This window comes from Salarchaeum sp. III (assembly GCF_036418315.1).
Classification (GTDB): domain Archaea; phylum Halobacteriota; class Halobacteria; order Halobacteriales; family Halobacteriaceae; genus Salarchaeum.
The window spans coordinates 1-52,965 of record NZ_JAZHPG010000022.1; the positions used below are offsets into that span (position 1 = coordinate 1).

Sequence of the window (52,965 nt, forward strand, 5' to 3'; positions counted from 1 at the left end):
GGTGTCCGGGTTCGGGGAGGTGCCCGCCCGCGACCGCGGACTCCGCGCGGTGTCGAGCGCGGCGGACGCGCTAGCGCGACTGAACCGTCCGCACGGCTTCCTCCGGCCCGAGACCGTCGCGCTCACCAAGGACAGTGCGAAGGTGCGCGACGCGGGCTTCGGGACGCTCGCCGCGTCGGCGTGGCCGAACCGCGACGACCCGTACGCGCCGCCCGAGACGGAGCCCACGCCAGCGGGCGACGTGTACCGACTCGGCGCGCTCACCCACCACGCGCTCACCGGTCAGCCGCCCCAGAACGGCGAATTCGACGACAGTATGGTCGACCGCCCCGTCCCGGACGACCTCCGGGGGGTCGTGGAGACAGCGCTCGCGGCCGACCCGGACGAACGGTACGGGACGCCGCGGCGGTTCGGCGAGTACCTCTCGTGGGCGGCGTTCGCTCAGGAGACGTGGTAGGTGAGGACGCCGACAACCGTGCGCGCATCGCGGAGGTCGCCCGCCGCCGCGGCCGCGACGAGGTCATCGAACGCCGCGGTGTCGACGCGGATAGACTCGTCGTGGTCGAGGTCCTGTTCCGCGGTCGGCGTGCAGCCGCGCGCGACGAAGTGATGGTGGACCGAGTCCGCGTAGCCGTTCGCCGGTTCGACGGTGGTGAGCGGTTCCAGCGAGTCGGCCTCGTAGCCGGTTTCCTCGCGGAGTTCGCGGCGCGCGGCGGCCGCCAGGTCGGTCGCGTCTTCGGGTTCGGTGCCACCCGCGGGGAGCCCGCGGTTCACGCGCCCGACCGCCTGCCGCCACTCCTCGATAACCACGACCTCGCCGTCGTCGGTGAACGGCAACACCACGACCGCGGGCGGTTCGCTCAGGTAATCGAAGTCGGTCCGCGTGCCGTCCGGGAGGACCACGTCCTCGCGCACCACGTCGAACCCGGGACACGAGTACGCCACCTCCCGGCTCCGCGTCTCCCACGCCAGCTCCTCGTCGGCAGTCATGGACGGTCGCAGGCGGACGCGGGAGAAAGTAATTGTGGTGTCAGAACGAGACCGTTTCCAGCGACTCGCTCAGCTCCCGAACGTGGTCGTTGTACGCCTCCACGAACAGCGGCACGTCCGGCGCGTGCTGGCGCACGTCCGGCGCGGACGGCGGCCCGTACTGCCCCACGAGGTACACGTCACCCGCCCGCAAGTAGGACGCGCGACCCTCCGCGAACTTGAGCTCCCAGCGCGTCCCCGCAACCCGGCTCGCGAACGACCCGTAATCACCGCCGTCGTACCGATGGAGTTCCCCCGCCATCCGGTCCGCCACGTCCCGAATCTCGGAGACGATACGGTCGCGCTCCGCCACGATCTCTGCCGTGGACGCGGGCTCCGGGAACTCCGTCGACACCTCGTCGAGCGTCCCCCGCATCGACGCCACGTACTCGTCGAACGCCCGCACGAGACCGTCGTAGTGCTCCATCGCCCGCGCCAACGGCTCCGGCTCCGGGTCGCGCTTCGTGGAAACGACGTACACGTCCAACCCCGCCTTCCCCTCGAACCGCAAGAAATCCAGGCCGCCGTCCTCGTACTTCACCGTCCACTCGCCGCCGTTCACGCGGAACGACCGCCGCCCGTACTCGCCGCCGTCCAATCTCGCGAGCGACCGCGCCATCTCGCCCGCATGCTCACGCACCGCCGCCACCACCTCGTCCCGCCGCTCTACCGCGGCATCAGCGCTCAACAAATCCGCATCCATACCCCACCCTCCGCCGCCATCCCAGATAAACAGACCGCTCACGAGACCCGTCGCTCGCCGAGAACGAATTGCGGGAAAAGTGGGCCGGCACGAATTACTGAATCTCCGTGGAGCGAAGCTCCACGTGCTCCCACTCGCTTCGCTCGTGGGAACGCGGTTACGGCCACCCGAAGGTCAGCGTCACCGCTTGTCGAGAGAAGATTGCGGGAGAAGTGGGCCGGCACGAATTTGAATCGTGGTTACGGCCACCCGAAGGCCGAAGGATACCAAGCTACCCCACCGGCCCGCATGTTCTCGTACGGACTCGTTCGCCTTTAACCCTTCCGAAGCGGCCTAGTAGGTGGTGTAGGCGTCGGTGTCGAGGTAGTTGTTGGCGACGGTGATGGTGTGGTCGGCGTGGATGGCGTGGGGGGCGACGCGGACGCGCTGGTCGGCTTCGCTGGCGAGGAGGGCGGCTTCGTCGTCGGTGAAGTCGTTGTGGTCGGAGAGGACGAACGCGGGGTGTTCGGGGGGTTCGGCGTCGACGAGTGGCTGGCCGTCCTCGTGGAGTTGGACGACCGTGGCGCGCTCGGCGACCGCCTGCAGCGTCGGTTCGAAGCCGCGTTTCGAGATGTGGACGCCGGGGCTGGGTTCGGCTTCGCGGTGGCCGATGGCTTCGTTCTTGTGGTCGAGGGCGTTCCGGACGAGGCCGGCGAGGTTGCGCTCGTCGGGCCGGGCGTTCCGGAGGTGTCGCGAGTCGAAGCGCACGGTGAGTTCGTCCCGGAGGACGAGATGGACCTGAACGGCGTCGCGGATGTCGTGGCTGAGGAAGAGGCTCGCGCCGACGCAGCGACAGAGGAGGTCGAGGCGGCCCGCGTTCGGGAGAGAATCGAGGGAGAACTCGGCGTCCGTGGGGGCGTCGTGGCCGAGGACGATGAATTCGCGCATACGTCCGGGTTCGCTCCGGAGTGGAAAGGTGCGTCGAAAGGGCTACGTGTGCGTCCGGCCGAAACCCGAGGTATGAGTGTTATCGAGGACGCGCGCGCGGTCGTCGCCGAGGGCCCGGTCTGCGACCCGTGTCTGGGGCGGTGTTTCGCGGACCGGAGTTTCGGGTTGACGAACCGCGAGCGCGGCCGCGCGTTGCGGACGGCGGCCGCCATCGAGGACGACGACCCGTACGAACCCGCGGAGGACTGCTGGGTGTGCGAGGGGTTGTCGGGCGAGTTCGACGCGTGGGCGGACCGCATCGCGGACGAACTCGCGGAGACCGAGTTCGCGTCCTACCAGGTCGGGACGAAGACACCGCCGCTCGTGGAGGAGAACGAACAACTCCTCCGGGAGTCCGCAGGCCTCGACGCGGACGCGGGTGAGGCGTTCAAGTCGGAGTTCAACCGGGAGGTCGGGAAGCGCCTCGGGCAGAAGACGGGCGCGGACGTGGACTTCGACCGGCCGGACGTGCTCGCGGTCGTGAACCTCGCCGACGACGCGGTGGACGTGCAGGTGAACCCGGCGTTCGTCTACGGGCGGTATCGGAAGCTCGCGCGCGGCATCCCGCAGACGGAGTGGCCGTGTGGCGACTGCGGGGGCGGCGGGCTGCGCGGCGACGAGGTGTGTCCGACCTGTAAGGGCACGGGCTACCAGTACCCATTAAGCGTCGAGCAGTTGACCGCGCCCGTCGTGGAGGACGCAATGGAGGGTACGGAGTCGAAGTTCCACGGCGCGGGGAGGGAGGACATCGACGCGCTGATGCTCGGGACGGGCCGGCCGTTCGTCGTCGAGGTGAAGAACCCGAAGAAGCGCCTGCTCGACGCCGACGACCTCGAGGACGAAATCAACGCGTTCGCGGGCGGGAAGGCCGAAGTCGAGGGATTGCAGCTCGCGACCTACGAGATGGTCGAGCGCGTGAAGGAACTCGACGCGGACAAGACCTACCGGGCCGAAATCGAGTTCGCGTCCCCGGTCGACGCCGAGGCGTTCGCGGGCGCGCTCGACGACCTGGAAGATGCGACCATCGAGCAGCGCACGCCCGAGCGCGTCTCCCACCGCCGCGCCGACAAGGTCCGGGAGCGCCGCGTGCTCGACATCTCCGGCGACCTCGACGACGACACGCACGCGACCGTCGAAGTGCTCGGCGAGGGCGGCCTCTACATCAAGGAACTCGTGAGCGGCGACGAGGGGAGAACAAACCCGAGCCTCGCCGGACTCCTCGACACCGACGCGGTCGTGACGGCGCTCGACGTGGTATCGGTGGAGGGAGAGGACGAACCGTTCGAGCGCGACGAGTTCTTCCTCAATGTATAGGTTCGGCGTGGACGAGGCCGGGAAGGGGCCCGTTCTCGGGTCGATGTTCGCCGCGTGCGTCGTCGCCGACGCCGACGCGCTCCCGGACGGCCTCCGCGACTCGAAGAAACTCAGTCCCGCGCGACGCGACGACCTCGACGCCGCGCTCCGCGACGCCGAGGGCGTTCGCGTGGGTGTCGCCGAGATACCCGTCGAGCGCATCGACGACCCCGCGACGGACATGAACACGCTCACGGTGGACGCGCACGCGGCCGCCATCGACGCCGCGGACGCCGAGGGACGCGGTATCGTGGACGCCGGCGACACCTCCGAGGAACGGTTCGCCGGCAGAGTCCGCGAGGCCGCGAACACCGACGTGAACGTGACCGCAGAACACGGCGCGGACGAGGCCTACGCTCTCGTGGCGGCGGCGAGCGTCGTCGCGAAGGTCGCGCGGGACGCGCACGTCGCCGAGCTATCCAGCGAGTACAGCGACGTCGGGAGCGGCTATCCGAGCGACCCCCGGACGAGAGAGTTCCTCGCGAAGTACGTGGGGGAGCACGGCATCATCCCGGACTGTGCGCGGGCGTCGTGGAGCACGTGCGACGACGTGCTGGCGGCGGCCGAGCAGTCAGCGCTCTCCGAGTTCTAGCGCGCCCTCGTGTTCGAGGAGGCGGCGTTTCGCCTCGGTTCCCCCGCTCGCGGAGTACCCGCCGAGACCGCCGTCTGCGGCGACGACGCGGTGACAGGGCACGACCACGGCGACGGGGTTCCGGCCGCAGGCCTGCCCGACCGCGACCGCGGCGGTGTCGAGCGACGCGGCGAGGTCGCCGTAGGTTCTGGTTTCGCCGGACGGGATGTCGGCCATCGCGCGCATCACGTCGCCCGTGAACCCGCTGGGGTAGTCGATTTCGAGGTCGAAGGACTCGCGCTCGCCCGCCTCGTACGCCCGGAGTTGCTCGCGGACGGCGGACGCGGGGGCGTCGACGTAGTCGAGGTCGAGCGTGAACTCGTAACCGAACAGCGTCACCTGCACGGCGTGGCGTTGGACGCGAACGGAGTTAGCTGTAGCGTCGAACGCACGCCTTAAGCGGGCCGCGCGCCATCGGTCGATGAATGGCGGCCGAGCACCACGAGACGCCGGACGCGGAGACGCTCGCGAACGTCGTGGAGACGGGACTGCACGAGGGCGCGATAGTGACGCTGCAGGCCGAGTGCGAGGTCGAGTACGACGGCCGCACGTCGGGCTACCTCGGCCCGGGCGACCGCCTCCTCGTCTGCAAGCCCGACGGCACCCTCCTCGTTCACCAGCCGGACGGCCACAAGCCCGTGAACTGGATGCCCGCCGGCGGCACCGTCTCCGCCCGCGAATCCGACGGCGACCTCGTCGTCGTCGCGCGCCGCGTCAACCCCCGCGAACGCGTCGAAGTCCGGCTCATCGAGGCGTACGGCGTCACGCGCTACGACGCGGACGACGCCGCCGAGTACGAGGAGTCCGGCACCGAGGACGAGATGCACGCCTACATCGAAGCCCACCCGGACGAACTCGAAGACGGATTGCGAATCGTCGAACACGAACGCGAGACGAAGTACGGCTTCATCGACTTCTTCGCCACCGACGCCGAGGGGAACCCCGTCGTCGTCGAAGTGAAGCGCATCCAGGCGACGCTCAACCACTTCGACCAACTGAAGCGGTACGTCTCGCTCTACGAGGACAACGACGAAGTCCGCGGAATGCTTGTCGCGCCCTCCGCCTCGGAACGCGTGCGGCGCGCGCTCCGGGATTCCGGCCTGGAGTTCGTGGAACTCGCGGAGTTCGACCGGGACGCCACGGGAACGACGGACGCGAAACTCAGCGACTTCTGAACCGCAAGCGAACGGCGTCCTCGTCGAAGGACAGGTCGCCGTCGTAGGCGTCCGCCACCCACTTCGCCACCCAGAGACCGAGGCCGCTCGCGTGCCGCAACTGGGTGATGTCGCGCTCCCCGAGCACGATTTCGCGCTCGCTCTCCGGCACGCCCGCGCCCTCGTCATAGACGGCGACCGTCACCCAGCCGTCCTCGCGCGTGACGACCACCTCGACGGCGCCGTCCGTGTGCTCTATCGCGTTCTCCACGAGTTCCTGCACTGCGTCCGTGACGTACTCGCCCGCCGTCGCCGACGCGGACTCCGGCACGTCAACGTCGATGTCGGCGTCCGGATAGTCCTCGCGCACGCCGACCACCGCGTCCGCGACCAGGTCGGTCACGTCCACGGGCGCGGCGTTCGCGCCCACCGTCTCCACGAGTTCGCGGAGCGTCTGGAGGTTGTCGTGGAGACCGCCGAGGTCGGCCGCGGTCTCCGCGATGTCGTCCGCGACCGCGTCGCGTTCCTCTTGGGTGTCCGCGGCGCGAGCACGGCTCGCGTCCCCGTACAGGTACTGGCTGATGGTGCGGAGGTCGTGGCGGACCAGCCGCGAGAGCACGGAGAGCTTCCGGCGTTCGCGTTCGAGCGCGCCGGCGCGGATGCGGCGCGCGTCGTTGATGCCGATGAGGACGTGCGCGAGAGAGCTGATGGCCACGAGAACAGTCCCGGAGAACACGGCGGCCGGCGGCGGCGACCCGAGCGCGCTGTGGTAGGCGTAGATGAGGGCGAGCGCGAGCGCGATGACGACGACGCCGAGGAGGTTCCACGCCGCGATGCGGACGGTCTGGCGGACCGTGAACTCGAAGCGGTACACCAGGTAGCCGAGCGCGACGACGGCGAGGCCGACGGCCGCGCCGAGCGCCGCCACCGTCAATCCTACGAGCGGCGGGCCGACCGTGACGACGTGCACGAGGACGACGGCGATAGCCGCGAGTCCCGTGACGCTGATAGTGGAACTGGCGGCGGCGCGGCGAGCGTTCATGCCCGCCAGTAGCGGGCGTCACAGAAAAGACGTTGGGGTTACCGGTTGTCCGTGAGGAGGCGCCGGAGGATGTCACCGTACGCCGGCCGCGTCACCAGCACGCCGATGAGGACGCCGAGGATGGTGACGATGGCGAACCCGCGGAGGTCGCCGAGGCTGAGGAACGCGAGCGGACTCATCGCGATGATGGTCGTCGCCGCCGCGGCGCCGATGATCCAGAGCGCCTTCCGGAACCGGTTCTGGAACACCCGACTGGACGACACCTCCTCCGTCATCACCTCGTCAGCGATGATGATGAGGTCGTCCACCCCCGTTCCGATGACCGCGATGAACCCCGCGATGTGCGAGAGGTCGAGCGCCAACTGCGTGAGGGACGCGAACCCGAGCAGGACGACGACCTCACAGAGCGCGGTCGCCACCATCGGCACCGCCACCCGGGCCTCCCCGTACCGGAGGTAGACCACGACGCCGACCGCGAGCGCCGCGATGAGTCCAGTGAGGAAGGACAGCGGCTTGAACCGCTCCGCGAGGCTCGGCGAGATGTAGTAGGTCGTTCCCTGGTCGAGGTTGAGCGTCGAGGGGAGCGCGCCCGCGCGCAGGTCGATCTGGAGCTGGCGGGCCTCCTCCATCGAGTCCGCCTGAATCACGAACTGCGGGTTCTTCACGAAGTCACCGGTCTCCATGCTCTGCGCGAGGTCCGCGCCCATCGAGGACGAGTAGACGACCTCCCCGTCGTTCACGGTGAGCAGGCAGTACTGGGTCGCGTTCGGGCTCGACCGGTACTGACAGTTACTGATGCCCTGGCTCGACGTGAAGCCGTAGTTCCGCATCGCGGCCGCGAAGTCCTCCGCGACCGGTTCCGTGAGCGTCACCGGAACCACCGGGCCGAGCGTCTGACTGCGATACGGCGTGCCGATGCTCGCGGACTTGAGGTCGCTCGACGTGAGCACCGTCTCGTTCACCATCGAGTCGTTCCGCGGGAAGTACGCGTCCTGCCGGACGCTCCCGCGCTCGGTGACGAGCTGACGGACGTCGGAGACGTTCTGTCCCGGGACCTCCACGAGGATGTAGTGATCGCCCGTCTGCGAGGACTGAATCTGCTGGACGGTCGTCCCGCCGAGTCCCGTCTGGTCGAGTTTGTCCTGGAGGACGTCCACGATGGTCGCGCGCGTCGGGTCGGTGACGCCGGCCCGGACATCGGTCACGGAGAGGTTCGTCGCCGCGAGCGCGTCACGGAACGGCGTCTCGTTCACGGCAGCGTACACTTCGACCGTGTCGAGGTTGGTGCGCGCGCGCACCTGGCTCTGTTCGAGGCCGAGTTCGCTCGCGACGGTGTTCTGTACGTCGAGTTGGTTATCGGCGGTGACGTTGTCGACGGTCGCCGTCAGTCCGGTGACGGGCGCGCGGATTCGGGTGCCGCCGTCGAGCTGGATTCCGTACTGGAGGTTGGTCGGCTGGGCGGCCGCCGTGCCAGCGTTGTTCCCGGCGACGCCGGGCGCGAACAGCGCGATGCCGCTGCCGACGACGAGCACGCAGAGGAGGACGATGCGCCAGTTCTCGCGAATCATCGCGACACCCCCTCGTACTTGTACCAGCGAAGCAGGCTGAGGTTCAACATGTAGGTGTTCATCAGGTCGGTCGCGAGGCCGAAGGCGAGTATCATCCCGATGGAGCTCAGGAGTTCGATGCCGAACGCGTACGCGACGATGGTCATCACGATCATCGCGACGAGCGACGTGACGGTCATCGTCGCACCGGTCTTGAACGCGCGGTCGACGCTCTCGTAGAAACTCCCGGAGCGCCGGAGCACGTGGTTCGTGAGGAGGATGTCCGAGTCGACGCTGTACCCGATGAGCATCAGGAGCGCGGCGACCGTCCCAAGCGAGAGCGGGATACCGAAGAGATTCATGAGCGCGAGCGGAATCACGATGTCACTGAACGCGGACGCAACCACGGCGAAGCTCGGAACGAACGACCGGAACAGCGCGAACACGACGACGCTCATTCCGCCGAAGGCGATAAGCATACCGATGAGCGCGAACTCCTGGTTGTTCGCGCCGAACGTCGCGGACGTGGTGCGGAGGCCTTCGAGCTCCATCTGGACGGACGACGCGGAGATGCGCTGACGGATGTAGTCCTGGAGCGCGGCCTGCGTCTGTCCGGTCTCCGCCTGGAACGTCAACACGTACGTGTCGGGCCGCGAGGGGATGGCGCGAACGGACTCCGGCGGGTGCTGGCTGAACGCCGAGACGACGGCTGATTGCTGTGCGGGGGACGTGACGGTGAGTTCGGTCCCACCGGTGAACTCGATGCCGAGCGGGACCGGCGTCCCGGTGAGGGCGAACGCGCCGGCGAGAACCACCAACGCCACCAGGAGCGCGGCGAGCGGCGGCACGAGGAGTTGGCGGTTCGAGTACCGGCTGAAGTCCACCTCCGGGACCTCGAACGATGGCATACGTTCGATTTGCGCAATCCCCGTGGATAAGGGTTGAGTTTTCGGGACGCGTTACAGGTCCTGAACGAACCGCTCGGGGACGTAGTCGAGGACGGTCGGCGGCGTGCGCGCGACCAGCCACTCCGCGACGGCGACCATCGGCTTCCGCACGAGCACGTAGACGGCGGAGACGGCGAGCGCGCCGACCGCGACGAGTTCGAGACCGCCGGAGAGCACGAGTATCGGGGGGACGGCGGCGACCGCGGCAAGTCCGAGGTCCTCGGGTGCGCCGTCGTAGCGCACCCAGCGCTTCGGCGGGAGCCAGCGGCCGTTGAAGTGGTCGTAGACGGCGCGGTCGCTCGTTCCCTCCCACGGCCGGAGTTCGAGGCCGCCGCCGAAGGCGTCCATCGCGGAGTGCACGGCGGCCGCGACCACGAACAGCGCGGCGGCGAGCGTCCACGTGCCGGGCGCGACCGCCGCGAGCAGGCCGAACGGGAGCGCGAGGAGCGCGTAGTACACCGGGAAGTGCAGGGTCTTGCGGTGGCCGGCGTACAGGTCGAAGTCGGGGAACGCGCCGCCGAGGAAGCCGGCGGCGAGGACGGCGGGCGCGGCGTCCGGCGCCACGAGTACCGCTATCGCCAGCCCGACGAGCGCGTGCGTCGTCGCCATCATGATACTGTCGCTTACGAGAGAACAGAACTTAGCGCTTTCGCGGACGCTTAAGTGCGGGTCAGTCCAAACCGAGGGTAGTGGTTCGAACCGTCCGCAGACTCGTGCACGCCCTTCAGGCGCTCGTCGCGCTCGTGTTCGTCGTCGGCGTCGTGACGCGGAACCCGAGCGTCGCCGTGAACGCCCTCCTCGGCCTGCTCGTGACGCTCGCCCCGAACGTCCTCGAGCGCGACTACGGCGTCGTCCTCGGCCCGCTCCCCGCGCTCTGGGTGACGGTCGCCGTTCTCCTGCACTCCATCGGCATGCTCGGCCTCTACGACTCCATCGTGTGGTGGGACCACCTCACGCACACGGTCTCCGCGAGCGTCGTCGCCGGCGCCGCGTACGCCGCCGTCCACGCCGTCGACCTCCACACGGAGGACATCTACCTCCCGCCGCCGTTCGTCGGCGTCCTCCTCGTCGTCGTGACGCTCGGGTTCGGCGTGCTCTGGGAGACCGCGGAGTTCGTCGCGCGCGACCTCGCCATCGCGTTCGGCTTTCGCCCCCTCCTCGTGGTGTACAGCCTCGAGGACGCCATCGTCGACCTCGCGTACAACGCGCTCGGCGGCCTGCTCGTGGCGTGGTTCGGGACGACGCGACTCGACCGCATCTCGCGAGAACTGGAGGGACGGCTTCAGGGGAGGTAGCGCACGCTCACGACGCCCTCGTCGGCGTCGAAGCGAATTTCGACGCGATTCACGTCGAGGCGCGCTGCGCGCTCCAGCGTCGCCTGGTCGTCCAGCACGTCCGCGACCGCGTCCTCCGTCTGCGCGGGCGGCACGGCGAGCACGTGCACCTCGCCGGTGCCCGCGCGCTCCGTCGTCGTGACGTCGCCCTCCGCGAGGTCGGCGTGGAGGTCGTACGCCTGCGTCGTCGGTCGCTCGTCGCTCCGCTCGACCGGAATCTGCGTTCGCTCCTCGACGGCCGTGACGGACCACGTCACCTCCATCGGCGGGTCGGGACTCACCGTCGCCTCCAGCACCTCACCGACCTCGACGCCGGGGTTCGAGGAGAGGGTGTGGACGTGGGTGTCGCGGACGTCCGCGAGCACCGCGGAGTCGTCGTCCGCGTGCGTCACGAGGAACGTGCCGGACTTCTCGCTCATACCCGTACTGGGGGACGACGGCTTTTCGGGGTTTCGCTCGCGGCGGCAGAGCGCGGGCGTTAAGGCGGCGGCCGCCGGGACTTCGAGTATGAACGTCGACGTGGGGAACGCACTGGACGAGGTGGCGACGCCGGGCATTCCGCGGGCCGCGCTGGATCGACTGGACGACCGCGTGGCGGACGCACACGACACGATCGCGACCGGGATGGACGACGGCGAGTTCGGGTACGCCGCGCTGAACCTCCCGAACACGGTCGATACGGACGAGATTCGGGCGGCCGTCGAACCGTTCGCCGACGCCCGGACCGTTCTCACCGTGGGCATCGGCGGGAGCGCGCTCGGCGCGGCCGCGCTCTGTGACGCGCTCGGCGACGACACCCGCACGGAATTCCTCGACAACGTCGACCCCGAGGGCGTCCGCGACCTCCTCGACAGCGTCGACCTCTCCGAGACCGTACTGCACGTGGTGTCGCGCTCGGGAACGACCGCGGAGACGCTCGCGAACTTCCTCGTGGTCCGGGAGGCGATGTCGGACGCGGGCGTCGACTGGACCGCGCGCACGTTCGTCACCACCGGCCCCGACGGAAACCTCCGCGACCTCGCGGACGCCCACGACCTCCCCGCGCTCTCGGTGCCGGAGGGCGTCCCGGGCCGGTTTTCCGCGCTCTCCACGGTCGGCCTGCCGGTCGCGGCGCTCGCCGGCGTGGACATCGAGGGTGTCGTTTCGGGCGCGCGCGAAGAACGCGACTCGCTGTCGGGAAGCCTGTTCGACTGTCCCGCATACGCGTACGGCGCGACCGCGTACGCGCTCGACATCCGAGGCGCGGGCGTGAACGCCGTGATGCCGTACGCCGAGGGCCTGGAGACGTTCGCGGAGTGGTTCGCACAACTCTGGGCGGAGAGCCTGGGGAAGGACGGTCTCGGGCAGACGCCGGTTCGCGCGCTCGGCGCGACCGACCAGCACAGCCAGCTCCAACTGTACCGCGCCGGCCCCCGCGACAAGATGGTGAGCCTCGTCACCCTGCGCGACCGACCGGACGTGCCGATTCCGTCGAGCGACCTCGACGGCCTCGACTACCTCGACGGCGAGAGCCTCGGGAGCCTGCTCGACGCGGAGTTCCGCGCGACGGAGGCGAGCCTCGCGGAATCCGGGTGTCCGAGCGTCCGCGTGGAACTGGACGCGCTCGACCCCGAGAGCGTCGGCGGCCTCCTCTACGGGATGGAGGCCGCGTGCGTGCTCGCCGGCGAACTGTACGGCGTCGAGACGTTCACCCAGCCCGCCGTGGAGTGGGGGAAGAAGGCCGCACGCGGCCTCCTCCGCGGCGACGAGTCGCTCCCGGGGACGCCGTCGCTGCGCGTGGAGTGATGTCGGGGTTCGACGCGTACGCGACGACGGCGCGCGTCGCGCTCGTCAGCCTCGCCGCCGTCCTCCTCGGGTCGGTCGCGGGCGCGGTCGGCGCGGCCGCCACCGCTGGCGTCCCCGAGAGCCTGTCGTACGGCGTGCAGTCCGCGCTCGCGAGCGTCGTCATCGGTGCGGTCGCGGTCGCCGCGGTTCGCGCCCGTGGCAGGGACTGGGCGTTCTTCGACCTCGACCGTCCGAGCCTCCGAACCGTCGGCATCGGCCTCGCCGCGGGCGTCGCGATGCTCGGCCTGCTCTGGGCGTTCAGCGTCCTCACGGCCGTTCTGAACGTTCCGTCGGCGAGCCACGGCGTCCAGGAGCGCATCGAGGCGAACCCGACCATCGCGCTCGTGATGGCCGTCGTCTCCGTCCTGTTCGTCGCGCCGGGCGAGGAACTGCTCGCGCGCGGGTTCGTCCAGCGAACGCTCTACGACCACTACTCGCCCCGGCTGGCGGTCGTGGTGGCGAGCGCGGTGTTCGCCGGCGTGCACGTGTTCGCGTACGCGACCGCGCCCGCGCTCGCCGTCGCCGCCTCACTCACGCAGCTGTTCTGCATCTCGCTCGTGCTCGGCGCGATATACCTCCGCACGCGAAACCTCGTCGCGCCGATACTGGCGCACGGCCTCTACAACGCTATCCAGTTCCTCCTCGTCTACATAGGTGTCTGACGCGGAGCGGACGCGCGGCTGGCGGACGCTTATATTCCCGTGTCATAATTCCTCATTTATGGGTCGGAAGCTGTCCGCCGTCTACGACGAGGAGGTGGTCGCCGAGATAGAGCGCCTCGCGAGCGAACACGGCCTCACGGAGCAGGAAGTGCTCCGACAGCTCGTCTATCTCGGGCTCGATTCCCGCTAACGCGGGTTCTTCCGGGTGAGCGAACTCCCGCAGACCGGACAGCGCTCGCGGTCGTCGTCGAACGTCCGCCCGCAGCCCTGACACTGGAACACCCACTCGCGTTTCTCCGTGATACCTTCCTGCTGGACGGCGTCCACGTCGACGCCGAGTTCGGACGCGACGTTCTGCATCGCGTAGTCGTCGGTCACGAGCACGGCGTCGAGTTCGTGCGCGGCGGCGACCAACCGGAGGTCGGTGTCGGAGAGCGTGTCCAGGTCGCCGGTGCGGCGGGCGGCCTTCCTGGCGGTTCTCACGGCGGACTCGTCCGGGACGTGGACGCGCATCCCGCCGCCCTCCATCGCGTCGAACCGATACGTGGACGTGTCGGTGAGTTCCTCGCGCACGAGCGGAATCGTAGCGACGTCGTCGTCCGTCTCGTACCCCGCGATGAACGCCGAGGAGTCGAGGACGCGCACTATCGCCGGACGACGATGTAGTCCTTCACCGCCTGCACGCGGCCGACGGGAATCTCGTAGTGGCCGCGGTCGTCCCGCGAGAAGTCGAGGGTCGTGGTGAGTTCCTCGTTCGGTTCGACGAGCAAGTCCACGAGTTCGCCCGTCTTGAGGTTCATCGTGATGTTGTACAGCATTCCGAGTTCGGTTCCGTCAGACCCCATCACGGCTTTCCCGGAGAGGTTCTCGGCGAGAATGTCGGCCATAATCCTCGCTGGTTGCCGAATCCACATAAAGCCCGCGGGGCGGCCGAAGTCCCGTATTCCGGGAGCCTTAAACCGACGAACGCGCTCTTCACACGTAACAACCGTTTTCGGGGTTACACCATGTCTCAGGAACACTCTGCGTCCGAACCCGGCGACCTCCGTACGCCCATCGTCGCCGTACTCGGACACGTCGACCACGGAAAGACCAGCCTCCTCGACAAGGTTCGAGGGTCGGCCGTCATCGAGGGCGAAGCCGGCGCTATCACGCAGCACATCGGCGCGACCGCCGTCCCGCTCGACGTGGTGTCGGAGGTCGCGGGCAGCCTCATCGACCCGGAGAGCTTCGACCTCCCCGGCCTGCTGTTCATCGACACGCCCGGCCACCACTCGTTCACGACGCTGCGCTCGCGCGGCGGCGCGCTCGCCGACATCGCCATCCTCGTCGTGGACGTGAACGACGGCTTCCAGCCGCAGACCGAGGAAGCCATCCGCATCCTCCAGGAGACCCAGACGCCGTTCGTCGTCGCGGCGAACAAGATAGACACGATTCCGGGCTGGCGGCCGCACGAGGACGCGCCCGTCCAGGAGACGTACGAGGCGCAATCGGACAGAGTGCGCCAGCAGTTGGACGAGGCGCTCTACGAACTCATCGGCGAACTCTCCGACCACGGCTTCTCCAGCGACCTCTACTGGCGGCTCCAGAACTTCCAGAACAACATCGGCGTCATCCCCGTCTCCGCCGAGACCGGCGAGGGCGTCCCCGACCTCCTCACCGTCCTGATGGGGCTCGCGCAGCGCTACATGAAGGAGGACATGGAGGTGGACGTGACCGGGCCCGGAGCCGGGACGGTGCTGGAGGTGAAGGAAGAACAGGGGTTCGGGACGACCGTGGACGTCATCCTCTACGACGGCACCGTCCGCGAGGACGACACCATCGTCGTCGGCGGCCTGAACGAGACCATCGTCACCGAGGTCAGGGCGCTCCTGAAACCCCAGCCGCTCGCCGAGATACGAACTGAAAAACGATTCGAGAACGTCGAGGAACTCTCCGCCGCGACGGGTGTGAAGATAGCCGCACCCGACCTGGACGACGCGATGGCCGGCGCGCCCGTCCGCGTCGTGCGCGACCGCCCGCTCCAGGACGTCATCGACGAGGTCGAGGCCGAACTCGCGGAAATCGCGGTCGAAACCGAGGAGGAGGGCGTCGTCGTGAAAGCCGACACGCTCGGCAGCCTCGAAGCGCTCGCGAACGCCCTCGAAGAAGCCGAAATCCCCATCATGCGCGCGGAAGTCGGCGACATCGCGCCCCGGGACGTAGCCATGGCGACCACCGCCGACGAGGACACCCACCGCTGCATCCTCGGGTTCAACGTCGACGTGCTCGCGGACGCCGAACAGCGCGCCGAGGAGGACGGCGTCGAACTCTTCGAGAGCGACGTCATCTACCAGCTCGTCGAGAGCTACGAGGAACACGTCGACGCCATCGAACGCCAGCAGAAGGAAGCCGTCTTCGAGAACATCCGCCGGCCCGCGCGCTTCCGCATCCTCGAAGACCACGTCTTCCGGCAGTCCGACCCCGCCGTCGTCGGCGTCGAAGTCCTCTCCGGCACCCTCAAGCGCAACACGCCCGTCGGGACGTTCGACGGGAACGAACTCGAACGCGTCGGCGTCGTCAAGGGCATCCAGCAACAGGGCGAGGACGTGGACGAGGTGCGCGCCGGCAACAGAGTCAGCGTCTCCATCGACGGCCCGACCGTCGGCCGCGACATCAAGGAAGGCGACGAACTCTGGGTCGACCTCCCCGAGAAACACGCGAAGGTACTGGAGCAGGAACTCGCGGAGGAGATTCCGGCCGACGAACGCGAAGCCCTCTCGATGTTCGTCGACCAGCGGCGGAACCGCGACCCATTCTGGGGGAAGTAGGTGGAGCCGAGCGTAGCGAGGTTCCACCGAACGAGCGAGCGCGAGCGCCAGCGAGACGCGAGCCGAGGTGGCGCTACGCGCCGCCGAACAGTCGACCGCTGAGCGCAAGCGAAGCGGAAACATGGCGAGCGAAGCGAGGGCTCGCCGAACACGCGAGCGGCGAAGCCGCGAGCACGAACGAACGCGGAGTAGAAGCGGTCGGCCGCTTCACGTCTCCCTCCGGGCCGTAATTTTGAGTTTCGTGGACGCCATATATCCGCATACGATGTATCGACCTGACACGAAGACTGGCGAGGCTGTACCGTCCAGTGAGGGACCGTCACCGCTCGACCGCGTGCTCGGTTCCGCGGTCAGGGTGTCAGTGTACGACCTCGTGCTGTTGGGGGTGCCGCTCCTGCTGCTCGCGGGGGGCGTACTCGGACGGTCGGTCGGCGCGTCGACGATAGCGGGCGTGAGCGCGGGGAGTCTCGGTGCGCTCGCGCTCGTCGCGTACGGATTGTTCGGCGTGCCGCCGCACGCGAACGCGTAGAAAAACTGGTTTTTATCGTGCAGGCGGGTCGATATCGGCGTTCGCGAGCGCGGCCTTCACCTGGAGGGCGGCGCTCGCGGCGAGCCCCTGCGCCACCTCGTCGCGTTCCGCGGACGGAATGAGTTCGGTGTCCTCGGCCTCGTCGAAATCGGGCGTGAACCCCGCGGAGACCGGGTTCCCAATGGGGGGACGGACGGCGACGGTGGCCTGCGGGCCGTTCGACCCCTGGTTCACCTCGGAGCCGACGACGTACTCGTCGGGGAGGAAGTCCCGGGTTCGGGACGCGATGCGGGAGAGGCTGTCGCGGAGCGCGCGGTGCTGCGCGGGCGAGAGGTCCGCGGCGGGCGCGTCCGGCGTGTCCGGCCCGGCGTACGGCGTATTCCCGTTCATACCCGGGTTAGGGCGGGATGGCGGATAAGCCTTCGTCCCGGGGCGAACTAGTTGATGTACTCGTTGCCGCGCCAGTCGACGCCGCCGTTCCCGTTACCGTTCCCGTTCGCCTGGGACTGCTCGACGACTTCGACCGCGGCGCGTCGGGCTTCCCCGTCAACGACCCGGGTCGCCTGGAGTTCGTCCTCCGCCTCGTCCGCGGTGATGGCGGTGAGGGTGCCCTCCACGTCGAGCAGCGCGATGTCGCGGAGAAGGAGGAACATCGGGTAGCGGACGGCGGTGTTCTGAAGGACGGTCTCGAGGTCACCGGAGAAGCTCGCGTACTCGACGAGCTCTGACGTGATTTCGTCCTCCTCGTCGTTCCGGCGCGCCCACTGGCGTTCCTCCTCGTCCTGGTCGTAGATGCGTTTCTCCTCGACCTTCGCCTTCAACTGGGCGGTCGGCGTGTACTTGCTGAGGGACTCGTCGGCCGCGACGGCTTTGATGAAGAGCATGCGGTTCCGACGGTCGATTTCGAGGTCCTCGACTTCCGGCGGAAGGTCGGGATTGTCGAGATAGTCCTCTAAGTCCTCGAGCGGAAGGTCGAAGTTCGCGGAGAGCTGGTATACGTGGCCTGTCATGAGTGTGCGATTACTGGCGTGGTTCGCGAACGACTCACAGCAATCTACCTAATGTAGGAGACCCGTGCATAAATGGGCAATGCTCGGCCGTCAACAGAGTGGGGTGCTGTCGCCGTACGCGGCGAGAACCACCGCGGACGCGTATTCGCCGGCGTCCGCGGCAACGGTCGCGGTCTCCACCTGTTCGCCGGCGAACGCCCAGTCGCGGAGGTCGCGGCCGGCGTCGAGGCCCGTGCGCACCACCTGGGCTATCTCGTCCGCGTCCGTCTCGCCGGACGCCTCGTAGAACAATCCCGGTCCGGCATCCTCGCCGCGACTCCACGCGAGACCGGCGCTCGCGCGGCTCGGACCGGCAACGCTCGCGTGGGCCTCCACGACGGTTAATCGGTTCCCGGCGGGCCCGAGGTCGGGCGCGGTCCCCGCCACCTCGACGGGCACGTCCGCGGGGATGACCGAGGAGACGGTGACGAGGTTGTAGTTGTGGAGGTTCGCGTCCGCCAGCGCGGCGTCGTACGCCGCCATCTCCGTGGGCGCCGTCCCGGTCCCCCACGCGATACGAATACGGCTCATACGGGAAGAAACGTCCGCGCGAAATAAGGGGTGTCGGTTATCGGACGGCTACTGGACGTACACGGAGTGACCGGGCGAGTCGTCCTCCGCGTTGCGCTTGATTTTATCGAGCGCGTCCTCGAAGTCCCGCATCGTCACTTCGTCGCGACCGTCCCGAATCGCGAACATCCCCGCCTCGGTGGAGAGACTCTCCAGCTGCGCGCCGGAGAACTCCTCGGTCTGCTCCGCGAGCGCGTCGTAGTCCACGGTTTCGGCGAGGTTCATGTCGTCCGTGTGGATGGCGAGGATGCGCGAGCGCGCCTCCGCGTCCGGGTTCGGCACCTCGATGAGGCGGTCGAACCGGCCGGGGCGCAGAATCGCCTCGTCGAGCATGTCGAAGCGGTTCGTCGCCGCGATGATGCGCACGTCCCCGCGCTCGTCGAACCCGTCCATCTCGGAGAGCAACTGCATCATCGTCCGCTGGACCTCGGCGTCCCCCGAGGTCTTCGAGTCCGTGCGCTTCGAGGCGACAGCGTCGATTTCGTCGATGAAGATGATGGCGGGTTCGCGCTGCTCCGCGAGGTCGAACAGGTCGCGAACCAGCCGACTGCCCTCACCGATGAACTTCTGCACGAGCTCCGAGCCCGCCATCTTGATGAACGTCGCGTCGGTCTCGTTCGCGACGGCTTTCGCCATCATCGTCTTCCCCGTGCCGGGCGGGCCGTGCAGGAGCACGCCGCTCGGCGGCTCCACGCCGACCTCCTCGAACTGCTCCGCGTTCAGGAGCGGGTCCTCGACGGCCTCCCGGACCTCGCGGAGTTCCTCGTCTAGGCCGCCGATGTCCTCGTACTCGACGGTCGGGGACTCGTCCACCTCCATCGACTGCGCGCGGGCGTCCGTCTCGTCGTCGAGCACGCGCTGCACCGCGAAGGAGTCGTTGATGGCGACGCGGTCGCCGACCTCCAGCTTCTGGCGGAGCCGGTCGCCCACGTCCGTGAGGACTTCCTGGTTGTTTCCGTGCTGCTGGAGGATGGCGCCGTCGTCGTTCAAGTCCTCGACCGTCGCGATGTAGAGCGACGCCGTCTTCAGCGTCTCGTTCTCCCGCTGGAGGTCCTCCACGCGCTCCCGGAGCTCCTGCTGGTGGTCGCGAACCGACGCCAACTGGTCTTCGAGCTGGTCGTTCACCGTCAGTATCTCCTCGTAGTGGGATCTGAGAGCGTCCAGCCGCTCGTCCGGGGACGAATCGGGGTCCACGTCGAGAGTCGGCCGGTCGGGTAGAGATGGGCTGCGGGACATCCTGTTGGCCGCCAGTATGGCCCGCGCGTAGAAGTTCCTTTGGGTCGTTACACCAGGTCGTCCATCTGGTCGAGGTAGTCGCCGTACACCGAAATCGCGGACTCGATCGGCTCCGGCGAGGTCATGTCGACGCCGGCGTGCCGGAGGGCGTCGAGCGGGTACTCGCGGTTCCCCATCGCGAGGAACTCGCGGTAGCGCCGCGCGGCGTCCTCGCCCTCGCTGAGGATGTCCTGACTGAGCGCGACCGCCGCCGAGATGCCCGTGCTGTACTGGTAGACGTAGTAGTTGTAGTAGAAGTGCGGGATGCGCATCCACTCGCGGCGGATGTGGTCGTCCAGCTCGGCGGGCGCGTAGAAGGACTCCTTCAGGTCGCCGTACACCTCGTCCATCCGGTCGGGCGTGAGCGCTTCGCCCTCCTCGGAGAGCGTGTGAATCCTGTGCTCGAAGTCCGCGAACAGCGTCTGCCGGTAGAGCGTGGAGCGGAAGCGTTCGAGGTACTCGCTGAGGACGTGCCGGCGGAACGCGTCGTCCTCCACGGTGTCGAGGAGGTGCTGGGTGAGCAGCGCCTCGTTCACGGTGGACGCGACCTCCGCGACGAAGATGTCGTAGTGCGAGTAGACGTACGGCTGCTCCTCGCCCGTGTACTGGCTGTGGAGGCTGTGCCCGAGTTCGTGGGCGAGCGTGTACATCGAGGAGATGTCGTCCTGATAGTTCATCAGGATGAACGGCTGGGTGTCGTAGGTGCCGCCGGAGTACGCGCCCGAGCGCTTCCCGCGGTTCTCGTACACGTCCACCCAGCGGGATTCGAGCCCCTCGTCCACGCGGTTCTGGTAGTCCTCGCCGAGCGGCGCGACCGCCTCCACCACGTGCTCCTTCGCCCCCTCGTACGTGATTTCGGGGCTTTCGGTGTCCGCGAGCGGCATGTAGAAGTCCCACGGCTTCAGCTCCTCGACGCCGAGCTGGCGCTGCTTGAGTTCCGCGTGGTGGTGGAGTTTGTCGAGGTTGTCCGTCACGGTGTCGACGAGGTTGTCGTACACCTCGACGGGGACGTTCGTGTCGTCCAGCGCGGCCTCCCGCGCGGTATCGTAGAACCGAGCCTGCGCCGTCTTCACGTCCGCCTTCACGCTGTTCTTCAGCGTCGACCCGAGCGTGTTCCGCACTGATTCGAGTTCCTCGAAGTAGGACTCGTGGACGGTCTGGCGGAACTCCCTATCGGAGTTCTTGAGGAGGGTGGTGAAGTTTCCCTGACTGATTTCGACCGCGTCGCCGCTCGGCTTCTCGACGGTGGGGAACGTCATGTCCGCGTTCGTCAGCATCGAGTAGATGTCACCGGGCGCGCCCGTCACCTCCCCGAGTTCCGAGAGGAGTTCCTCGATTTCGGCGGAGCGCGTGTGATCCTTCTGCCGGAGTACGTCCTCGAAGTAGTGCTCGTACTCCTCGAGACCGTCCGTCTCCGCGACCATGTCGGCGATGTCGTCCTCGCTGAGTTCCTGAATCGCGGGCTCGATGAACGACGCCGCGCTCGACGCCTGCGAGACGAGGCTGGACGCCCGCGCGGAGAGCGCCTGATACTCCTGGTCGCGCGTGTCCTCGTCGGAGCGCATCCGCGCGTACGACGACACCTTCGCCACCTCCCGCATGATTTCGTCTCGGAGTTCCAGTACGTTGAGGAGGGTGTCGCCGTCCTCGGTGGCGTGTCCCTCGTAGTTCGAGAGGTCGTCGAGGCGGCCCTTCACCGTCTCGAACGCCTCCTCCCACGCCTCGTCAGTGGCGTAAATGCTCTCCAGGTCCCATTTGTACTCCTGTTCGATCTCGGTGCGCTCGGGCACGCTGCTCATGGCCGAACGCAACCGGTCAGTCCTGTTAAGAGTTCGCAAACCGGACTGGCGGGGGCAGTAGTTTTCGGGCGGGCGCGCGACACCCCGCGTATGGTCGAGACTCCCGAGGCGTTCGGGCGGCTGTGGGCGGACGACTACCCCGGAACCTTCCTCCGCGACCTCGCGGAACTCGGCGACCGAATGAGCGGCCGGCCGGGCGAACGCCGCGCCGCCGACCTCGTCGCGGACGCCTTCGAGGACGCGGGCGCACGGAACGTCGCGGTCGAACCGTTCGAGATGAACGCGTGGCGGCGCGGAAGCACCGAGTTCGGCGTCACAAGTCCCGTTGAGCGGTCGTTCGAGGCGCTCGCGCTCCCCTACTCGCCGAGCGGAGACGTGCACGACGAGTTAGTGGACGTGGGCCACGGCACGCCGGAGGAAATCGAAGCGGCGGACGTGGCGGGGAAGGTCGTGGTAGCGTCGACGGAGACGCCGCCCGGGATGGACCGGCTCTACCACCGGATGGAGAAGTTCGGGCACGCGGTGGCGGCGGGCGCGAGCGCGTTCGTGTTCGCGAACCACAAGCAGGGACAGTTGCCGCCGACGGGCGCGCTGCGGCTCGACCGGGAGGCCGCCGTCCCCGCCGTTGGCGTCTCCGCGGAAACGGGCGCGTGGCTGCGCGAGTACGCCGACCGCGACGGCGAGGTGTCGCTCTCCGTCTCCGCCGACACCGCGCCCGGCGAGGGACACAACACGACCGGCGTGTTCGGCCCAAAAACGGAGGAGGAGGTGGTCGTGCTCGCGCACCACGACGGCCACGACATCGCGGAGGCCGCGCTGGACAACGGCTGCGGCGTCGCCACCGCCGTCGCGATGGCGCGCGTCCTCGCGGAACTGGACCTCGATACGCGCGTCCGCGTCGTCACCGTCGGCGGCGAGGAAGTCGGGCTGCTCGGCGCGAGCGCTCTCGCCGACCGGCTCGACGCCGAGAGTATTCGGTCGGTCGTGAACGTGGACGGCGCCGGCCGGTATCGGACGATGCGGGCGTTCACGCACGGCACCCCGGCGTTCGAGGGCGTGCTCGATTCGGTCGCGGACGCCGCGAGCCGCGAGATACCCGTGGAGGGCGCGCTCCACCCGTTCAGCGACCACTGGCCGTTCCTCAAGCGCGAGGTACCCGCGGTCCAGTTGCACTCGGTGACGCCGGAGCGCGGCCGGGGATGGGGGCACACGCACGCCGACACGTGGGACAAGACGGACGCGCGGAACGTCCGCGAGCACGGGATGCTCGCCGCGCTTCTCGTCCAGCACCTCACCAGGGAGTCGGTGCCGCGGCCGGACGCGGACGCGCTCGCCGCCGACCTCGAATCACGGGGACTGCGGCCGGGAATGGAGGCGGCTGAGGTCTGGCCGTCTCATTGGGGGTAGAGCGCGTCCGCGACCCGCGACCGCGTGCGGCGCTCGACCGCGAGCGACCCGAAGGTCTCCCGGCAGTCGGCCGCGGCGCGGTCGTCGACGGCGAAGTCGAGGTCGTAGCCCACGTCGGCGAGCACGAGCGGGTGGGCGGGCGCGGCCGGCACGCCGAGCGGGCCGTCGAGCGGCTCGGGGGAGAGCACGCGGTCGATGCGCGCGTCCGAGCCGCCCGCGGCGACATCGCGAACGAGCGCGACGAGTCGGCGGACCAGGCCGCGCGGGAACCCGCCCGCGCGTACCGTGACCACGAGGTAGTCGTCGTCGCGGTCGAGGGAGAGCGAGAGGTCGCGCTCGGTGTTCTCGGAGTCGGTGGTGAGGTTGTGGAAGTCGTGCTCGCCGGCGAGCCGCCGGGCGGCCTCGCGGGCGCGCTCGTCGTCCAGGTCGGGCGCGTAGAGGTGGTAGACGTACTCGCGGTACCGGGCGTGGTGGGTGGCGTGGAAGCCGTCGGGCGCGTCCGCGAACGCCCACGCCCGGACGTGCGCGGGGAGTTCGGGGTTGAGCGCGCGCGGCGTCAACCACTCGGGAGTCTCGAACCCGACCGTCTGCGCGCGAGCGGAGACGCCCGCATCGGTCCGGCCGGCCGCCGCGTACCCGTTCGGTTTCTCGCCCTCGAAGACATCGAGGGCGCGGAGCGCACGAAATAGTTCGTCCTCCACGGTGTCGCCGTGCGGCTGGCGCTGGAACCCCCGAAAGCGGGTGCCGTCGTACGCCAGCCGGAACGCCCGCATCTACGCGAAGTCGTCGTAGGTCGGGCTCGAACGGTCGCCCGGGAAGTCGTCCACCGGGGCCTGCGTCTGGTCGCCCGACTTCATGTCCTTCACCGTGACGTTGCCGTCTTCGAGGTCGCGCTCGCCGACGATGACGACAGTGTCGGCGTTCACGCTGTCGGCGTAGTTCATCTGCGCGCCGAACGACCGGTCGGACACGTCGGACTCGACGACGTTCCCGCGCTCGCGGAGGTCACGGGCGACACGGGCGGCCACGTCCCGGGTGTCGCCCACGGAGAGGACGTAGTAGTCCGTGCGGAGCTCCTCGTCCGGGTGGACGCCCGCGCGCTCCAGGAGCAGGGGAAGTGTGGAGTGGCCGGGCGCGAACCCGACCGCGGGCGTGGGCTGACCGCCGACGGACTCGATGAGGTCGTCGTAGCGCCCGCCGCCGAACACGCTCCGACTCACCTCGCCCGTGCTGTCGAAGCACTCGAAGACGACGCCCGTGTAGTAGTCGAGGCCGCGTGCGGTTTCGAGCGAGATGTCGCAGTACTCGCGCACGCCGAAGTCTTCGGCGGCGTCGAGGACGTTCCGGAGGTTCTCGACGGCGTCCGCCACGTCGTCGCCCGCGAACGCCACGAGTTCGTCCAGGTCGTCGGAGTCGAGGAGGTCGGCGAACTGCTCGGCCTCACTCCGGGAGAGCCCCGCGTCTTCGAGATGGTCGAAGAACTCGACGCGCGAAATCTTGTCCGACTTGTCGACGGCGCGAATCGCCGCGGTGGTGTCCACGTCGCCGTCGAACGCCGCGAGCAGGCCGGAGAGGATGTCGCGGTGGCTCACCCGGAACTCGAAGTCCTCGGGGGAGAGACCGAGGCCGGTGAGCGCGTCCGCCGCGACAGCCAGGACCTCCGCGTCCGCCGTCGGCTCGCTCGACCCGAAGATGTCCACGTTCGTCTGGTAGAACTCCCTGTACCGGCCCTGCTGGGGTTCCTCGTACCGCCAGAACGAGCGCGTGGAGTACCACTTGATTGGCTTCGAGAGCTCCTGCTGTTTCGCGACGACCATCCGCGCGACCGTCGGCGTGAGTTCCGGCGTCATCGCCACGTCGCGGCCCCCGCGGTCCGTGAAGGAGTAGAGTTCCTCCTCGATCTCCTCGCCCGACTTGTCCACGTACATCTGGGTGCGCTCCAGCGCGGGCGTCCCGACCTCGCGGAAGCCGTACCGGGCGGCGACATCCTCGACGGTGTCGATGATCTCGCGCCGCGCCCGCATCTCCCGCGGATAGAAGTCCCTGAATCCCTTCAAGCGGTCGTACATAGTCCGGGATTCGGCGGGCGCGCGCTTCAAACCACTGCCTTCCGTTCGCCGCCGGCGCCGCTACCGCACGTCCCGAACCCGCGTCTGCGTGTGCTCGGGGAACACGTCCGAGACGGACGCGTCCTCGAACTCCGTCCGGAGGAGGGCGCGGAGTTCGGACTCGTAGTCGGATTTTTCGAGCGTCTCGCTCGGCCCGGACTCAACGTCCAGCGACTCCGCGACCATGTCGTCGATGGCGCCCCGGCCGAACCCGGAGAGCGGGGAGAGGTAGTGGACGTCGTGGCGGTCCTCGATGCTCTGCGCTTGGGCGCGCGAGACGGTGGGCACGCGGTCGTCTCGCCGACTGCCGTCCGCCACCGCGTCCACGTCCAGCGACGCGACCACTTCGAGCGCGTGCTCGTGAACCATCTGGATGCCGTTGCGGGGATACCCATCGGAAACCATCTGCTCGACGGCGTCCAGCGCGACCTCGCGGTCGAGGTCCACGCGCCGGAAGTCGAACGGCGTGCGCTCGGCGGCGTCCCGCGCGTGCTCCCAGTCGTCCGTCACGCCGAACGACCCCGTCACGAGCGTCACGTCGTAGAACCGTTCGAGAACCAGCGCTGCGAGCGTCGAATCCTTCCCTCCACTGTAGAGGAGCGCGAGCTCCATCTACCGGCGCGAGATGTTGAAGGACTGCTCGTCCGGCTTCAGCTCGCGGAGCAGGCTCTTCATCTGCTCCTCGTCGAGCTGGTCCTGAATGCGGCCCGAGCGCCCGAGCGCCACGACCTGCTGTTCGACGCTCTCCGCGAGGTCGGGCTTACTCATCCGCACCGAGTTCAGCCGACGCCGCGCGCCGTCCGAGAGGTACTGCCGCAGCATCGCCTTCTTCTGCTGTTCCGCCTGCTGCTGGGCCTGCTGCTGGGCTTCCTGCTGGCCCTGCGCGCCGCCCTGCTGTTGTTCCTTCATCTTCTCCATCTTCTGCTGTCGAAGCTCCTCCAAGCGCTCCTCGTCGTCCTGACTCATACACGAGTGTACTCGACGGAGAGACAAATGATTTTCCACACCCACCTTTTTACCGAGGGGGGTCGCATGGCGACCCCCTCGGCAAAAACCTGTTCCCGTGAGCGGAGTGAGGGGGAGCCAGTCAGCGCGTCGCTCTGACGCTGGAGGGAAAAAGCGGCGCGGCGAAGCCGCGCCGGACGGCGACGAAACGGTTACCGCTCCCGCCGTTCGCCACCCGACCGCTTCCGCCCGTGCCGCTACGTGCGGCGGAGGCGGGGGGAGAGGACGAACTCGGCGTTCCCGTGGCCGTCCTCGAAGCCGTAGTCGAGTTCGACGGGGAGGTCGTCGCCGAGCGCGACCGCGACCGGTGTCTCGGGGAGGACGGAGACGATGTCGGCGAGGTAGGAGAGCGAGTAGATGGCGCTCGCCTCGCCCGCATCGTGAGCGTCGTCGGGTTCGAGTTCGACGACGGCGGTGTCGGTGTCGCCGTCCGCAACGGAGCGGAAGCCGTCGTCCCCGAGTTCGAGGGTGGCGTGGTCGGACACCATTTCGGAGGCGTCGACGACCCGGGAGAGGTCGGCGGCGGCGAGGGTGAAGCGGCCGGCGTGGTCGAAGTCGAGTTTCTCGGGGTCGGGCGGGGCGCGGATGGCGTCGGGGTCGATGAGGCCGAGCGTGTAGTGGAGGTCGGCGTGTTCGACGTGGAGGAGGCCGCGCGAGTCCTCGATGGCGAGCGAGACGGGGTCGTCCGCGTCGCCGAGCGCGAGCACGTCCGCGAGCCGGTCGAGGTCGACGCCGACGGTGGTTTCGCTGGCGTCGTACTGCTCGAACCCGGCGGCGTCGAGGGTGACGCGGACGGACGCGACGGTCGCGGGGTCGGTCGCGGCGACGAGCAAACCGTCAGAACCGAAGCGGACGCGGCACTCGGAGACGAGGCTGCGGGCGGTCGCGACGACGGTTCGGAGCGCGTCCGCGCGAACGACCGCGCGGACGCTGGAATCGTCCGGGCTGCTGGCTGCCTTCGACATACACGACGCCTCGACCCAGTGGGAGAAAAGAGTTCTCACGCCACCGAGAGGACATAATCCTAAAACAGTTATTTATATAGGCGTATATGTATTTCTATAATCTGTATTCGAGTATGTCCGGATCAGAGCGACCACGCGGATTGCTGTCCTCGGCCGACCGCGCGTACCTCCGCGGCGACGGCGAGTTGGGAAGCACGCAAGCGGAGCGGAACGCCCGTGGGAGAATCAGGGACCGCGTCGAACACGCGCTGCTCGACTTCGAAGTGCTGCTGGAGGGACTGAGCGAGCGCGACCGCGAACTCGTGTTCGAGAAGCGACTCGGGGAGCGCGACGGCACCGAGGTGTTCGACGCGCTGGTGTCCGCGACGGCGTTCCTCTACGCCGGCGTCGAGGACACCGACCTCGCGTTCGACACCGTGCTCTCGGAGGGAATCAACCTCGCGGAAGCCGAGAACGACCGCGCCGCCAGCGTCGCGTTCGAGCGCACCTACCACGCGCTCGACGCGGAGACGCTCCTCCGCGAACTCGACGCCGGAAACAGCCTCTCGCTCACCGAACTCGCGTTCCTGCACGCGAGCGACGACGTGAGCCGCGAGGAACTGACGCGCCACCTCGACGACGAGGACGACTTCGACGACGGCCGCATCCAATCGAAAGTCACGGAGTTCTGAGGGGCGGCCGTCCGTTCGAGCGAATGCAGCGGGCGGTTTCGGATACCGAGGGGGCTATACGAACAGCGGGAGAAGGAGGGCTATGCCGTTCGTCGTTCCGTTCGATGGCTCTCGTCTCTCGGTCGCCGCGCTCGTCAACGCGCGCGTCCACCAGGTCGGCTTCGACAACCTCCCGCAGGACGTGCGCGGACTCGCCAGCCGCGAGGAACCGCCGGACATCACCGCGGTAAGCGTCGTGCCACGCCGCGCGTCCTACGCCCGCGAGAAGGACTGGCTGGACGACGACGAACCGTTCGACCCCGAAGCTGTCGTCGAACACCTCCGGGAGCGCGTCGCGGAAATCGCGCCGAGCGCCGACTTCGCGTACGAGTACACGGACACGACCAGTGCGGGCGCTATCGGCCAACAGCTCCGCCGGAAAGCCCGCAAGCTCGACGCCACCACGGTCTTCGTCGGGAGCGAGAACGCCGGCCGCATCGTCACGCCCGTGATGAGCGTCGGCTCGCGCGTCTCCAACGAACAGGACTACAACGTCGTCCTCGTCCGCCGAGAGCTCTCCTACACACCCTGACCGGCGGTCCTGCGGCCATGGAGCGTGTGGACTGTGAAAAACGGTGTCGAGAGGCCGACAGAAAATCCGAGTTACGCGTAGCGTTCGAGTTCGGGGCGGTCGAGCTGTTCGAGGACGTCGCCGGCGGTGTCGTCGAGGAGGGCGCGGCCGTCGCCGGAGACGATGCGGCCGTCACTGCCCTGCTTCTGGACGAGGCCTTCGTCCTCGAGCTGCTGGAGGATGGTGCGAATGATGTTCTTGGAGGCGTCGGCTTTCTTGGAGGGGGCGACCTGGTAGCGGTTGGAGCCGTCGCGGGTGCCGCCGTACTCGGTGCTGAGGCGTTCGACGCCGACGGGGCCGTCCGTCGCGACCTTGCGGAGGAGGCTGGCGGCGCGGCGCGCCCAGAAGTCCTCCTGTTCGGGGGGGAGTTCGCGGTCCGCGCCGGTCTTCGCGTACTCGGCCCAGTCGGGTTCGTCGAGTCGGTCGTCGAGTTCCGCGGCGAGCTCGTCGATGAGCTCGTTGGCGGGGGCGTCGTAGAGAGTTACCATGCCCGGTGTTTCTCGTCCGCGAAGTAAAACGCTTGCTTTCTACGCTCGGCTTTCGAGGATGAAGGCGGCGACGCCGCCGATGACGGTGGGTATCCAGTAGGTCGCCGCGCGGAAGACGAGGGCGGCGCTGGTGGCGGTGGCGGCGTCCATCGACGTGGTGGGGACGAGAAGGAGGACGATGGCGAACTCGACGCCGCCGGCGCCGCCGGGGAGCGGGGTGACGGACGCGATAGTGGCGACGGGAACGACGACGAAGACGATGGCTGCGGGCACGCCGACAGGGACGAGTCCCCAGAGGGTGAGGTAGAGCGCGAGGCACATGACGAGCCAGCCGAGCGTGCTGTACGCGAGCGCGAACGCGAGGTCGCGGCGGTTCGCGGCGACGCGGCCGATGGACCGGTAGAAGGAGGCAATGCGGTCGCGGAGGACGCCCGCACCGGGTGCGCTGAACCCGGGGACGACGCGCGCGACGAGGCCGAGCACGGGGGCGAGCGCTGCGGCGAGCGCGGCTTTGAGGCGGTCGCGGTACCGCCAGAGGAGGTATCCGATGACCGGAGTGGCGACGGCGAGCGCGACGACGGCGGCGGAGACGAGCTGGACGCGGTTGACGACGGCGTACGTGAGCGTGTAGTACGCGAGACCGAGGACGGCGAGGACGATACTGGGGATGAAGTTCAGGGTGTCGACGCTCGCGATGGCGGCGAGGCCTTCCTCGTAGTCGCTGCCGGTGGCGCGCGAGATGAGGAGCGCGCTGAACGGCTCGCCGCCCGCCTGCCCGAACGGCGTGATGTTGTTCGCGAACGCGGCGGACGCGTAGAGGAGGAAGGCGTCGAGCGCGCTCGCGGTGACGCCGATACTATCCAGAACGCGGCGGAGCGCGAGCCCCCACGCGGCGAGCCAGACGACGCCGAGCGCAACGATGCCGAGGAAGGTCGAGAGGTCGAGGAGGCGGAGCGCGGCGAGAATGTCGTCGAATCCGACGAACCAGAGGAGTCCCGCGAGCACGGCGAGCGCGGCGAGAAACCCGATGACGATGCCGCGTTCGTCGAAGTCCATGGTTGCGAGCGAGACGGGCGCGGACGGTAAATCCTCCGACCGAGCGGCGACCCGCGGCGTTTTTCCCGGCCGGACGCAACCCCCCGGGTATGGATGAACGGGCGGCGCTGGCGCGCATCGCGGACCTCGTGCCGGCGGCGGGCGACGACGCCGCGGTGCTCGGCGACACCGTGGTCACTATCGATATGCTCCACGAGCGGACGGACTTCCCGCAGGGAACGACGCGGTACACGCAGGGCTGGCGGGCGGTCGGCGCGTCCCTTTCGGACGTGGCGGCGATGGGCGCGGACGCGACGGGCGCGGTCGCGGTCTACGGCGCGCCCGACTTCGACCCCGACGCCCTCGAAGGATTCGTGCGGGGTGCGCGCGACGTGTGCGATCGCGTCGGCGCGGAGTACGTCGGCGGCGACCTCGACGACACCGACGAGTTCACCACCGCCACCACCGCCGTCGGCGAGACCGCGAACCCGGTGTTTCGGTCGGGCGCGGAACCCGGTGACGCCGTGTGCGTGACCGGCGAACTCGGGCGGAGCGCCGCCGCCATCGACGCGTTCGCGTCCGGGAACGAGGAGCGCGGGAACGACCTGTTCCAGTTCACGCCGCGGGTCGCGGCCGGCCGCGAACTCGCCGCGCACGCGACCGCGATGATGGATTCGAGCGACGGCCTCGCGCGCTCGCTCCACCAGCTCGCGGAGGCGAGCGACTGCGGGTTCAGCGTCGACTCAACGGAGATTCCCGTGTTCGACGGCGTCGAGTTCGAGCGCGCGCTCACGTTCGGCGAGGACTTCGAACTCGTGTGCACGCTCCCACCGGCGTCCGTCGAACAGGTCGAGACCGACGTCCCGCTCTCAGTTATCGGCGAAGTCATCGAGTCCGGCGTGCTGCTGGACGGCGAACCGCTTCCCGACGAGGGGTACACGCACTAGCCGATGGTGACGGGGACGGGGACGAAGCAGAGCGCGCCGAGGACGAACGTGAACGCGCCGACGGCGAGCCGCTGGCGGTCGAGCGGGCTGTCGTCGAGGGGGACGGCGGACCCCCGGAACGCCATGTAGGCGGCGATGAATCCCCAGAGAACCCAGAGGAAGACCGCCTGCCCGGCGTCACTGAGAACGTAGAGCGCGCCCGCGAGGCCGAACAGGCCGAACGGGACGAGCGGCGCGACGCGCTCGTGGGCGGGGCCGAGCATCGCGCGGAGGATGTGCCCGCCGTCCAACTGGCCGACGGGGATGAGGTTGAGGACGGTGATGAACGCGCCGATCCACGCCGCGATGACGAGCGGGTTCGCGACGATAGTGGGGTCGTTCGGATAGTGGAGGGGCGTGTCGAGCAGCCACGAGAGACCGTGGAGGAGGAGCGGGTAGTTGAACTCTATCTCGATCAGGTTGCTCGCGGGCGCGTTCAGGATGTAGTCGGGCACCTGGAGCGGCGGGAGGAAGAGACCAATGGTGCCGACGACGACGGTTGCGGCGAGGCCGGCGAGCGGGCCGGCGACACCGATGTCGAACAGCGCGTCCCGGTCGGGTATCTGGCCCTTCATGCGGATGAGCGCGCCCATCGTCCCGAACAGGGTGGGAACGGGAATGAAGTAGGGGAGGCTGGCGTCCACGTCGTGGTACTTCGAGAGGACGTAGTGGCCGAGTTCGTGCGTACCGAGCACGCCGAGCACGCCGAGCGTGAACGGGAGCGCGCGCAGGAGGTCGGGCGACACCACGTCCTGCACGTAGTACCAGCCGGTTCCGGCGTACAGCGTCGAGAGAACGGTCAGCGCGAACAGGACGAGGTTGGTCGTCGGGAATCCGCTTTCTTGTTCGGGGGTGGCGACGAGCACGTACTCGCCCGTGCGCTCTTCGAGTTCCACGTCGTAGCCGGACGTATCGAAGCGCGGCCACACCTCGCGCATCAGCGTCTGGTAGTCCGTGAGGGGCGCGCCGTAGTAGTGAATCGTGTCGCCCTCGCGGCGGACTTCGTACACGCGGAACACGTCGCTGAACGCGTCCGGCGTGGGACCGGCGTCGGGCGGGTCGGCCGACATCACCGAATCTTGGACACGGACGCGGTTAAACTCCCGGAAGCGGAAGGCCGCCGCGGAGGACGGTGAGAAGCACCGCGAGCACGGGGATGGAGAGGAGCGTGGTGACGAGGATGGCGGTGGAGACGTACGCGGGCGCGGCGGGGTCGTCGCTGAACTCAACGGTGAAGACGAGCGGCGTGACGGCGGCGGGCATCGCGCACTCCAGGACGAACGTCCGCGCGACAACAGGGTCGGAGAACCCGAGCGGAACCGCGACGAGAAGGGCGACGACGGGCGCGACCGCGAGCTTGAGCACCGTGGGCGTCGCGACCTTCGAGAGTGCGACGCCGCGGCCGGTGTTGCCGAGTTGGATGCCGAGCATGAGGAGCATCACGGGGATGGCGGCGTTCCCGACCATCGCTATCGTCTCCATCGCCGGCCCGGTCTCGGGGGGGACGACATCGAGGAACCGGGAGAGGGCGGCGGCGAGCACGGCGTACAGGAGCGGGAGTTCGAAAATCCGTCCGACGGAATCCCGGACGCCCGCTCCCGTGCCGCGCGCGGCGATGAACACGCCGAGCGAGTACATCAGGACGGACTGCGCGGCGATGAACAGCACCGCCGTACTGCGGCCGGTCGCGCCGAACGCGAACGCGGAGAGCGGAATCCCGTAGTTGCCCGCGTTCGAGAACGTCGACGCGAGCATCGTTCCGTTCGGGTGCGGGGCGTCAGTGAGGGTGACGACGGCGTACGCGACGACGGCCATCACCACCGTGAACGCGGTGACGCCGACGGCGATGTTGACGACCGCGCTCCCGGAGAGCGTCGTGGTGGCGAGCGTCGAGAACACGAGCGCGGGCGTGAGAACGTAGAGCGTGACGGTTCCGAGCGCGTCCACCTCGACCTCGCGGAAGCGCCCGAGCAGGAAGCCCGCGAGCGCGACCGCGAGGACGGGGAGGATGGCGTCGGTCAGCGCGGAGACGAACGACACACGGGGAGGAAGAACCAGGGCGGCTTAATGCGTGTCGCTCTACGCGTCAGCGGGGGCGACGCGCCACGTGGTCGCGCTCGTGTACGACCACTTCTCGATTTCGAGGTCGGAGACGGAGTCCTTCAGGTTCACCATCAGGGCGCCGATCTCCTTCGGGGAGAGCCCGACCTCGTCCGCGATGAACTTGCCCTTGAAGTAGAGCTCGCCGTCGCGAGCCTTCTCACGCAGGTAGTTCGCGAGACGCGTTTCCTTGCTGTCGGCCGTGGAGGGGTCGGCGGTAGCGCTCATTTGTAATCGCCTCACTCCTCCGTAACACCCAGTGCATCATATAAAGGGGCGAACGTTGGGGTGTATTCGACCCGTTTCACGCTGACAGGACGTTTCACGCCCACCCTATCGACGTTTTAGGAGCGTGCGAGAACATCCGAGACGTTTTATCGAGCGTTCTGATGGGTTTTCGGAGATAATTATCTCGCGTCGATTCGGTGGTCGAAGGACGGGCTACTCGTCGCGTTCGTGCGTCCAGAACTCGTCCTCGACGGTGAGTTCCTTCTTGAAAATCGGGACTTCGTCCTTCAGTCGGTCAATACCATCCTCGACGGTCTCGAACGCCTCGCGGCGGTGTCCGGCGAGCACGACGACGAACACGATGTCGTCGCCCGCGGCGATGCGGCCGGTGCGGTGGTGGAGGCGGACCTCGTGGACGCCGTCGCGGGCTTCGAGTTCGTCGCGGATGCGCGCGAGACGCTCCGCGGCGACGCCCTCGTACTTCTCGAACGTCAGCGACTCCGTCCGGTCGTCGTCCGGGTGTTCGCGCTCACGGACGATACCGGTGAAGGTGGCGACGGCGCCCGCGTACTCCGCGCTCGACGCGCGAGTGACCTCGGCGACGAGCGATTCGAGGGACTCGTGTTCGTCGTAGTCGTCGAGCGCGCGAACGACCGTCTCGCTGTCGAGGTCGTCAGGCGTCGCGGCGCGCACGAGGGCGGTTTCGGCGTCCGCGTCCCCGACGACGACGTGGGGGACGCTGGTGTCCGCGAACCCGACGAGAACGGCGTGGTCGTGGTCGCGCGCGAGGTCGTCGAGCGCGCGCTGGAGGTCGCCGTCGGGCCGGCGGGTCGTGGTTCCACCGGGGCCGAGTTCGAAGCGAGTGTGCTCCGCGCCCGCGTCCGCGCTGCGTTCGAGGACCGCGACGCTGCCGGGAAGGTCGGCCGCGAGCCTGTCCGCGAGCGGGTCGGCGGGAACGCCGGGGCCCGTCGCGAGACCGAGTACGTGCATACGGGAGTCGTGGCGTGCGCGTGGCTTGTGCCTGTCGCCGGGGAGTTGACAACCCTTAAGGCCGCATCCGGGCTACGTCGGGTAAGAATGCGAGTAGTCGTTTCTATCGGCGGGAGCGTGCTCGCCCCGGACCTCGCGCACGAGCGAATCCGGGCGCACGCCGCCGCCGTCGAACGCTTGGTCGAGGAAGAGTGTTCCGTCGGCGTGGTCGTGGGCGGCGGCGGTATCGCCCGCGAGTACATCGACACCGCCCGGAACCTGGGCGCGAACGAAATCGAACTGGACGACATCGGTATCTCGGTCACCCGACTGAACGCCCGCCTCCTCATCTCCGCGCTGGAGGACGCAGCGCCGAGTCCCGCGGAGGACTACGAGACCGCGGGCGAGGCGATGCGGCGGGGTGACGTGGCCGTGATGGGCGGCGTCACCGCCGGACAGACGACGGACGCGGTCGGCGCGGCGCTCGCCGAGTACACGGACGCGGACCTCCTCGTGTACGCGACGAGCGTTCCGGGCGTGTTCAGCGCGGACCCGAACGAGGACAGTTCCGCACAGCGCTTCGACTCGATGACGGCGAGCGAACTCGTGGACGTCATCGGGAACATCGAGATGAGCGCGGGGTCGAGCGCGCCGGTCGACATCCTCGCGGCGAAGCTCATCGAGCGCTCCCGGATGCGGGTCGTCGTGCTCGACGGCACGGACCCCGAGAACATCGTGGACGCCGTGCTGCGCGGCGAGCACGACGGCACGGACATCCGTCCGGACAGCGCGACCGAGACGCCCGCGCTCTGGCAGGAATGAGCAGTCCGCACGTCCTCAGCGACGCGGAGTACGTCTTCTGGGCGGACGAAATCGCGGACCGCATCGAAGCCCGGAATCCCGAGGACCCCGTCGTCATCAAGGGCGGCATCTCGCCGTCCGGCGTCCCCCACCTCGGGAACATGAACGAACTCGCCCGTGGGTACTTCGTCGCGGCAGTCCTCCGCGAGCGCGGTCACGAAGTACAGCAGATTTTCACGTCCGACGACCGCGACCCCCTCAGGAAGCTCCCGCGGAAGCTCGCGGACCTCGACGGACGAATCGTCGACCTGGGGGACGTGAACGCGGGCGCGCTCGGGAAGAACCTCGGCCACCCGTACACGTCGATTCCGGACCCGTTCGGGTGCTGTGACTCCTACGGCGCGCACTTCTCCAGCCTCATCGAGGACTCCGCGGAACTCATGGGCATCCCCGTGGAGATGGTGTCGAACACCGAGCTGTACGAGTCCGGGGAGCTGGAGGACGCGACCCGGCACGTGCTCGCGAACGCCGACCTCGCGCGCGACGTACTCGGGAAGTACCAGGACAAGGTGGACGAGTCCTACGTTCCGTTCAACCCCATCTGCGAGGAGTGCGGGAAGGTAACGGAGACAGTGCTGGAAATCGACGCCGACGGCGGAACGGTCGAGTACGAGTGCACCGACCTCGACGCGGGCGACCGCACCATCGAGGGCTGCGGCCACCGGGGAACCGCGAGCCTGCGGGACGGCAAGCTCCCGTGGCGGTTCGAGTGGCCCGCGCAGTGGCGGGTGCTCGGCGTGGACTTCGAGCCGTTCGGGAAGGACCACGCGGAGGGGTCGTGGCCGTCCGGCGTGGACATCATGGAGACCGTGTTCGAGGACGAACCGCCCGTGCCGATGGTGTACGAGTGGTTCACGCTGAACGGCGAGCCGTTCAGTTCCTCCGAGGGGAACGTCATCCTCGTTTCGGACGTGCTCGACCTCGTGGAGCGGGACGTGCTCCGGTACTTCTTCACGAAGGAGCCGAAGAAGGCCCGGGACTTCAGCACGGACCGCATCGACCTGCTCGTGGACGAGTTCGACCGGTTCGAGCGCATCTACTTCGGGGAGGTCGAGGACGCCTCCGCGGACGAACGCGAACTCGCGGAGCGCGTCTACCCGCTCGTCGTGGACGAAGTCCGGGAGGAACGCATCCGCATCCCGTACACGTTCGCGGCCGTGCTCGGGATGACGGACGACCCCGAACTGCGCGAGGAAATCGCGCGACGCGAGGGCCACATCCCGGACAACGCGCCCGACTGGGCTGTCGAGGAGGCGCTCGCGCGCGTCGACCTCGCGCGGGAGTGGGCGGAACGCACGGACAACGAGTACAACTACCGCATCAACCGCGAGCGCCTCCCCGACGTGGACCTCGACTCCGAGACCGAGGCGGCGCTCGACGAACTCGCGGACTTCGTCGCCGAGGGCCACGACGGCGAGGAGGTACAGGGCGAAATCTACGAGACGGCGAAGCGACACGACATCGACATCGGCGAGTTCTTCTCCGTCGGCTATCGGCTGTTCTTCGAGGAGGAGGAGGGCCCGAAGCTCGGGCAGTTCCTCGCCGCGCTCGACGAGGACTTCGTCGTCGCGCGGCTGCGCCGCGAGCGCTAACCCAAACCGCTTACCGTCCCGCGCCCGGAGGGTAGCGTGATGAACGAGTGGACGTGGGTCCTCGCCGGCATACTCGCCTACTGGCTGGCCGTCGCGGCCGCCCGGAAGCGCGGACTCCTGCCGGACTACGTGAACACGATGGGGCCGCTGCTGACGGTGCACACGAAGCGCGGGAAGCGACTGCTCGACCGGCTCGCCGCGCCGAAGCGCGCGTGGCGGGCGTGGGGGAACTTCGGACTGGGTATCGCGCTCGTCGTGCTCGTCGGCGCGTTCGGGCTGCTGGCGACGACGGCGATCGCGCTCGTGCAGAACCCGCCGGCGGCGGCGTCAGCCGTCGGAAACCCGCGGAGCGCGCTCGTCGTGCCCGGCGTGAACCCGTTCCTCCCGGTGGCCGTCGCGCCCGAAATCGTGCTCGGACTGTTCGTCGGCCTGGTAGTGCACGAGGGCGGACACGGCGTGATGAGTCGCGTCGAGGGTATCGGCGTGGAGTCGATGGGTGTCGTCCTGCTCGCGATACTCCCGATGGGGGCGTTCGTGGAACCCGACCAGGAGGACCAGCGCCTCGTCTCCCGCGGGAGCCGCGCGCGGATGTTCGCGGCGGGCGTGACGAACAACTTCTTCATCGCCCTGCTGGCGTTCGGATTGCTGTTCGGACCGGTGGCGGGCGCGATTTCGGTCGCGCCGGGTGCGGCGGTCGGCGGCGTCACCGAGCAGTCGCCCGCGGCGCAGGCGGGCATCGAACCCGGCGACCGCATCGTCGCGGTCGGGAACGAGTCCGTCGCGTCGAACGAGGAGTTCGAGGCGGTGCTCGCGAACCACACCGCCCACTCGGTGTCGATGACGCTCGCTGGCGGGGAGACCGTTAGCGTGAACAGGTCGGTGCTGGTGACCGGCGTCCCGGCCGCCGGGAGCGCGCTCGCCGCGTCGACGCCATTCAGTCCGGACAACGGCGTTTCCACCGGTGACACTATCACCAGCGTGAACGGCACGAGTGTCGAGACCGAGTCCGAGTTCCGCGACATCGTCGCGAACACGACGATAGCGACGGTCACGACGGACGCCGGGAACACGACGACCGGCCCCGTCGGCGCACTCACGACGCTCGTGGACGGCGAACCGTTCGCGGCCCAGACCGGCCTCGGCGCGGGCGACGCCGTCGTCGTCACGCGACTCGACGGCCAGCGCGTCGTCACCTACGCCGACGTGAGCGACGCGCTCGCGGACACCGCGCCCGGCGACAGCGTCGACGTGGAGTTCTACGCGGACGGCGAGCGCCGCGAGGCGACCGTCACGCTCGGCGAGAACCCGAACAGCGACATCGGCTTCCTCGGCGTGCAGGGCTCCCCGGGCTACTCCGGGATGACCGTGAGCGACGCCGGCATCGAACTCTACCCCGCCGGCTTCTACCTCGACGTGCTCGGCGGCGACCTCACCGGTGCGACCCTCACGCAGTCCGCGATGTACCTCGTGTTCCTGCCGTTCCTCGCCGCGGTCGGGCTCGGCGTCCCGTACAACTTCCCCGGGTTCGTCCCCGACAACGCCGCGTTCTACACCACGACCGGCGTCCTCGACCCGCTCGGCGGCGCCGGGTTACTGCTCGCGAACGCCCTGTTCTGGGTGGGCTGGGTGAACATCAACCTCGGCTTCTTCAACTGCATCCCGGGGTATCCGCTCGACGGCGGCCACCTGCTCCGGACGAGCGTCGAGTCCGTGGTGTCACGGCTCCCCATCGAGGACAAACGGAGCGCGGTCAGGGCGGTGACGACGAGCGTCGGCCTCGCGATGCTCGCCTGTCTCGTCCTGATGCTGTTCCCGAACCTACTCGTCTGAGACGCCCATCCGCTCGTTGAACTCCTCGGGCGTGTCCGTGATGCGCTCGAACGTCGTGTCGAAGTAGTGCTCGTGGTGGCGGACGACCTGTTCGACTATCCACGCCGAGAACTCCTCGCCGAACTGCCAGCCCTCTTCGGGGTTCTCCACGTCGAACCGGTCGTCGATGCCGAGCACGGCGTACATGTGGTAGAACCCGAGAATGATGTCCGCGAAGTCCTTCGCCGTGCCGCCGACCTCCTCGCGCTTCTCCGCGAGTTCCTCCCGTCCCTCCTCGGTGAGTTCGAAGTACTTCCGGTCGGGTTCGTCCTCGCGTTCGAGGCGTTCCGCCCAGCCGTTCTCCTCGAACTTGTAGAGAATAGGATAGACGGAGCCATACGAGGGCTCCCAGTGACCGCCGCTGAGTTCGGTGATTTCCTTGAGGAGTTCGTACCCGTACCGGGGTTGCTCCGCGAGGAGTTCGAGAACGAGGTACGAGACGAGTCCCTTCGGCGGTCCGCTCTTTCGCATTCTCTCATCGTTTCCCCGGGCGTCACGGAAAGGGTTTCGGTCGGAGCGATCGCGGCCAGCGCGAGCGTGAGCGCGAACGCGAAAGTTGCTTGTCGGAGGTCTCCCAAGTCCCGTGTATGGTTGATGCGCCCGAGACGGCGGAGGGCTGGTTCGCGCTGCACGACTTCCGGACGGTGGACTGGGACGCGTGGCGGGACGCGCCCGAACGGGACCGCGAGACGGCCATCGAGGACGCGGCCGCGTTCCAGAAACACCGGGAAGCGCTCGCGCAGAGCGACGCGGGCGACTCCGCGGTGTTCAGCGTCACGGGAAGCAAGGCGGACCTGCTCTTCATTCACTTCCGGGAGAGCCTGGACGAACTCGACCGCATCCAGCGGTCGTTCGAGCAGACCGAGTTTGCGGCGTACACGGAGCGCGCGCACTCCTACGTCTCGGTGAGCGAGGTCTCGGGGTACGTGAGCGACGAGTACTTCACGAACCCGGAGAGCGTGGACGAGGGCTTGAAGAGCTACATCGAGGGGAAGCTCACGCCCGAGATTCCCGACGACACCTACGTCTCGTTCTATCCGATGAGCAAGCGCCGCCAGCCCGGCCAGAACTGGTACGACCTCGACTTCGAGGAGCGCGCGGACCTCATGGCCGGCCACGGCGACGTGGGCCGCGAGTACGCCGGGAAAATCAAGCAAGTCATCGCCTCCAGCGTCGGATTGGACGACTGGGAGTGGGGCGTGACGCTGTTCGGCGACGACCCGACGGACATCAAGGACATCGTGTACGAGATGCGCTTCGACGAGGCGTCCTCGAAGTACGGCGAGTTCGGCGACTTCTACGTCGGCCGGCGCTTCCCGGCCGCGGACTTCGACGCGTTCCTCGCCGGCGACGCCGTCCCCACGCCCGAGGACGAGGACACCGGGCACGCGCACAGCGAACACGGTCACGGCGACGGCCACCACGGTGACGAGGGCGGCCACCACGACCACGGCGGAGAATCAGTGGAGGACGACGAGGAGTCGCTGCGCGAGGAACTTGCGGACCTCGACGTGTACGCCGGGAAGCCGCACGGCGAGGACGTGTACGCGGTCGGCCTCTACTCGGACGCAGACCTCGACGAACTCGAATCCGCGGTCGCCGACCTCGCGGAGAGCTTCGACCACTACGATACGCACGTCGAAACCACCGTCTACGAACCCACGGGCGAGGGGTCGGCCGCCGTCGTCTCCCTCTGGGACACACAGAGCGCCGCCGACACTGCCGCCGGCTTCCTCAACGACCTCCCCGGCATCACCAGCAAGGTCGCGGAATCCGATGACGGCTGGGGAACCATGGGCATGTTCTACACCGTCAAACCCGAACACAGGGATGACTTCGTGGAGAAGTTCGACGCCGTCGGCGACGCCCTCGCGAACATCGACGGCCACCGCCAGACCCGCCTCCTCCAGGACACCGACGACGAGAACGCGTTCTTCATCGACTCCCGCTGGGACTCCCAGGAAGCCGCCACCGGCTTCTTCCGCAGCGACGCGTTCCGCGACACCGTCCAGTGGGGCCGCGACGTGCTCGCGGACCGCCCGCGCCACGTGTTTTTGGCGTGAGCGTCGCGCCGTAGGCGCGCTTTTTTGGTGCAGATTTTTTGGCCGAGTGGTGCGCGAAGCGCACCCGAGGCGAAAAAAGGTGCGTTGTGACGTGCTCGCGGACCGCCCGCGCCACGTGTTTTTGGCGTAAATTTTTCGCGTCGCGTTTCCTCGCGAGCGCTCCGCGCTCGCTGCGGGAACCACTCCGCGAAAAAGTAACATAAAAAGGCCGCGCGCCTCCGGCGCGCAGTCGGCGTCGGAACCGCGTCGCCCCGCATCGCGCCGCTCCGTCCTGCGTTTCGTCGCTTTGTGCGAGGAGTTCCGGATAGTGGTGGGGCGAGTAGGCTTTTCTGGGAGGGAGTTCTGGCGTCGGGTATGTCAGGGGAGTACGACGGCTTCGTGACGTTTCTGGAGGAGCGCGTGGGGGACGGACTGGAAATCGTGATGGAGTTCGACACGCACTCCTACGAGGTGCTGTACGGCGAAGAGGCGGCGGAGGAGTTCTTCGAACAGGAAGGAGAGCGGTCACTCGAGGGCGTGTACGAGTCGGCGCTGTTCGAGGCCGAGCAGGCGTACCTCGATAGCGTGGCGTACGAGAGCACCATTCGCGCGGACGTGATGGTGACGGACATCGGCGTCGGCTATCAGTTGTTCCTCTCGGAGCGGCGGAGTCTGATTATCTGGACAGACGGCGAGACGCAGCTCAATGTGCCGGGGTTCGTGGACGACTGCCGCGACCACCTCGGAGAGTGCGGAGTGAAAGTGAACTAAAACACGGTGAAGGGCGTGCAGTACAGGGGTTTCGACCGGAAACAAAGGGGTTAGGCGAAACCGGAATCGTTTAAGTCAGTTAGTCCGCGAGCAAGCCCGCGTCACGCAGGTCAGGTCGCGGAAATTTTCCTCGCCGGACGCCGTCCGCCTCGAAAAGTTCCATAAAACCGTGGTCAGTTAGTCCGCGAGCAATCCCGCGTCACGCAGGTCGTCGCCGTCCACGCTCGTCCGGTAGTCCTCCTCGGCCATCCCGTCGAAGCGCTCTACGCCGAAGTTCGTCTCGTAGAGGTCGGCGACGCGCTCTTGCTCCTCGTCGCTGAGCGCGGGGGTGTCGGGCGCGGCCGCCCACTCCGTGATGTCCTCCTTCGAGCGGAACGTCGGCGTGACGGACGCGACCTCGTCGAACGAGAGCAGCCACTGAATCGCGGCCTGCCCCATCGTGCGCTCGCCCTCGTTCCCGGACGCAGTCCGGGAGCCAGACGAGGTTCCCTCGTCGCTGCGTTCGAGGAACCGGAGTTCCTCGAGTTTCTCCCAGCCGGTCTCGTACCACTCGTCGGGCCGGAAGCCGCGGTGGTCGCCCGCGTCGAGTTCGGTGTCGGGCGTGACCTGTTCGTTCAGGATGCCCGACGAGTGGGGGACGCGGGCGATGAGCGACGTGTCCGCGCCGGCGTTGCGGACGGTCTCGACGAAGTGTCGGTGAACGTCCTGTTCGAGGAGGTTTCCGACGTACTGGACGCCGTCGAGCTCGTTCTCGATGGCGAAGTCGCCCTCCGCGAGCCAGCCGATGCTCGGACCGAGCGCGACGCCGATGGCGTCCACCAGTCCGTCCTCGCGAACCTCGTCGAGGACTTCGAGCACGTCCGGCGTCAGCTCCTCCACGTTCGGGTTGTGGAGCTGGAGGTACTCCACGTGCTCGACGCCGAGGCGGTCGAGGCTCTTCTCGACGGCGTCCCGAAGGTAGTCGGGGTCCATCTCCTTCGGGAGTTCGCCGTGGCCCGCCTGCGGGTTGTTGTAGAAGTCGTACCCGATTTTGGTGGCGAGCGTCACCTCCTCGCGGTAGGGCGCGAGGAAGTCGCCGAGGAACTCCTCGCTCTGGCCGTGCCCGTACACGTCGCCCGTGTCGAAGTACGTGATACCCTGCTCGACCGCGTGCTCGATCATCTCGCGCTGGTCGTCCTCGTCGCGGTCACCCCACCAGTCGGTGCCGACGACCCACGCGCCGAACCCGACCTCGCTCACCTCGACACCGGAGTCACCGAGTTCACGGTACTGCATGCCTGAGCGTACTGTCGGCGGACACTTAGCGGGTGCGGTTCCTCCCACAGGGCGGGAACGAGCGCGAGCGGAGTCGTCGCCTCGGTAGACACTCGCGTCAGCCCGTTCGTCCAGCGCATGGTGGAGAAACTCGACGAGGCGGGCGAGTAACGGCAGGCGGCGTCGGGACGGAAACCCCTATGAACGTCCCACACGACCGTCGAGGTATGACGAAACGCCACGTCTCCCTCCCCGACGACGCGGAGGCGACGCTCCGCGACTTCGTGGGTGAGGTGGACGACCGGCTCTCGACGGAGGACCCCTACGAGGTCGTCGAGGACGTGCTCGTGGACCTGAACGGCGACCGAGAGGCCTACGAGGACTGGCAGGCCGGGAACACGGTGTCGAGTATCGAGGAAGCGCGCCTGCAGTCCTACGATCCGCGGAACGCCACCCTGGAGTCGGAGTACTACGCGGAGAAGGACGAAGCGGCGTTCGCGGAGTCGAAGCCCCTGCAGTGGCTGTGGCGGCAGTTCGACAACACGCCCGTCGCGGACAACGTCGACTTCGCGCTGGAGTTCCGGCAGATGCTTGCCCGCCACCTGTTCGCGGACGCGGGTGACGGCCTCCGCATCTTCAAGGGCGTCTCGATGACGTACGGCCACAACATCGAACTCGGGGACAACGTCGTTATCCACGACGACGTGCACCTCGACGACCGCGGCGAACTCACCATCGGCGACCGCGTGAGCCTCAGCGACGGCGCGCACGTCTACACGCACGACCACGACATCGTCGACCAGACCGAGGTCACGAACTACCACACGACCATCGAGGACGACGCGCGCGTGACGCAGGGCGCGCTCGTCCGCGCCGGCGTCACCGTCGGCGAGAACAGCCTCGTCGGCTCCCGCGCGGTCGTCCAGCAGGACGTTCCCGCCCACCACGTCGCCGTCGGGATGCCCGCGCGCTCCGTCCGCGTCAAACCCGGCTTCGAGGACGACGCAATCCCGGTCGAGGACGCCGACGACGCCGCGGGCGACCGCGAGAGCCGCCGCATTCCCTACACGCTCCCCGACGATTTCGAGGGATTCGACGAGTTCCAGCGCGACATCTGATGGACGCGCTCGCCATCAACGTCGCCGCGAACACGAACCAACCCGGTTTTCGAGGGCCGATTGACGAGGACGGCCGGTTCGAGTACGTCCCCATCCCCGAGTCCGAACCGACGCGGGAACGGGTGCCGACGTACGGCGACCTCGAACTCGACATCGACACGCCCGACGACACGCCCGTCCACCTCGACCCCACGTTCGCCGAGTACGCGTGCTGTGACGCGTACACGTACGGCGACCCGCACGGCGTGAAAGCCCGCCCTATCGCCGACCTCTCCGCGGGCGACCGGCTCTACTTCTACGCCACCCTCACGAGTCACGGCGACGCGCCCGCGAACTGGATAACGCCCGACTGGGGCGCGTACCTCATCGGGGAGTTCACGCTCGCCCGCGACCCCATCACGGAGGAACCGGAGTCGTTCCCGTGGAACGCCCACCTCGCCCGCGAGACGTTTGACGCCGCAGTCCTCGTCGAGGGCACCAATGAGAGCCGGCTGTACGACACTGCCGTTCCGTTGAGCGGCGAGCGAGGAATCGACGCGAACAACGTCGTCACCGACTACTCGGAGGACTCGGGGAAGGGGCCGTGGTGGCGGCGCCCGCTCCGCTTCGACAACGCGGGCGCGAACCGTCTCCGCGACTGGGTAGACCGTGACGCCTATCCGCCGGTTCGCTAACGCTTACCTCGCTCGCGCGAAAAGCAAGGATGTGCTCGAACTCTACCAGTCCGAAGGCTGCCCGCACTGCGCGAAAGTCCGCGAGAAACTCAGCGAACTCGGCGTCTCCTACGTCACCCACAACCCCCGCCTCCCCGGCGGCATGGGCGGCGACGTGACCAACGAGACCACCTACGAGGAACTGAAGGCCGGCGGCGAAGACCAGATTCCATACCTCGTCGACACCGCCCGCGAGGAAACCGTCTACGAGAGCGACGACATCGTCGACTACCTCGACGAACACTACTGAACTCGCTCAACGCCACGGCGCGCCTCGCTGGTTTCTTCCGGAGAGAACTGTTCGCGAGCAGTCGGACGCGGATTCGCTCGGCGCGACCGCGTTCCGAACAGTGCCGGTCAGGCGGTTTCGACGGTGACTGATACGTCGTTCCGGCGGCGGTAGCCGTCTTCAGTGATGTCGAAGCAATCGATGTGAACGAGGAGGCGGGTGTCGTCGATGGTTGCGCGGAGGAGGGGGCCGCGGCTGGTGACGACGACGTAGGGCGGCGCGGCGACCGGCGGGGCGTCGAGACTGCCGCCGGCCGCGTCCACGGCCGCGTGGAGAACTGCAGGGAGAGCGTCGAGGACGCCGGCGTCGTCGAGCGCGCGGCGAAGGAGGGGCGTGAGGCGGTCGCTGTCAGCAACTGTGTCGGCGTCCCAGGTCGCGGCGATGGCGTCCGCGCACTCGCCGATAGTAGTGAGGAGGGCGTCGTACTCGCGGACGGCGTCGCGGGCCGCGGCGGTGTCGAGGGCGGGCACGGCTGGGAGTGCGCGGGCGACCGGCGAAAGCGTGACGGTGCCGGGCGTTCGAGAGGCGCACATGGAGTATCGACGCCAGCGCGCGCTCACCCTCGCGTTCGTACTCGCGGGGTTCGCGGCGAGCGCGCTCGCCTACTCCGACCTCCCCGCGCGGATGGCGACGCACTGGAACGCGAGCGGCGACGTGGACGGCACGATGTCCCGCCTCGCGGGCGCGTTCTTCCTCCCCGCACTCACCGTCTTCGTCGTCGGTCTGATGCTCGCCGCACCCCGCATCGACCCGCGAAAAGAAGGGTACGAGGCGTTCCGCGGCGTGTACGAGTGGTTCGTCGCCGGCACCGCGGGCTTCCTCGCGTACGTCCACGTCCTCGTGCTCGCGTGGAACCTCGACTACGCGATTCCGGTCGGGCAGGCGCTCGCGCCAGCGCTCGCCTGCCTCCTCTACGCGTGCGGCGTCCTCCTCGAACGCGCCGAGCCGAACTGGTTCGTCGGCATCCGCACCCCGTGGACGCTCAGCGACGACGAGGTGTGGCGGGAAACCCACGAGCGCGGCGCGCTCGCGTTCAAACTCGCCGCCGTCCTCGCGCTCGGCGGACTCGTCCTCCCCGACTACTTCCGCGTCTTCGTGGTCGCGCCCACCCTGCTCGCCGCCGCATACACCGTCACGTACTCCTTCCTCGCATACCGCCGCAGGGAGTGAAGCGCTACGTTCAAGTGTCGGAGTCGGTAATTCAGAAGCGAGCGCTGGTGTTGAGCGGACGAGTCCGCGATGCACGGGGCGCGACCGAATCGCGCGCTGGTGGTCTAGTGGTAGGACATGAGCTTCCCAAGCTCATAGCCCGGGTTCAATTCCCGGCCAGCGCATTTCTACTGCGAACCGTCACGAGACGCTCGTAGCGTCTCGGCAGTCCGAAGGCGCGGCTCGTGGGCCGCGCCTTCGACAAGGTGAGCAGTGAAATCGCTCCCGGGAGTTGAGCCAGCGAGTCGCAGCCGAACGAGACGAGAGCGAAGCGCTCGCTGGCAGCCGAAACGCGCTACGGTTCGGCGACGACGTGAGGACCGTCTCGCCCAAGTCGATTCCCGGCCAGCGCACTCCTGCTGTGAGCGAAACTCCGGAGGTGTCGCGTTCTCGGTCGTTCGTTTCGTTGGAAGTGGACGGCCGTCCACGATTCTGCGGGCGGCGAGTGGCTTTTTGTCGGGTGCGTTGAAACGATACGTATGGTCGAGGACGTTATCGAGCCGATGGATTTGCGGTTCTCGGAGGAAGAGTTACAGGAGCGCTGCGAGCACATCGAGTCGTTCATCGCGGAGACGGTGGCGGCGGCGAACGCCGACGGGGTCGTGCTCGGATTGTCGGGCGGTATCGACAGCACGACGGTCGCGCACCTGGCGGTCGAGGAGTTGGGCGCGGACTCCGTGCACGGACTGGTGTTGCCGGCGTCGGTGTCGAGCGAGGAGAACATGAGCGACGCGGAGCGCGTCGCGCAGATGCTCGAAATCGAGTACGACGTCATCGAAATCGACCCCATCGTGAACGTGCTGACCGACGTGTACCCGGAAGCCGAAACCGACCAGCTCGCGGTCGGGAACGCTCGCGCGCGGGTTCGTGGCGTGCTGAACTACATGGTCGCGAACCACGAATCCCGGGTCGTGCTGGGGACGGGGAACCGCGCGGAGGCGATGGTCGGGTACTTCACGAAGTACGGCGACCAGGCGGTGGACTGCAACCCCATCGGGAACCTCTACAAGCAGCAGGTGCGTCAGCTCGCGAGCGCGCTGGGGGTGCCCGACGACCTCGTGGAGAAGACGCCGACGGCGGAACTCTGGGAGGACCAGACGGACGAGGGGGAGATGGGCGTCGGGTACGACACGCTCGACGCGGTGCTCGCGCTGCACGTCGACGGCGAACTCTCGACGACCGCGACGGCGCGAAACCTCGAAATCGACGAGAAAGTGGTGGAGACGGTGCGCGACCTCTACGAGGCGAGCGCGCACAAACGCGCGATGCCGCCCGCGCCCGACCCGCTATAGGCCGTCTTCGAGGAGCGCGCCGAACGCCTCCCGTTCTCTCGCATCCTGCTCGTCGCGGTCGTACTGTTCTCGGAGGAGTCGCTTGAGGGAGTGGAGCGCGTCGGCGTCGTTGCGGGCGAGTTCGTCCACGACGCTCCGCGGAGTCTCGGTGACGCGGGAGACCAGTCCCATTTCGCGTGCGGTTTCGGCGTCGACGGTGCGTCCGGAGAGCGAGAGGTCGAGCGCGTGCGCCTCCCCGACCGCGCGCGGGAGGCGGCGGGTGCCGCCCCACGCGCCGAATATCCCCATCGAGACGCCGGGTTCCGCGAACGTCGCGTCCGGCGTCGCGACCCGCACGTCGCACGCGAGCGCAAGCTCCACGCCGCCGCCGCGCGCCGCGCCGTCCACGCCCGCCACGACCGCTGAATCGGCGTCCTCCACAGCGTTCAGCGCGTCCTGCCCGCGCGCCGCGAAATCCGGCGCGGAGTCTCCAGTCAGGTCCCGAACGATATCGAGGTCCGCGCCAGCGCAGAACGCCGACCCCGCGCCGTGCACGTACACCACCGACTGCGTTGCGTCTGCGACTGCGTCCGCGAGCGCGTCCAGTCCGTCGGGCGTGAGCGCGTTCCGCCGCTCCGGCCGATCGAGCGTCACCACCCGCACCCGCTCCTCGTCCCGAATCGAGAGCATACATCGTGTCCGGACAGCCACGCCAAGGAACTACCGCTCGCGCCGCGCCTGACGCGCCCGCTGGTGGTGCGTTTCCAAAGGTCTTTGCCGCTCGCACCCCTTCTTTCGGGCGATGGACGAGGCCGAAGTGGCGCGTACCGCCGCCCGGGAGGCGGTCGGGGACATCACCCCGGGCGACCTCCGGGATGTCATCGACGACCTCCTCAGCGACGCCTCCATGGTCCCGGGCGCGCTCACCGTACTGAGCGCGAACGCGCTCACCGGACCGACCGACGACGACGCAGTCGCGCAACGAGCCGCCGGCGTCCAACTCATCTACGAAGGCCTCCGGCTCACCCGCCACCTCGTCGAAACCGAACCCTGGCAGCACGCCGACCCCGACCGCGACCTCCCCGCCGACCTCGACGTGCTCGCCGCGGACGTGCTCGTCGCCCGCGGATTCCGCCTCCTCGCGCACACCGAAGCCGCGGGCGACGCCGTCGCCACCGTCCGCGAGTTCGGCCGCCACGAAACCGACCGCGAACACGACCGCGCGAGCGACGCGCGCACCCTCGAAACCACCGTGTTCGAACTCGGCGTCGTCGCCGGCGCGACCGCCACCGGCACCGACACCCCGCTCGACCTCCGCCGGTACGCCATCGGTCTCGCGCGCTCCAACAGCCCGCCCCCGCTCGCGTCCGCCGACGACCTCCTCCCCGACACCATCGAGGACGTCCTCCAGCGCGTCAGCACTCCGCGCGCCGACGACACCGCAAAACCCCGGTCCGCCACCGACCCGTAATCGAAGCCCTTTTAGATGAAACCCGACTACCAGAGAGTGCTTGCCTGGGTAGCTTAGCGGTAAAGCGCGTCCTTGGTAAGGACGAGACCCCGGATTCAAATTCCGGCCTAGGCTCTTTCTGCCGTACAGAACTCATACGCACATTTTAATCTCTAACACCTCCTGAATACAAATTGTCCAAAAATCGTTCGTTTCGCTAAACTAGCCTCCCCGCGCCTTCTTGCGATTTTCAGAATTGTCAGGACACACAAATTAAGTCGCAGACAGCGGCGGAATTCTCTCAATATTGACCGGGGGCGCATCCTTGCGGGACACTACCGATTTCGCTAATTCGCGCTTACAAAGCGAGGAAACACGGATGGTCAAAAGTAAGATAAAATGCCTCGATGAGTAGGCGATTTAGGTCAATACTTAATAATATCCATCCGATAATAGTTAGTAAGAGAAACGAATGAGTGCTGGAACAGCGAAAGATGCATTTGAGGCAGGCGTAGCTCTTGCGGGAGCAGTATTCCTCCTCGTCTATCTGAGTCTTCTTCAGAATGCGGACTCAGTTACACAAGCCATCGATGTGTTTGGGCGCACGTTCTACACCTTCGTAATGGCGTTCTTCCCGACCAGCAAACTTGCAGTATTCCTTGATCTGCTCATGGGAACGGTTGGTGCTTCGATCGCCGCAAGTAAGCTCAGAGCGCGAGGGATTGGGATTCTTATAGCGTTTGGATTTGCATGGACGGCAACGAATATTGTCCTCAACTGGCTTAACTCCCCCATTTAGCTCTACGCTTAATCCGTAGAACTTCTGTGCTACAATATCGAGCTGAAAACCCTTCCTGATGAAGCGAAGCCTATTATGATTTTGTGTCCTGATGTAACTCGTCAATAGTCTCGGAAAATGTATTGATGATCTCAAGTCCATATTCATGGCTCGCAAATATCGGCTCTTGAGGTGGAACACGGTCAATATTTAGGATGGTCATGTCTGTCGCTTCATGGATAATGGTATGGCGAGCATCAATACTCCTCTCGATTAGCCCCCTATTTCCGGTATTATTCAAGCAATCTTGAAGATTGAACCCAAATGCTCTGGAATAAATTTCATGAGCTTCGCTAATATCCTGGAAATTAATCTGTTGCTCGCGGGCCAACTCCTGTATCGGTATTCCCTTCTTCTCCGCTCGATCTAAAAGAGCCTCATCAGATACCGGCCCGTAAACAGACGCCATCGCATTTGCAATTTCCTCCTCCTGAACCCCCCTTTCAGAACACATCTCAATGAACCGCTCTTCCAGATATGTTTCAAGCCCGGTGACTAGCATTACGATTATTTGCTGAACCAAGGTGGATTCAATCAAAAAATCGTCTGTATCTTCTGCTACCCTCAATAACGTTCGACACTTGGTTTCTGAAAAGTCGAATATCTCCTTCGATTGAGGCATCAATGTATCTTGACCAGCTTCTTGGACGTGATAATATCCGACCTCCACTCCAGAATCACCTAAAATGACTAGACGACCATTCTTGTCTCGACGAACTTGGGCGATTATCTCTGAGGAAGATTCAGAAACTAAACCGCCTTCGTAATCATCTGACACTGGCCCAATATAAAGTGAAATTTCTGCCGCCGACCAAGTTAGACTAACGAAAAAATCAGAATAGGCGGTGAACTCATCAAGATTAATCACGCACCTTCTCAGTCCAGTACCAACCTCAAAGAATTCATAGACTAGATGATTTCCATCTTTTTTCCATAAGCGGATTCCTTTCTTTCCGCTATCTGATTCTACTTCTTGAATAAGACTCCCATCAGACTCTTCGGAGCTCAAGTTCGATTCGCGTACCTGAAAGACTAGTGACCCTTCGTCTTGCTGATCTAATTGTGTGCGAAGAATTTCTACAGCCTCATCCAACGAGGGAAATTCCTGTGGATTGTCTCCAGATAGCACCATATCTGAACCCATCACCAAGTGACAATGAACCTGGTGAGAATATATTAGAATGCGACTTATTCACTATCCTCGATGGAGTGAAGTCGTTCAACTGAACCACTCATATAGACAGGACTATTACACGTAGCCGGGAAACACTCGAATCCGGATACCGGTCTTGAGTTAGTAGTTTCCTGCATCCTCTGACGACATACGAGGCCGAATACACAAACAATTTATAAGATCAGTTGGCAATATGGAGATAAGAAGGACGCAAATGGGGTGAATCCCGGCAAAAGTAGCCGATTCCCGCGAGAAACGCGCGAAAGAAAGCCTCGCGCCTTGGTAAGGACGAGACCCCGGATCCAAATTCCGGCCTAGGCTCTCTGTGAATCACATCGAGGAGCCGTGGCTTCGGTTCGCGCTCGCGTTTTCGTCGGAATTGGAAAACGGGTAGTCTCGCTATCCGCCGAGGAAGCGCTGGCGGACTTCGGGGTCGTCAAGGAGCGTTCTTCCAGGTCCGTCGTAGGCGTTTTCGCCGTTGACGAGGACGTAGCCGCGGTCGCAGCGGCGGAGGGCGGCTTTGGCGTTCTGTTCGACCATGAGGATAGCTGTGCCTGCTTGGTTGATGTCGTCGATGCGGTCGAACATCTCGTCGACGAGGTCGGGAGCGAGGCCTGCGGACGGTTCGTCGAGGAGGAGGAGGTCGGGGTCGGCCATGAGCGCGCAGCCCATGGCGAGCATCTGGCGTTGCCCGCCGGACATGGTGCCGGCGCGTTGCTGTTGGCGTTCTTCGAGGATGGGGAAGTGTTCGAAGACGTCGTCGAGAACGTTCTCTGGGACGGTGTCCTCGATGTAGACGCCCATTTCGAGGTTTTCGCGGACGGTGAGGCTCGTGAAGATGTTGTCGGACTGGGGGACGTAGGTGATGCCGCGGTCGATGAGGTCGGCGGTGTTCGCGGTGTGGACGTCCTCGCCGCGGAAGCGGATGGTGCCGCCCATGTGGCTGGTGAGGCCGAACACGGATTTCATCGCGGTGGATTTTCCGGCGCCGTTCGGGCCGACGATGGTGACGTACTCGCCGTCATCGACGTGGAGGTCGACGCCCGAGAGCACCTGGAGGTCGCCGTACCCGGCGTCAAGGCCGTCGATTTCGAGGAGGGGGGTCGTCATTCGCCGTCACCTCCGTCCTCGTCGGTGTCGCCGCCGAGGTACGCCTCGATGACGCGGTCGTCGGACCGGACGGCCTCGGGGTCGCCGGCGGTGAGGACGCGGCCCTGATGCATGACGATGACTTCCTGGCAGTGTTCCATGATGACGTCGATGTCGTGTTCGATGAAGAGGAAGGAGTACCCCTCCGATGCGAGGTCCTGGAGGTGGTCGAGGATGCGGTTCTCCAGCGTCGGGTTGACGCCGGCGAGCGGTTCGTCGAGGAGGACGAGGTCGGGGTCGGTGAGGAGCGCGCGGGCGAGTTCGAGGAGTTTGCGCTGGCCGCCCGAAAGCTCGCCCGCGGGCGTGTCGAGCACGTGGGCGATGTCGAAGCGCTCGGCCATCTCGACGGCGCGGCGCTGGGCGTTCCGTTCGTCCTGCGCGTAGCCGTCGCCGCGCGTCCACGTGGTGAGCAGGCTCTCGCCGCGCTGGTCGCGGGGCGCGAGCGCGAGGTTCTCCCGCACCGTCATCTCGGGGAGTTCGTGCGGAATCTGGAACGTCCGCACGAGCCCGCGGTCCGCGACGGCGGACGGCCGCAGTCCCGTGATGTCGTTCCCGCGGAACTCGACGGTGCCCGCGTCCGGGGAGAGGAAGCCCGTTATCACGTTGAACATCGTGGACTTCCCCGCGCCGTTCGGCCCGATAAGGCCCGTGATTCCCGGCTCGATGTCGAAGGACGCGCCGTCGAGCGCGGTGATGCCGCCGAAGCGCTTCTCGACGCCGTCCACGGAGAGAATCGGGTCAGTCACTCGACTCACCTCCGTCGGAAATCGTCCGACGTGACTCGGAGTCCGTCCCGGACTCCTCACCTCCGGGTGCGACGCCCGTGTCGTAGGTCTGCTCGCCGAGCAAGCCCTCCGAGCGGTAGTAGAGGATGACGATGAGGAGGGTGCCGATGAGCATCACGCGGAGCGCGGCGAGCTGGGTGGCGTACTCCGCGGGGAAGTAGTCGTCGAGGAACCGAGTGCCGGTGCGGAGCGTCCAGAACACGGCGGTTCCGAGGATGACGCCCTTGTTGTTCGCGGTGCCGCCGATGATGACGGCGGTGAACGCGAAGAACGTGATGGACGACGTGAACTGACTCGGGTCGATGAAGCCGATGTGGGTCGCCCAGAGGCCGCCGGCCGCGGCGGCGAGCGCGGACCCGAACATCATGCTGTGAACCTTGTACTTGAACGTCGGTTTTCCGAGCGCCTCCGGCACGTCCTCGTCCTCGCGAATCGAGCGGAGAACGCGGCCGTACGGGCTGTTCACGGTTCGTTCGCACCACACGTAGGCGAGCAGGACGAACGCGCCCGTGAGCAGGAGGAGGAACCGGCTGTAGGTGACGGCGCCGTTCGCGCCCGTAGTCGGGTCGAACAGCCAGATGAGGTTCACGACGACCGCGGCGGGGCTGTCGGTGACCGCGGGGAAGACGAGGTACCAGAGCGCGAACACGAGCGCGGTGAACAGCGCGAGCGGCCGGCCGAACCCGTCCGCCGCCCGAACGCCCCGGGAGACGGCGTAGACGCCGGCCGCGAGGACGGCAACGCCCCCGGCGATAAACGCGGCGCCGCCGAGCGTCGTGACGCC

At 67.3% G+C, this 52,965-nt stretch carries 60 protein-coding genes, 3 tRNA genes and 1 pseudogene (1 of these 64 only partly in view); 28 read left to right on the top strand and 36 right to left on the bottom strand.

The genetic code is table 11. The annotated features are described in order from the left end of the window. Positions 1–457: pseudogene (locus tag U3A55_RS05220) on the top strand (hypothetical protein); the annotation flags it as partial. Here U3A55_RS05220 and U3A55_RS05225 read toward each other — a convergent pair. The 4 genes from U3A55_RS05225 to trmY form a co-directional block, all read right to left on the bottom strand. Next, positions 442–990 (bottom strand): NUDIX hydrolase, encoded by a 549-nt coding sequence (locus U3A55_RS05225; RefSeq protein ID WP_330990419.1) that lies wholly within the window; start codon positions 988–990, stop codon positions 442–444. The pseudogene U3A55_RS05220 and the gene U3A55_RS05225 sit on opposite strands and share 16 nt — an antisense overlap. 40 nt (positions 991–1,030) lie before the next feature. Next, positions 1,031–1,732 carry a hypothetical protein gene (locus tag U3A55_RS05230; RefSeq protein WP_330990420.1) on the bottom strand — a complete coding sequence of 234 codons (702 nt, stop codon included), beginning with the start codon at positions 1,730–1,732 and terminating at the stop codon, positions 1,031–1,033. Between the two features lie 213 nt (positions 1,733–1,945). Continuing rightward, positions 1,946–2,018 (bottom strand) — tRNA-Pro (locus U3A55_RS05235). Positions 2,019–2,065: 47 nt separating this feature from the next. Next, the gene (gene trmY / locus U3A55_RS05240) at positions 2,066–2,659 is read right to left on the bottom strand and encodes a tRNA (pseudouridine(54)-N(1))-methyltransferase TrmY (protein WP_330990421.1); all 594 of its coding nucleotides are present in this window, start codon (positions 2,657–2,659) and stop codon (positions 2,066–2,068) included. A gap of 72 nt (positions 2,660–2,731) precedes the next feature. On the opposite strand from trmY, the gene U3A55_RS05245 reads away from it, so the two are divergent. Both U3A55_RS05245 and rnhB read left to right on the top strand, forming a co-directional pair. Then, a complete protein-coding gene (locus U3A55_RS05245) occupies positions 2,732–4,012 on the top strand; it encodes a tRNA pseudouridine(54/55) synthase Pus10 (RefSeq protein ID WP_330990422.1) in 1,281 nt (426 codons plus the stop codon). Next, the gene (gene rnhB, locus U3A55_RS05250) at positions 4,005–4,643 is read left to right on the top strand and encodes a ribonuclease HII (protein WP_330990423.1); all 639 of its coding nucleotides are present in this window, start codon (positions 4,005–4,007) and stop codon (positions 4,641–4,643) included. The genes U3A55_RS05245 and rnhB overlap by 8 nt, the downstream gene beginning before the upstream one ends. Here rnhB and U3A55_RS05255 read toward each other — a convergent pair. After that, on the bottom strand, positions 4,623–5,027 hold the full coding sequence (locus tag U3A55_RS05255; RefSeq protein ID WP_330990424.1) for a methylated-DNA--[protein]-cysteine S-methyltransferase: 405 nt from the start codon (positions 5,025–5,027) through the stop codon (positions 4,623–4,625). The genes rnhB and U3A55_RS05255 overlap by 21 nt on opposite strands. A gap of 80 nt (positions 5,028–5,107) precedes the next feature. Here U3A55_RS05255 and nucS point away from each other — a divergent pair, with 80 nt between their 5' ends. Then, positions 5,108–5,857 carry an endonuclease NucS gene (gene nucS, locus U3A55_RS05260; RefSeq protein WP_330990425.1) on the top strand — a complete coding sequence of 250 codons (750 nt, stop codon included), beginning with the start codon at positions 5,108–5,110 and terminating at the stop codon, positions 5,855–5,857. Here the strand turns inward: nucS and U3A55_RS05265 are convergent. The 4 genes from U3A55_RS05265 to U3A55_RS05280 are packed head-to-tail and all read right to left on the bottom strand — an operon-like array spanning position 5,844 to position 9,984. Next, positions 5,844–6,878, bottom strand: a complete 1,035-nt coding sequence (locus tag U3A55_RS05265; RefSeq protein ID WP_330990426.1) for a sensor histidine kinase — start codon at positions 6,876–6,878, stop codon at positions 5,844–5,846. The genes nucS and U3A55_RS05265 overlap by 14 nt on opposite strands. A gap of 38 nt (positions 6,879–6,916) precedes the next feature. Next, on the bottom strand, positions 6,917–8,446 hold the full coding sequence (locus tag U3A55_RS05270; RefSeq protein WP_330990427.1) for a preprotein translocase subunit SecD: 1,530 nt from the start codon (positions 8,444–8,446) through the stop codon (positions 6,917–6,919). After that, complete coding sequence (secF, locus tag U3A55_RS05275) at positions 8,443–9,333, bottom strand: protein translocase subunit SecF (RefSeq protein WP_330990428.1); 891 nt, start codon at positions 9,331–9,333, stop codon at positions 8,443–8,445. Before secF ends, U3A55_RS05270 begins: the two co-directional genes overlap by 4 nt. Positions 9,334–9,384: 51 nt before the next feature. Further along, positions 9,385–9,984: a metal-dependent hydrolase gene (locus U3A55_RS05280; RefSeq protein WP_330990429.1), complete on the bottom strand. Its 600-nt coding sequence runs from the start codon at positions 9,982–9,984 to the stop codon at positions 9,385–9,387. Between the two features lie 77 nt (positions 9,985–10,061). Here U3A55_RS05280 and U3A55_RS05285 point away from each other — a divergent pair, with 77 nt between their 5' ends. Then, positions 10,062–10,667, top strand: a complete 606-nt coding sequence (locus U3A55_RS05285; RefSeq protein ID WP_330990430.1) for a hypothetical protein — start codon at positions 10,062–10,064, stop codon at positions 10,665–10,667. On the opposite strand, the gene U3A55_RS05290 is transcribed toward U3A55_RS05285, so the two are convergent. Beyond that, positions 10,655–11,125, bottom strand: coding sequence for a DUF5812 family protein (locus U3A55_RS05290; RefSeq protein ID WP_330990431.1), 471 nt, complete (start codon positions 11,123–11,125; stop codon positions 10,655–10,657). The genes U3A55_RS05285 and U3A55_RS05290 overlap by 13 nt on opposite strands. Before the next feature lie 88 nt (positions 11,126–11,213). On the opposite strand from U3A55_RS05290, the gene U3A55_RS05295 reads away from it, so the two are divergent. From U3A55_RS05295 to U3A55_RS05305, 3 genes are read left to right on the top strand one after another with little or no spacing between them, the layout of a single operon-like run. After that, positions 11,214–12,491: a glucose-6-phosphate isomerase gene (locus U3A55_RS05295; protein ID WP_330990432.1), complete on the top strand. Its 1,278-nt coding sequence runs from the start codon at positions 11,214–11,216 to the stop codon at positions 12,489–12,491. After that, on the top strand, positions 12,491–13,192 hold the full coding sequence (locus U3A55_RS05300; protein WP_330990433.1) for a CPBP family intramembrane glutamic endopeptidase: 702 nt from the start codon (positions 12,491–12,493) through the stop codon (positions 13,190–13,192). The genes U3A55_RS05295 and U3A55_RS05300 overlap by 1 nt, the downstream gene beginning before the upstream one ends. 58 nt (positions 13,193–13,250) lie before the next feature. Next, complete coding sequence (locus tag U3A55_RS05305; protein WP_330990434.1) at positions 13,251–13,382, top strand: hypothetical protein; 132 nt, start codon at positions 13,251–13,253, stop codon at positions 13,380–13,382. On the opposite strand, the gene U3A55_RS05310 is transcribed toward U3A55_RS05305, so the two are convergent. Beyond that, positions 13,379–13,837 carry an NOB1 family endonuclease gene (locus U3A55_RS05310; protein WP_330990435.1) on the bottom strand — a complete coding sequence of 153 codons (459 nt, stop codon included), beginning with the start codon at positions 13,835–13,837 and terminating at the stop codon, positions 13,379–13,381. The two genes, U3A55_RS05305 and U3A55_RS05310, sit on opposite strands and share 4 nt — an antisense overlap. Then, a complete protein-coding gene (locus tag U3A55_RS05315; RefSeq protein WP_330990436.1) occupies positions 13,837–14,079 on the bottom strand; it encodes a PRC-barrel domain-containing protein in 243 nt (80 codons plus the stop codon). The genes U3A55_RS05310 and U3A55_RS05315 overlap by 1 nt, the downstream gene beginning before the upstream one ends. Before the next feature lie 120 nt (positions 14,080–14,199). Here U3A55_RS05315 and infB point away from each other — a divergent pair, with 120 nt between their 5' ends. Together infB and U3A55_RS05325 are read left to right on the top strand one after the other, a co-directional pair. Continuing rightward, on the top strand, positions 14,200–16,002 hold the full coding sequence (infB, locus tag U3A55_RS05320; RefSeq protein ID WP_330990437.1) for a translation initiation factor IF-2: 1,803 nt from the start codon (positions 14,200–14,202) through the stop codon (positions 16,000–16,002). A gap of 265 nt (positions 16,003–16,267) precedes the next feature. Beyond that, complete coding sequence (locus tag U3A55_RS05325) at positions 16,268–16,531, top strand: hypothetical protein (protein WP_330990438.1); 264 nt, start codon at positions 16,268–16,270, stop codon at positions 16,529–16,531. A 12-nt stretch (positions 16,532–16,543) separates the two neighbouring features. Here U3A55_RS05325 and U3A55_RS05330 read toward each other — a convergent pair whose 3' ends face one another. The 5 genes from U3A55_RS05330 to pepF form a co-directional block, all read right to left on the bottom strand. After that, positions 16,544–16,921 carry a DUF5811 family protein gene (locus tag U3A55_RS05330; protein WP_330990439.1) on the bottom strand — a complete coding sequence of 126 codons (378 nt, stop codon included), beginning with the start codon at positions 16,919–16,921 and terminating at the stop codon, positions 16,544–16,546. 47 nt (positions 16,922–16,968) lie between these two features. After that, on the bottom strand, positions 16,969–17,541 hold the full coding sequence (locus tag U3A55_RS05335) for a DUF7110 family protein (RefSeq protein WP_330990440.1): 573 nt from the start codon (positions 17,539–17,541) through the stop codon (positions 16,969–16,971). A gap of 90 nt (positions 17,542–17,631) precedes the next feature. After that, the gene (locus U3A55_RS05340) at positions 17,632–18,111 is read right to left on the bottom strand and encodes a pyruvoyl-dependent arginine decarboxylase (protein WP_330990441.1); all 480 of its coding nucleotides are present in this window, start codon (positions 18,109–18,111) and stop codon (positions 17,632–17,634) included. A 48-nt stretch (positions 18,112–18,159) separates the two neighbouring features. Next, positions 18,160–19,386 carry a proteasome-activating nucleotidase Pan2 gene (gene pan2, locus U3A55_RS05345; protein ID WP_330990442.1) on the bottom strand — a complete coding sequence of 409 codons (1,227 nt, stop codon included), beginning with the start codon at positions 19,384–19,386 and terminating at the stop codon, positions 18,160–18,162. A gap of 47 nt (positions 19,387–19,433) precedes the next feature. Then, positions 19,434–21,224, bottom strand: coding sequence for an oligoendopeptidase F (gene pepF, locus U3A55_RS05350; RefSeq protein ID WP_330990443.1), 1,791 nt, complete (start codon positions 21,222–21,224; stop codon positions 19,434–19,436). Between the two features lie 90 nt (positions 21,225–21,314). Here pepF and U3A55_RS05355 point away from each other — a divergent pair, with 90 nt between their 5' ends. Further along, positions 21,315–22,631 carry a M28 family metallopeptidase gene (locus tag U3A55_RS05355; protein WP_330990444.1) on the top strand — a complete coding sequence of 439 codons (1,317 nt, stop codon included), beginning with the start codon at positions 21,315–21,317 and terminating at the stop codon, positions 22,629–22,631. Here U3A55_RS05355 and truA read toward each other — a convergent pair. The 5 genes from truA to U3A55_RS05380 all read right to left on the bottom strand — a co-directional run bounded on the left by truA (position 22,619) and on the right by U3A55_RS05380 (position 26,709). Further along, positions 22,619–23,404, bottom strand: coding sequence for a tRNA pseudouridine(38-40) synthase TruA (truA, locus tag U3A55_RS05360; protein ID WP_330990445.1), 786 nt, complete (start codon positions 23,402–23,404; stop codon positions 22,619–22,621). The two genes, U3A55_RS05355 and truA, sit on opposite strands and share 13 nt — an antisense overlap. Continuing rightward, positions 23,405–24,700 (bottom strand): histidine--tRNA ligase, encoded by a 1,296-nt coding sequence (gene hisS / locus U3A55_RS05365; RefSeq protein WP_330990446.1) that lies wholly within the window; start codon positions 24,698–24,700, stop codon positions 23,405–23,407. A gap of 60 nt (positions 24,701–24,760) precedes the next feature. Further along, the gene (locus tag U3A55_RS05370; protein ID WP_330990447.1) at positions 24,761–25,351 is read right to left on the bottom strand and encodes a DUF7411 family protein; all 591 of its coding nucleotides are present in this window, start codon (positions 25,349–25,351) and stop codon (positions 24,761–24,763) included. Beyond that, positions 25,352–25,705 carry a DNA-binding protein gene (locus tag U3A55_RS05375; RefSeq protein ID WP_330990448.1) on the bottom strand — a complete coding sequence of 118 codons (354 nt, stop codon included), beginning with the start codon at positions 25,703–25,705 and terminating at the stop codon, positions 25,352–25,354. It abuts the gene before it with no gap. Between the two features lie 236 nt (positions 25,706–25,941). Continuing rightward, a complete protein-coding gene (locus tag U3A55_RS05380) occupies positions 25,942–26,709 on the bottom strand; it encodes a hypothetical protein (RefSeq protein WP_330990449.1) in 768 nt (255 codons plus the stop codon). A 113-nt stretch (positions 26,710–26,822) separates the two neighbouring features. Between U3A55_RS05380 and U3A55_RS05385 the strand changes: the two genes are divergently transcribed. Beyond that, positions 26,823–27,380 carry a hypothetical protein gene (locus U3A55_RS05385; RefSeq protein WP_330990450.1) on the top strand — a complete coding sequence of 186 codons (558 nt, stop codon included), beginning with the start codon at positions 26,823–26,825 and terminating at the stop codon, positions 27,378–27,380. An 82-nt stretch (positions 27,381–27,462) separates the two neighbouring features. Then, complete coding sequence (locus U3A55_RS05390; protein ID WP_330990451.1) at positions 27,463–27,951, top strand: universal stress protein; 489 nt, start codon at positions 27,463–27,465, stop codon at positions 27,949–27,951. A 71-nt stretch (positions 27,952–28,022) separates the two neighbouring features. Here the strand turns inward: U3A55_RS05390 and U3A55_RS05395 are convergent, their stop codons facing one another. Continuing rightward, positions 28,023–28,478 carry a 30S ribosomal protein S19e gene (locus U3A55_RS05395; protein WP_330990452.1) on the bottom strand — a complete coding sequence of 152 codons (456 nt, stop codon included), beginning with the start codon at positions 28,476–28,478 and terminating at the stop codon, positions 28,023–28,025. Between the two features lie 39 nt (positions 28,479–28,517). Continuing rightward, positions 28,518–29,534 (bottom strand): lysylphosphatidylglycerol synthase transmembrane domain-containing protein, encoded by a 1,017-nt coding sequence (locus U3A55_RS05400; RefSeq protein WP_330990453.1) that lies wholly within the window; start codon positions 29,532–29,534, stop codon positions 28,518–28,520. 89 nt (positions 29,535–29,623) lie between these two features. Here U3A55_RS05400 and thiL point away from each other — a divergent pair, with 89 nt between their 5' ends. Beyond that, the gene (gene thiL, locus U3A55_RS05405) at positions 29,624–30,460 is read left to right on the top strand and encodes a thiamine-phosphate kinase (RefSeq protein WP_330990454.1); all 837 of its coding nucleotides are present in this window, start codon (positions 29,624–29,626) and stop codon (positions 30,458–30,460) included. Here the strand turns inward: thiL and U3A55_RS05410 are convergent. The 4 genes from U3A55_RS05410 to U3A55_RS05425 all read right to left on the bottom strand — a co-directional run bounded on the left by U3A55_RS05410 (position 30,457) and on the right by U3A55_RS05425 (position 33,817). After that, a complete protein-coding gene (locus U3A55_RS05410) occupies positions 30,457–31,569 on the bottom strand; it encodes a site-2 protease family protein (RefSeq protein ID WP_330990455.1) in 1,113 nt (370 codons plus the stop codon). The two genes, thiL and U3A55_RS05410, sit on opposite strands and share 4 nt — an antisense overlap. A gap of 25 nt (positions 31,570–31,594) precedes the next feature. Next, on the bottom strand, positions 31,595–32,539 hold the full coding sequence (locus tag U3A55_RS05415) for an AEC family transporter (protein WP_330990456.1): 945 nt from the start codon (positions 32,537–32,539) through the stop codon (positions 31,595–31,597). A 39-nt stretch (positions 32,540–32,578) separates the two neighbouring features. Further along, a complete protein-coding gene (locus U3A55_RS05420) occupies positions 32,579–32,827 on the bottom strand; it encodes a DUF7123 family protein (RefSeq protein ID WP_145845667.1) in 249 nt (82 codons plus the stop codon). 213 nt (positions 32,828–33,040) lie between these two features. Continuing rightward, positions 33,041–33,817, bottom strand: a complete 777-nt coding sequence (locus U3A55_RS05425; RefSeq protein ID WP_330990457.1) for a molybdopterin synthase — start codon at positions 33,815–33,817, stop codon at positions 33,041–33,043. Between the two features lie 87 nt (positions 33,818–33,904). On the opposite strand from U3A55_RS05425, the gene pyrH reads away from it, so the two are divergent. From pyrH to U3A55_RS05440, 3 genes are read left to right on the top strand one after another with little or no spacing between them, the layout of a single operon-like run. Beyond that, a complete protein-coding gene (gene pyrH / locus U3A55_RS05430; RefSeq protein WP_330990458.1) occupies positions 33,905–34,618 on the top strand; it encodes a UMP kinase in 714 nt (237 codons plus the stop codon). Further along, entirely contained in the window at positions 34,615–36,249 is a 1,635-nt protein-coding gene (gene lysS / locus U3A55_RS05435) for a lysine--tRNA ligase (RefSeq protein ID WP_330990459.1), read from the top strand. The genes pyrH and lysS overlap by 4 nt, the downstream gene beginning before the upstream one ends. A gap of 39 nt (positions 36,250–36,288) precedes the next feature. Next, on the top strand, positions 36,289–38,079 hold the full coding sequence (locus U3A55_RS05440) for a site-2 protease family protein (protein ID WP_330990460.1): 1,791 nt from the start codon (positions 36,289–36,291) through the stop codon (positions 38,077–38,079). Here the strand turns inward: U3A55_RS05440 and U3A55_RS05445 are convergent. Then, positions 38,068–38,589, bottom strand: a complete 522-nt coding sequence (locus tag U3A55_RS05445) for a PadR family transcriptional regulator (RefSeq protein WP_330990461.1) — start codon at positions 38,587–38,589, stop codon at positions 38,068–38,070. The two genes, U3A55_RS05440 and U3A55_RS05445, sit on opposite strands and share 12 nt — an antisense overlap. Positions 38,590–38,705: 116 nt before the next feature. Between U3A55_RS05445 and U3A55_RS05450 the strand changes: the two genes are divergently transcribed. Further along, entirely contained in the window at positions 38,706–40,181 is a 1,476-nt protein-coding gene (locus tag U3A55_RS05450) for a heme-binding protein (RefSeq protein WP_330990462.1), read from the top strand. A 354-nt stretch (positions 40,182–40,535) separates the two neighbouring features. After that, positions 40,536–40,931: a hypothetical protein gene (locus U3A55_RS05455; protein WP_330990463.1), complete on the top strand. Its 396-nt coding sequence runs from the start codon at positions 40,536–40,538 to the stop codon at positions 40,929–40,931. A gap of 177 nt (positions 40,932–41,108) precedes the next feature. Here the strand turns inward: U3A55_RS05455 and U3A55_RS05460 are convergent, their stop codons facing one another. Beyond that, positions 41,109–42,206: an aldo/keto reductase gene (locus U3A55_RS05460; protein WP_330990464.1), complete on the bottom strand. Its 1,098-nt coding sequence runs from the start codon at positions 42,204–42,206 to the stop codon at positions 41,109–41,111. Positions 42,207–42,412: 206 nt separating this feature from the next. On the opposite strand from U3A55_RS05460, the gene U3A55_RS05465 reads away from it, so the two are divergent. The 3 genes from U3A55_RS05465 to U3A55_RS05475 are packed head-to-tail and all read left to right on the top strand — an operon-like array spanning position 42,413 to position 44,266. Then, positions 42,413–43,303 carry an acyltransferase gene (locus tag U3A55_RS05465; protein ID WP_330990465.1) on the top strand — a complete coding sequence of 297 codons (891 nt, stop codon included), beginning with the start codon at positions 42,413–42,415 and terminating at the stop codon, positions 43,301–43,303. Next, positions 43,303–43,977, top strand: coding sequence for a hypothetical protein (locus U3A55_RS05470; protein ID WP_330990466.1), 675 nt, complete (start codon positions 43,303–43,305; stop codon positions 43,975–43,977). The genes U3A55_RS05465 and U3A55_RS05470 overlap by 1 nt, the downstream gene beginning before the upstream one ends. 31 nt (positions 43,978–44,008) lie before the next feature. After that, positions 44,009–44,266 carry a glutathione S-transferase N-terminal domain-containing protein gene (locus U3A55_RS05475; RefSeq protein ID WP_330990467.1) on the top strand — a complete coding sequence of 86 codons (258 nt, stop codon included), beginning with the start codon at positions 44,009–44,011 and terminating at the stop codon, positions 44,264–44,266. A gap of 107 nt (positions 44,267–44,373) precedes the next feature. Here U3A55_RS05475 and U3A55_RS05480 read toward each other — a convergent pair whose 3' ends face one another. After that, a complete protein-coding gene (locus U3A55_RS05480; RefSeq protein WP_330990468.1) occupies positions 44,374–44,838 on the bottom strand; it encodes a hypothetical protein in 465 nt (154 codons plus the stop codon). Between U3A55_RS05480 and U3A55_RS05485 the strand changes: the two genes are divergently transcribed. From U3A55_RS05485 to U3A55_RS05495, 3 genes are all read left to right on the top strand, one after another. After that, positions 44,837–45,475, top strand: coding sequence for an SdpI family protein (locus U3A55_RS05485; protein ID WP_330990469.1), 639 nt, complete (start codon positions 44,837–44,839; stop codon positions 45,473–45,475). The genes U3A55_RS05480 and U3A55_RS05485 overlap by 2 nt on opposite strands. Positions 45,476–45,568: 93 nt before the next feature. Continuing rightward, a tRNA-Gly gene (locus U3A55_RS05490) sits at positions 45,569–45,639 on the top strand. A gap of 354 nt (positions 45,640–45,993) precedes the next feature. Continuing rightward, on the top strand, positions 45,994–46,806 hold the full coding sequence (locus U3A55_RS05495; RefSeq protein WP_330990470.1) for an NAD+ synthase: 813 nt from the start codon (positions 45,994–45,996) through the stop codon (positions 46,804–46,806). Here U3A55_RS05495 and U3A55_RS05500 read toward each other — a convergent pair. Then, positions 46,801–47,475, bottom strand: a complete 675-nt coding sequence (locus U3A55_RS05500; RefSeq protein ID WP_330990471.1) for an enoyl-CoA hydratase/isomerase family protein — start codon at positions 47,473–47,475, stop codon at positions 46,801–46,803. The genes U3A55_RS05495 and U3A55_RS05500 overlap by 6 nt on opposite strands. 112 nt (positions 47,476–47,587) lie before the next feature. Here U3A55_RS05500 and U3A55_RS05505 point away from each other — a divergent pair, with 112 nt between their 5' ends. The 3 genes from U3A55_RS05505 to U3A55_RS05515 all read left to right on the top strand — a co-directional run bounded on the left by U3A55_RS05505 (position 47,588) and on the right by U3A55_RS05515 (position 49,034). Beyond that, positions 47,588–48,256 carry a DUF7114 family protein gene (locus tag U3A55_RS05505; RefSeq protein ID WP_330990472.1) on the top strand — a complete coding sequence of 223 codons (669 nt, stop codon included), beginning with the start codon at positions 47,588–47,590 and terminating at the stop codon, positions 48,254–48,256. A gap of 42 nt (positions 48,257–48,298) precedes the next feature. Continuing rightward, a tRNA-Thr gene (locus U3A55_RS05510) sits at positions 48,299–48,370 on the top strand. Between the two features lie 337 nt (positions 48,371–48,707). After that, the gene (locus U3A55_RS05515; protein ID WP_330990473.1) at positions 48,708–49,034 is read left to right on the top strand and encodes a hypothetical protein; all 327 of its coding nucleotides are present in this window, start codon (positions 48,708–48,710) and stop codon (positions 49,032–49,034) included. 73 nt (positions 49,035–49,107) lie between these two features. On the opposite strand, the gene U3A55_RS05520 is transcribed toward U3A55_RS05515, so the two are convergent. The 4 genes from U3A55_RS05520 to U3A55_RS05535 form a co-directional block, all read right to left on the bottom strand. Further along, entirely contained in the window at positions 49,108–50,217 is a 1,110-nt protein-coding gene (locus tag U3A55_RS05520) for a hypothetical protein (protein WP_330990474.1), read from the bottom strand. Positions 50,218–50,646: 429 nt separating this feature from the next. Then, positions 50,647–51,357, bottom strand: a complete 711-nt coding sequence (locus U3A55_RS05525; protein ID WP_330990475.1) for an ABC transporter ATP-binding protein — start codon at positions 51,355–51,357, stop codon at positions 50,647–50,649. Then, complete coding sequence (locus tag U3A55_RS05530; protein ID WP_330990476.1) at positions 51,354–52,142, bottom strand: ABC transporter ATP-binding protein; 789 nt, start codon at positions 52,140–52,142, stop codon at positions 51,354–51,356. Before U3A55_RS05530 ends, U3A55_RS05525 begins: the two co-directional genes overlap by 4 nt. Next, positions 52,135–52,965, bottom strand: the 3' portion of a protein-coding gene (locus U3A55_RS05535; protein WP_330990477.1) for a branched-chain amino acid ABC transporter permease. Its footprint extends 624 nt past the window's final position; 831 of the gene's 1,455 nt are visible here — the last part of the coding sequence; the start codon falls outside the window, past its right edge; its stop codon occupies positions 52,135–52,137. The genes U3A55_RS05530 and U3A55_RS05535 overlap by 8 nt, the downstream gene beginning before the upstream one ends.

What these genes read in the sequence shown, in the direction of transcription:
- U3A55_RS05225 (WP_330990419.1), bottom strand. Translation starts at nt 990, where the DNA reads ATGACTGCCGACGAGGAGCTGGCGTGGGAGACGCGGAGCCGGGAGGTG.
- U3A55_RS05230 (WP_330990420.1), bottom strand. Translation starts at nt 1,732, where the DNA reads ATGGATGCGGATTTGTTGAGCGCTGATGCCGCGGTAGAGCGGCGGGAC.
- trmY (WP_330990421.1), bottom strand. Translation starts at nt 2,659, where the DNA reads ATGCGCGAATTCATCGTCCTCGGCCACGACGCCCCCACGGACGCCGAG.
- U3A55_RS05245 (WP_330990422.1), top strand. Translation starts at nt 2,732, where the DNA reads ATGAGTGTTATCGAGGACGCGCGCGCGGTCGTCGCCGAGGGCCCGGTC.
- rnhB (WP_330990423.1), top strand. Translation starts at nt 4,005, where the DNA reads ATGTATAGGTTCGGCGTGGACGAGGCCGGGAAGGGGCCCGTTCTCGGG.
- nucS (WP_330990425.1), top strand. Translation starts at nt 5,108, where the DNA reads ATGGCGGCCGAGCACCACGAGACGCCGGACGCGGAGACGCTCGCGAAC.
- U3A55_RS05265 (WP_330990426.1), bottom strand. Translation starts at nt 6,878, where the DNA reads ATGAACGCTCGCCGCGCCGCCGCCAGTTCCACTATCAGCGTCACGGGA.
- U3A55_RS05270 (WP_330990427.1), bottom strand. Translation starts at nt 8,446, where the DNA reads ATGATTCGCGAGAACTGGCGCATCGTCCTCCTCTGCGTGCTCGTCGTC.
- secF (WP_330990428.1), bottom strand. Translation starts at nt 9,333, where the DNA reads ATGCCATCGTTCGAGGTCCCGGAGGTGGACTTCAGCCGGTACTCGAAC.
- U3A55_RS05280 (WP_330990429.1), bottom strand. Translation starts at nt 9,984, where the DNA reads ATGATGGCGACGACGCACGCGCTCGTCGGGCTGGCGATAGCGGTACTC.
- U3A55_RS05290 (WP_330990431.1), bottom strand. Translation starts at nt 11,125, where the DNA reads ATGAGCGAGAAGTCCGGCACGTTCCTCGTGACGCACGCGGACGACGAC.
- U3A55_RS05295 (WP_330990432.1), top strand. Translation starts at nt 11,214, where the DNA reads ATGAACGTCGACGTGGGGAACGCACTGGACGAGGTGGCGACGCCGGGC.
- U3A55_RS05300 (WP_330990433.1), top strand. Translation starts at nt 12,491, where the DNA reads ATGTCGGGGTTCGACGCGTACGCGACGACGGCGCGCGTCGCGCTCGTC.
- U3A55_RS05305 (WP_330990434.1), top strand. Translation starts at nt 13,251, where the DNA reads ATGGGTCGGAAGCTGTCCGCCGTCTACGACGAGGAGGTGGTCGCCGAG.
- U3A55_RS05315 (WP_330990436.1), bottom strand. Translation starts at nt 14,079, where the DNA reads ATGGCCGACATTCTCGCCGAGAACCTCTCCGGGAAAGCCGTGATGGGG.
- infB (WP_330990437.1), top strand. Translation starts at nt 14,200, where the DNA reads ATGTCTCAGGAACACTCTGCGTCCGAACCCGGCGACCTCCGTACGCCC.
- U3A55_RS05325 (WP_330990438.1), top strand. Translation starts at nt 16,268, where the DNA reads ATGTATCGACCTGACACGAAGACTGGCGAGGCTGTACCGTCCAGTGAG.
- U3A55_RS05330 (WP_330990439.1), bottom strand. Translation starts at nt 16,921, where the DNA reads ATGAACGGGAATACGCCGTACGCCGGGCCGGACACGCCGGACGCGCCC.
- U3A55_RS05335 (WP_330990440.1), bottom strand. Translation starts at nt 17,541, where the DNA reads ATGACAGGCCACGTATACCAGCTCTCCGCGAACTTCGACCTTCCGCTC.
- U3A55_RS05340 (WP_330990441.1), bottom strand. Translation starts at nt 18,111, where the DNA reads ATGAGCCGTATTCGTATCGCGTGGGGGACCGGGACGGCGCCCACGGAG.
- pan2 (WP_330990442.1), bottom strand. Translation starts at nt 19,386, where the DNA reads ATGTCCCGCAGCCCATCTCTACCCGACCGGCCGACTCTCGACGTGGAC.
- pepF (WP_330990443.1), bottom strand. Translation starts at nt 21,224, where the DNA reads ATGAGCAGCGTGCCCGAGCGCACCGAGATCGAACAGGAGTACAAATGG.
- U3A55_RS05355 (WP_330990444.1), top strand. Translation starts at nt 21,315, where the DNA reads ATGGTCGAGACTCCCGAGGCGTTCGGGCGGCTGTGGGCGGACGACTAC.
- truA (WP_330990445.1), bottom strand. Translation starts at nt 23,404, where the DNA reads ATGCGGGCGTTCCGGCTGGCGTACGACGGCACCCGCTTTCGGGGGTTC.
- hisS (WP_330990446.1), bottom strand. Translation starts at nt 24,700, where the DNA reads ATGTACGACCGCTTGAAGGGATTCAGGGACTTCTATCCGCGGGAGATG.
- U3A55_RS05370 (WP_330990447.1), bottom strand. Translation starts at nt 25,351, where the DNA reads ATGGAGCTCGCGCTCCTCTACAGTGGAGGGAAGGATTCGACGCTCGCA.
- U3A55_RS05375 (WP_330990448.1), bottom strand. Translation starts at nt 25,705, where the DNA reads ATGAGTCAGGACGACGAGGAGCGCTTGGAGGAGCTTCGACAGCAGAAG.
- U3A55_RS05380 (WP_330990449.1), bottom strand. Translation starts at nt 26,709, where the DNA reads ATGTCGAAGGCAGCCAGCAGCCCGGACGATTCCAGCGTCCGCGCGGTC.
- U3A55_RS05385 (WP_330990450.1), top strand. Translation starts at nt 26,823, where the DNA reads ATGTCCGGATCAGAGCGACCACGCGGATTGCTGTCCTCGGCCGACCGC.
- U3A55_RS05390 (WP_330990451.1), top strand. Translation starts at nt 27,463, where the DNA reads ATGCCGTTCGTCGTTCCGTTCGATGGCTCTCGTCTCTCGGTCGCCGCG.
- U3A55_RS05395 (WP_330990452.1), bottom strand. Translation starts at nt 28,478, where the DNA reads ATGGTAACTCTCTACGACGCCCCCGCCAACGAGCTCATCGACGAGCTC.
- U3A55_RS05400 (WP_330990453.1), bottom strand. Translation starts at nt 29,534, where the DNA reads ATGGACTTCGACGAACGCGGCATCGTCATCGGGTTTCTCGCCGCGCTC.
- thiL (WP_330990454.1), top strand. Translation starts at nt 29,624, where the DNA reads ATGGATGAACGGGCGGCGCTGGCGCGCATCGCGGACCTCGTGCCGGCG.
- U3A55_RS05410 (WP_330990455.1), bottom strand. Translation starts at nt 31,569, where the DNA reads ATGTCGGCCGACCCGCCCGACGCCGGTCCCACGCCGGACGCGTTCAGC.
- U3A55_RS05420 (WP_145845667.1), bottom strand. Translation starts at nt 32,827, where the DNA reads ATGAGCGCTACCGCCGACCCCTCCACGGCCGACAGCAAGGAAACGCGT.
- U3A55_RS05425 (WP_330990457.1), bottom strand. Translation starts at nt 33,817, where the DNA reads ATGCACGTACTCGGTCTCGCGACGGGCCCCGGCGTTCCCGCCGACCCG.
- pyrH (WP_330990458.1), top strand. Translation starts at nt 33,905, where the DNA reads ATGCGAGTAGTCGTTTCTATCGGCGGGAGCGTGCTCGCCCCGGACCTC.
- lysS (WP_330990459.1), top strand. Translation starts at nt 34,615, where the DNA reads ATGAGCAGTCCGCACGTCCTCAGCGACGCGGAGTACGTCTTCTGGGCG.
- U3A55_RS05440 (WP_330990460.1), top strand. Translation starts at nt 36,289, where the DNA reads ATGAACGAGTGGACGTGGGTCCTCGCCGGCATACTCGCCTACTGGCTG.
- U3A55_RS05445 (WP_330990461.1), bottom strand. Translation starts at nt 38,589, where the DNA reads ATGCGAAAGAGCGGACCGCCGAAGGGACTCGTCTCGTACCTCGTTCTC.
- U3A55_RS05450 (WP_330990462.1), top strand. Translation starts at nt 38,706, where the DNA reads ATGGTTGATGCGCCCGAGACGGCGGAGGGCTGGTTCGCGCTGCACGAC.
- U3A55_RS05455 (WP_330990463.1), top strand. Translation starts at nt 40,536, where the DNA reads ATGTCAGGGGAGTACGACGGCTTCGTGACGTTTCTGGAGGAGCGCGTG.
- U3A55_RS05460 (WP_330990464.1), bottom strand. Translation starts at nt 42,206, where the DNA reads ATGCAGTACCGTGAACTCGGTGACTCCGGTGTCGAGGTGAGCGAGGTC.
- U3A55_RS05465 (WP_330990465.1), top strand. Translation starts at nt 42,413, where the DNA reads ATGACGAAACGCCACGTCTCCCTCCCCGACGACGCGGAGGCGACGCTC.
- U3A55_RS05470 (WP_330990466.1), top strand. Translation starts at nt 43,303, where the DNA reads ATGGACGCGCTCGCCATCAACGTCGCCGCGAACACGAACCAACCCGGT.
- U3A55_RS05485 (WP_330990469.1), top strand. Translation starts at nt 44,837, where the DNA reads ATGGAGTATCGACGCCAGCGCGCGCTCACCCTCGCGTTCGTACTCGCG.
- U3A55_RS05480 (WP_330990468.1), bottom strand. Translation starts at nt 44,838, where the DNA reads ATGTGCGCCTCTCGAACGCCCGGCACCGTCACGCTTTCGCCGGTCGCC.
- U3A55_RS05495 (WP_330990470.1), top strand. Translation starts at nt 45,994, where the DNA reads ATGGTCGAGGACGTTATCGAGCCGATGGATTTGCGGTTCTCGGAGGAA.
- U3A55_RS05500 (WP_330990471.1), bottom strand. Translation starts at nt 47,475, where the DNA reads ATGCTCTCGATTCGGGACGAGGAGCGGGTGCGGGTGGTGACGCTCGAT.
- U3A55_RS05505 (WP_330990472.1), top strand. Translation starts at nt 47,588, where the DNA reads ATGGACGAGGCCGAAGTGGCGCGTACCGCCGCCCGGGAGGCGGTCGGG.
- U3A55_RS05515 (WP_330990473.1), top strand. Translation starts at nt 48,708, where the DNA reads ATGAGTGCTGGAACAGCGAAAGATGCATTTGAGGCAGGCGTAGCTCTT.
- U3A55_RS05520 (WP_330990474.1), bottom strand. Translation starts at nt 50,217, where the DNA reads ATGGGTTCAGATATGGTGCTATCTGGAGACAATCCACAGGAATTTCCC.
- U3A55_RS05525 (WP_330990475.1), bottom strand. Translation starts at nt 51,357, where the DNA reads ATGACGACCCCCCTCCTCGAAATCGACGGCCTTGACGCCGGGTACGGC.